The 57019-nt window shown below is 61.9% G+C and carries 53 protein-coding genes (2 of these 53 cut by a window edge); 41 read left to right on the forward strand and 12 right to left on the reverse strand.

The features are described 5' to 3' along the window. From RS694_RS01090 to RS694_RS20355, 16 genes are all read left to right on the forward strand, one after another. A protein-coding gene (locus RS694_RS01090) for a GspE/PulE family protein (RefSeq protein ID WP_276324433.1) crosses the window boundary here: on the forward strand, positions 1-1187 show its 3' portion. The gene continues 577 nt to the left of window position 1, outside the view; the window shows 1187 of its 1764 coding nt (coding positions 578-1764); its start codon lies beyond the left edge, outside the window; the stop codon is at positions 1185-1187. 6 nt (positions 1188-1193) lie between these two features. Continuing rightward, complete coding sequence (locus RS694_RS01095; protein ID WP_029707912.1) at positions 1194-2432, forward strand: type II secretion system F family protein; 1239 nt, start codon at positions 1194-1196, stop codon at positions 2430-2432. Positions 2433-2501: 69 nt separating this feature from the next. After that, on the forward strand, positions 2502-2954 hold the full coding sequence (locus tag RS694_RS01100) for a hypothetical protein (protein WP_152528825.1): 453 nt from the start codon (positions 2502-2504) through the stop codon (positions 2952-2954). Positions 2955-3144: 190 nt separating this feature from the next. Beyond that, positions 3145-3543, forward strand: coding sequence for a type II secretion system protein (locus tag RS694_RS01105; protein WP_029707909.1), 399 nt, complete (start codon positions 3145-3147; stop codon positions 3541-3543). Between the two features lie 192 nt (positions 3544-3735). Continuing rightward, entirely contained in the window at positions 3736-4215 is a 480-nt protein-coding gene (locus RS694_RS20955; protein ID WP_029707908.1) for a prepilin-type N-terminal cleavage/methylation domain-containing protein, read from the forward strand. Continuing rightward, positions 4208-4714 (forward strand): prepilin-type N-terminal cleavage/methylation domain-containing protein, encoded by a 507-nt coding sequence (locus RS694_RS01115; RefSeq protein WP_029707907.1) that lies wholly within the window; start codon positions 4208-4210, stop codon positions 4712-4714. Before RS694_RS20955 ends, RS694_RS01115 begins: the two co-directional genes overlap by 8 nt. A gap of 2 nt (positions 4715-4716) precedes the next feature. Further along, positions 4717-5577 carry a PulJ/GspJ family protein gene (locus RS694_RS01120; protein ID WP_051391894.1) on the forward strand — a complete coding sequence of 287 codons (861 nt, stop codon included), beginning with the start codon at positions 4717-4719 and terminating at the stop codon, positions 5575-5577. Continuing rightward, positions 5574-5999: a hypothetical protein gene (locus RS694_RS01125; protein ID WP_029707905.1), complete on the forward strand. Its 426-nt coding sequence runs from the start codon at positions 5574-5576 to the stop codon at positions 5997-5999. The genes RS694_RS01120 and RS694_RS01125 overlap by 4 nt, the downstream gene beginning before the upstream one ends. Before the next feature lie 104 nt (positions 6000-6103). Further along, complete coding sequence (locus RS694_RS01130) at positions 6104-9475, forward strand: DUF6701 domain-containing protein (RefSeq protein ID WP_152528824.1); 3372 nt, start codon at positions 6104-6106, stop codon at positions 9473-9475. A gap of 165 nt (positions 9476-9640) precedes the next feature. Beyond that, the gene (locus RS694_RS01135; protein WP_029707903.1) at positions 9641-10732 is read left to right on the forward strand and encodes a pilus assembly protein PilM; all 1092 of its coding nucleotides are present in this window, start codon (positions 9641-9643) and stop codon (positions 10730-10732) included. An 8-nt stretch (positions 10733-10740) separates the two neighbouring features. Further along, entirely contained in the window at positions 10741-11409 is a 669-nt protein-coding gene (locus tag RS694_RS01140) for a PilN domain-containing protein (protein WP_029707902.1), read from the forward strand. Next, positions 11406-12020 (forward strand): hypothetical protein, encoded by a 615-nt coding sequence (locus RS694_RS01145; RefSeq protein WP_029707900.1) that lies wholly within the window; start codon positions 11406-11408, stop codon positions 12018-12020. Before RS694_RS01140 ends, RS694_RS01145 begins: the two co-directional genes overlap by 4 nt. Before the next feature lie 29 nt (positions 12021-12049). Continuing rightward, positions 12050-12475 carry a hypothetical protein gene (locus tag RS694_RS01150; protein WP_152528823.1) on the forward strand — a complete coding sequence of 142 codons (426 nt, stop codon included), beginning with the start codon at positions 12050-12052 and terminating at the stop codon, positions 12473-12475. A gap of 11 nt (positions 12476-12486) precedes the next feature. After that, positions 12487-14220 (forward strand): pilus (MSHA type) biogenesis protein MshL, encoded by a 1734-nt coding sequence (locus RS694_RS01155; RefSeq protein WP_051391893.1) that lies wholly within the window; start codon positions 12487-12489, stop codon positions 14218-14220. After that, positions 14220-15155, forward strand: coding sequence for an ExeA family protein (locus RS694_RS01160; RefSeq protein WP_051391892.1), 936 nt, complete (start codon positions 14220-14222; stop codon positions 15153-15155). Before RS694_RS01155 ends, RS694_RS01160 begins: the two co-directional genes overlap by 1 nt. After that, entirely contained in the window at positions 15152-16222 is a 1071-nt protein-coding gene (locus tag RS694_RS20355) for a tetratricopeptide repeat protein (RefSeq protein WP_152528822.1), read from the forward strand. The genes RS694_RS01160 and RS694_RS20355 overlap by 4 nt, the downstream gene beginning before the upstream one ends. 52 nt (positions 16223-16274) lie before the next feature. On the opposite strand, the gene RS694_RS01170 is transcribed toward RS694_RS20355, so the two are convergent. Beyond that, on the reverse strand, positions 16275-17825 hold the full coding sequence (locus tag RS694_RS01170; RefSeq protein WP_029707893.1) for a YifB family Mg chelatase-like AAA ATPase: 1551 nt from the start codon (positions 17823-17825) through the stop codon (positions 16275-16277). 251 nt (positions 17826-18076) lie between these two features. Here RS694_RS01170 and glnK point away from each other — a divergent pair, with 251 nt between their 5' ends. The 6 genes from glnK (at position 18077) to glcF (ending at position 24721) form a co-directional block, all read left to right on the forward strand. Further along, a complete protein-coding gene (gene glnK, locus RS694_RS01175; RefSeq protein WP_029707891.1) occupies positions 18077-18415 on the forward strand; it encodes a P-II family nitrogen regulator in 339 nt (112 codons plus the stop codon). A gap of 19 nt (positions 18416-18434) precedes the next feature. Next, positions 18435-19952 (forward strand): ammonium transporter, encoded by a 1518-nt coding sequence (locus RS694_RS01180; RefSeq protein WP_029707889.1) that lies wholly within the window; start codon positions 18435-18437, stop codon positions 19950-19952. 208 nt (positions 19953-20160) lie between these two features. Then, on the forward strand, positions 20161-21027 hold the full coding sequence (locus RS694_RS01185; protein WP_029707887.1) for an aldose 1-epimerase: 867 nt from the start codon (positions 20161-20163) through the stop codon (positions 21025-21027). Beyond that, on the forward strand, positions 21024-21935 hold the full coding sequence (locus RS694_RS01190) for an SMP-30/gluconolactonase/LRE family protein (protein ID WP_029707886.1): 912 nt from the start codon (positions 21024-21026) through the stop codon (positions 21933-21935). Before RS694_RS01185 ends, RS694_RS01190 begins: the two co-directional genes overlap by 4 nt. A gap of 343 nt (positions 21936-22278) precedes the next feature. Beyond that, positions 22279-23502: a glycolate oxidase subunit GlcE gene (gene glcE, locus RS694_RS01195; protein WP_037247376.1), complete on the forward strand. Its 1224-nt coding sequence runs from the start codon at positions 22279-22281 to the stop codon at positions 23500-23502. Further along, complete coding sequence (gene glcF / locus RS694_RS01200) at positions 23480-24721, forward strand: glycolate oxidase subunit GlcF (RefSeq protein WP_029707884.1); 1242 nt, start codon at positions 23480-23482, stop codon at positions 24719-24721. Before glcE ends, glcF begins: the two co-directional genes overlap by 23 nt. A gap of 10 nt (positions 24722-24731) precedes the next feature. Here glcF and RS694_RS01205 read toward each other — a convergent pair whose 3' ends face one another. Then, positions 24732-25217 carry a glutathione peroxidase gene (locus RS694_RS01205; protein WP_029707883.1) on the reverse strand — a complete coding sequence of 162 codons (486 nt, stop codon included), beginning with the start codon at positions 25215-25217 and terminating at the stop codon, positions 24732-24734. Positions 25218-25430: 213 nt separating this feature from the next. On the opposite strand from RS694_RS01205, the gene RS694_RS01210 reads away from it, so the two are divergent. After that, the gene (locus tag RS694_RS01210) at positions 25431-26585 is read left to right on the forward strand and encodes a GGDEF domain-containing protein (protein ID WP_152528821.1); all 1155 of its coding nucleotides are present in this window, start codon (positions 25431-25433) and stop codon (positions 26583-26585) included. 234 nt (positions 26586-26819) lie between these two features. On the opposite strand, the gene lplT is transcribed toward RS694_RS01210, so the two are convergent. Beyond that, positions 26820-28103: a lysophospholipid transporter LplT gene (gene lplT, locus RS694_RS01215; protein WP_029707881.1), complete on the reverse strand. Its 1284-nt coding sequence runs from the start codon at positions 28101-28103 to the stop codon at positions 26820-26822. Between the two features lie 126 nt (positions 28104-28229). On the opposite strand from lplT, the gene alr reads away from it, so the two are divergent. Further along, complete coding sequence (alr, locus tag RS694_RS01220) at positions 28230-29321, forward strand: alanine racemase (RefSeq protein ID WP_029707880.1); 1092 nt, start codon at positions 28230-28232, stop codon at positions 29319-29321. 6 nt (positions 29322-29327) lie between these two features. Further along, positions 29328-30542, forward strand: coding sequence for an HD-GYP domain-containing protein (locus RS694_RS01225; RefSeq protein ID WP_029707878.1), 1215 nt, complete (start codon positions 29328-29330; stop codon positions 30540-30542). On the opposite strand, the gene RS694_RS01230 is transcribed toward RS694_RS01225, so the two are convergent. Continuing rightward, positions 30539-33133 (reverse strand): cation-translocating P-type ATPase, encoded by a 2595-nt coding sequence (locus tag RS694_RS01230; protein WP_029707877.1) that lies wholly within the window; start codon positions 33131-33133, stop codon positions 30539-30541. The genes RS694_RS01225 and RS694_RS01230 overlap by 4 nt on opposite strands. Beyond that, positions 33094-35604, reverse strand: coding sequence for a magnesium-translocating P-type ATPase (gene mgtA / locus RS694_RS01235; protein ID WP_029707876.1), 2511 nt, complete (start codon positions 35602-35604; stop codon positions 33094-33096). Before mgtA ends, RS694_RS01230 begins: the two co-directional genes overlap by 40 nt. A 130-nt stretch (positions 35605-35734) precedes the next feature. Here mgtA and radA point away from each other — a divergent pair, with 130 nt between their 5' ends. The 11 genes from radA (at position 35735) to waaF (ending at position 45518) form a co-directional block, all read left to right on the forward strand. Next, complete coding sequence (gene radA, locus RS694_RS01240; protein ID WP_029707875.1) at positions 35735-37102, forward strand: DNA repair protein RadA; 1368 nt, start codon at positions 35735-35737, stop codon at positions 37100-37102. Positions 37103-37186: 84 nt separating this feature from the next. Next, entirely contained in the window at positions 37187-38962 is a 1776-nt protein-coding gene (locus tag RS694_RS01245; RefSeq protein ID WP_029707874.1) for a methyl-accepting chemotaxis protein, read from the forward strand. Between the two features lie 86 nt (positions 38963-39048). After that, the gene (locus RS694_RS01250; RefSeq protein ID WP_029707873.1) at positions 39049-39447 is read left to right on the forward strand and encodes a DUF1924 domain-containing protein; all 399 of its coding nucleotides are present in this window, start codon (positions 39049-39051) and stop codon (positions 39445-39447) included. A 32-nt stretch (positions 39448-39479) separates the two neighbouring features. After that, positions 39480-40016 carry a diheme cytochrome c gene (locus tag RS694_RS01255; RefSeq protein WP_029707872.1) on the forward strand — a complete coding sequence of 179 codons (537 nt, stop codon included), beginning with the start codon at positions 39480-39482 and terminating at the stop codon, positions 40014-40016. Positions 40017-40052: 36 nt separating this feature from the next. Beyond that, a complete protein-coding gene (locus tag RS694_RS01260) occupies positions 40053-40820 on the forward strand; it encodes a cytochrome b/b6 domain-containing protein (protein WP_029707871.1) in 768 nt (255 codons plus the stop codon). Positions 40821-40868: 48 nt separating this feature from the next. Continuing rightward, a complete protein-coding gene (locus tag RS694_RS01265; RefSeq protein ID WP_029707869.1) occupies positions 40869-41537 on the forward strand; it encodes a response regulator transcription factor in 669 nt (222 codons plus the stop codon). 2 nt (positions 41538-41539) lie between these two features. Beyond that, complete coding sequence (locus RS694_RS01270) at positions 41540-42886, forward strand: ATP-binding protein (RefSeq protein WP_029707868.1); 1347 nt, start codon at positions 41540-41542, stop codon at positions 42884-42886. A gap of 4 nt (positions 42887-42890) precedes the next feature. Further along, on the forward strand, positions 42891-43325 hold the full coding sequence (locus RS694_RS01275) for a hypothetical protein (protein WP_029707867.1): 435 nt from the start codon (positions 42891-42893) through the stop codon (positions 43323-43325). Positions 43326-43373: 48 nt separating this feature from the next. Then, complete coding sequence (locus RS694_RS01280) at positions 43374-44312, forward strand: branched-chain amino acid transaminase (RefSeq protein WP_029707865.1); 939 nt, start codon at positions 43374-43376, stop codon at positions 44310-44312. Positions 44313-44317: 5 nt separating this feature from the next. Next, positions 44318-44524, forward strand: a complete 207-nt coding sequence (locus tag RS694_RS01285) for a zinc-finger domain-containing protein (RefSeq protein WP_029707864.1) — start codon at positions 44318-44320, stop codon at positions 44522-44524. 4 nt (positions 44525-44528) lie between these two features. Next, positions 44529-45518, forward strand: a complete 990-nt coding sequence (gene waaF, locus RS694_RS01290) for a lipopolysaccharide heptosyltransferase II (RefSeq protein ID WP_276324432.1) — start codon at positions 44529-44531, stop codon at positions 45516-45518. Positions 45519-45854: 336 nt separating this feature from the next. Here waaF and RS694_RS01295 read toward each other — a convergent pair whose 3' ends face one another. The 3 genes from RS694_RS01295 to RS694_RS01305 form a co-directional block, all read right to left on the reverse strand. Beyond that, positions 45855-47117 (reverse strand): ATP-binding protein, encoded by a 1263-nt coding sequence (locus RS694_RS01295; RefSeq protein ID WP_076069233.1) that lies wholly within the window; start codon positions 47115-47117, stop codon positions 45855-45857. Between the two features lie 12 nt (positions 47118-47129). Continuing rightward, the gene (locus RS694_RS01300; protein WP_029709382.1) at positions 47130-47846 is read right to left on the reverse strand and encodes a response regulator; all 717 of its coding nucleotides are present in this window, start codon (positions 47844-47846) and stop codon (positions 47130-47132) included. Positions 47847-47953: 107 nt separating this feature from the next. After that, positions 47954-49309, reverse strand: coding sequence for an AmpG family muropeptide MFS transporter (locus RS694_RS01305; RefSeq protein WP_029709383.1), 1356 nt, complete (start codon positions 49307-49309; stop codon positions 47954-47956). Between the two features lie 18 nt (positions 49310-49327). On the opposite strand from RS694_RS01305, the gene RS694_RS01310 reads away from it, so the two are divergent. Then, complete coding sequence (locus RS694_RS01310; protein ID WP_051392097.1) at positions 49328-50140, forward strand: M48 family metallopeptidase; 813 nt, start codon at positions 49328-49330, stop codon at positions 50138-50140. Positions 50141-50163: 23 nt separating this feature from the next. On the opposite strand, the gene RS694_RS01315 is transcribed toward RS694_RS01310, so the two are convergent. Next, positions 50164-50952, reverse strand: coding sequence for an exodeoxyribonuclease III (locus RS694_RS01315; RefSeq protein ID WP_029709385.1), 789 nt, complete (start codon positions 50950-50952; stop codon positions 50164-50166). A gap of 10 nt (positions 50953-50962) precedes the next feature. Here RS694_RS01315 and pyrE point away from each other — a divergent pair, with 10 nt between their 5' ends. After that, complete coding sequence (pyrE, locus tag RS694_RS01320) at positions 50963-51640, forward strand: orotate phosphoribosyltransferase (protein ID WP_029709386.1); 678 nt, start codon at positions 50963-50965, stop codon at positions 51638-51640. A 2-nt stretch (positions 51641-51642) separates the two neighbouring features. After that, a complete protein-coding gene (locus RS694_RS01325; RefSeq protein WP_029709387.1) occupies positions 51643-52287 on the forward strand; it encodes a hypothetical protein in 645 nt (214 codons plus the stop codon). 97 nt (positions 52288-52384) lie between these two features. Here RS694_RS01325 and gatB read toward each other — a convergent pair whose 3' ends face one another. The 3 genes from gatB to gatC are packed head-to-tail and all read right to left on the reverse strand — an operon-like array spanning position 52385 to position 55711. Beyond that, positions 52385-53872 (reverse strand): Asp-tRNA(Asn)/Glu-tRNA(Gln) amidotransferase subunit GatB, encoded by a 1488-nt coding sequence (gene gatB, locus RS694_RS01330; RefSeq protein ID WP_029709388.1) that lies wholly within the window; start codon positions 53870-53872, stop codon positions 52385-52387. A gap of 3 nt (positions 53873-53875) precedes the next feature. Further along, positions 53876-55399: an Asp-tRNA(Asn)/Glu-tRNA(Gln) amidotransferase subunit GatA gene (gatA, locus tag RS694_RS01335; RefSeq protein WP_029709389.1), complete on the reverse strand. Its 1524-nt coding sequence runs from the start codon at positions 55397-55399 to the stop codon at positions 53876-53878. A 12-nt stretch (positions 55400-55411) separates the two neighbouring features. Then, a complete protein-coding gene (gene gatC, locus RS694_RS01340; RefSeq protein WP_029709390.1) occupies positions 55412-55711 on the reverse strand; it encodes an Asp-tRNA(Asn)/Glu-tRNA(Gln) amidotransferase subunit GatC in 300 nt (99 codons plus the stop codon). A gap of 204 nt (positions 55712-55915) precedes the next feature. Here gatC and RS694_RS01345 point away from each other — a divergent pair, with 204 nt between their 5' ends. Both RS694_RS01345 and mreC read left to right on the forward strand, forming a co-directional pair. Beyond that, on the forward strand, positions 55916-56959 hold the full coding sequence (locus tag RS694_RS01345; RefSeq protein ID WP_029709391.1) for a rod shape-determining protein: 1044 nt from the start codon (positions 55916-55918) through the stop codon (positions 56957-56959). Between the two features lie 24 nt (positions 56960-56983). Next, positions 56984-57019: the start of a rod shape-determining protein MreC gene (mreC, locus tag RS694_RS01350; protein ID WP_029709392.1), read on the forward strand. 888 nt of this gene lie beyond the right edge of the window; the window shows 36 of its 924 coding nt (coding positions 1-36); the start codon lies at positions 56984-56986; its stop codon lies off the right edge, out of view.

Consider the following 57019-nt stretch of genomic DNA (forward strand, 5'->3'; position numbering starts at 1 on the left):
AAGGTGCACCGGTGGTGCGCCTGCTGCAATCGCTGTTTGAAGACGCCATTCAAGTGGGCGCGTCCGACGTGCACATCGAGCCGCAAGAGGGTTTCCTGCAAATCCGGGTGCGCGTGGACGGTGTATTGCAAACCCAGACCCAGGCCGACAAACGCATCGGCGGCGCGTTGGCCCAGCGCCTGAAGCTCATGGCCGGGCTGGATATTTCCGAGAAGCGATTGCCGCAAGACGGCCGCTTCAGTGTGCGTATCAAGGACAACACGATTGACGTGCGGCTTTCTACACTGCCCACCACCTATGGTGAAGCGGCCGTCATGCGCCTGCTGAATCAGGGCGCTGGCATGCGCCGCCTGGACAGCATTGGCATGCCGCCTGCCATGCTCCGGCGCTTCCGCGAGGTGCTGGCCCGTACGTCTGGCATGGTGCTGGTCACCGGCCCCACAGGGTCCGGCAAAACCACCACGCTGTATGCAGCGCTGGCCGAAATCAACGCGGCCGAGCTCAAAGTCATCACCGTGGAAGACCCGGTGGAGTACCGATTGCCTGGCATCACGCAGGTGCAGGTCAATGACAAGATTGAACTGACCTTTGCCAAGGTGCTGCGTTCCTGCCTGCGCCAGGACCCGGATGTCATTCTGGTCGGTGAAATGCGCGATGCCGAGACAGCCGAGATCGGTCTGCGCGCCGCCATCACAGGTCACTTGGTGCTCTCTACCCTGCACACACGCGATGCCATGAGCACGCCGTTCCGTCTGCTGGACATGGGGGTGCCGTCATTCATGGTATCCACGTCTCTTCAGGCCGTTATTGCGCAGCGTCTGGTGCGACTGAACTGTGTGGAGTGCGCCGCACCCCATACCCCTTCGCCCCAGGAACAAAGCTGGTTGACTGCCATGATCGCTACAGGCGAGTCGGTGACTGCCAAGCGTGGGTTGGGATGCTCAACCTGCAACGGCACCGGTTATGCCGGTCGCCAGGGGGTGTATGAACTGCTGGAGATGGACGCCACACTGACCCAAGCCGCGTCCCAATCCAATCCGGCCGCCTTCATGCGCGCGGCGCGCGAACGCATGAAAGGCCACACCATGCCTTTCCACGCGCTGGAGCTGGTGCGCCAGGGCAAAACCTCGCTGGCAGAAGCCATGCGTATTGGTTTTGAAGTCGATCCTGGCGACGAGCAGGATTAAGCGTCCATGGCTGTTTATTCATGGCGGGGGCGCAACAACCGGGGTGAAGCTGTTGACGGTCAACTGGAGGCCTTGTCTGAGGGCGGGGTCGCGGACCAGCTGTTGTCCATTGGGGTGTCACCCGTGCACATCGCTCTGGCACAAGTCAAAGACGACCAACCCACGGGCTCTGTGCTGGAGTGGCTCAACCGCAAGCCGGTGGTGGTGGAAGACCTGCTGATTTTTTCTCGGCAGATGTACACGTTGAACAAAGCCGGCGTGCCCATCTTGCGTGCGTTTGCCGGCTTGGAAGCGTCGGCCACCAAGCCGGCGATGGTGGACATGCTCAAAGACATCCGCGCCAGCTTGGACCAGGGGCGCGAGTTGTCGGCGGCCATCGCGCGCCATATAGATTTGTTTGGCGGCTTCTACGTCTCCATGATTCGCGTGGGGGAGATGACGGGGCGGCTGACCGAAGTGTTTCTGCGACTGACCGAACACATGGAGTTTGAGCGCGATGTGCGTGAGCGCATCAAGCAGGCCATGCGTTACCCCATGTTTGTCATGATCGCCATGGCTATTGCCATCGTGATTCTGAACACTCTTGTGATTCCGGAGTTTGCCAAGGTGTTTGCCGGCTTCAACGCCGAGTTGCCTCTGATCACCCGTGGTTTGTTGGCATTCTCCAGTTGGATGATCAACTGGTGGCCGCTGTTGATTGCACTGGGAGTCGGTACAGCGGTGGGAGTAAGCGCCTACCTGCGCACGCCAGAAGGGCGTTACCGCTGGGACGCGCGCAAACTCAAACTGCCTATCGTGGGTGACATTATTTTGAAGGCCACGTTGGCACGTTTCGCTCGCAGCTTTGCGCTGTCCAGCCAGAGCGGCGTGCCGCTGGTGCAGGCACTCACCGTGGTGGCGCAGACGGTGGACAACGCTTTCATTGGCAGCCGCATTGAGCAGATGCGCGATGGCATTGAGCGCGGCGAAAGTATCTCGCGCTGCGCTGCGGCCACAGGCGTATTCACTCCGGTGGTGCTGCAGATGATCAATGTGGGCGAGGAAACCGGCGAGCTGGACAACCTGCTCTTCGAGATTGCCGCCATGTACGAGCGCGACACGGACTACAGCATCAAGGGCTTGTCTGCCTCTATTGAGCCCATATTGCTCGCTGTGATTGGCGTATTGGTGCTCCTGTTGGCGCTGGGTGTGTTCCTTCCGCTGTGGAACATGGGCCAGGCGGCCATGGGCCGGGGCGGCGGCTAAGCCGTGGCCGCGCTGCGACCGATTGCACAGCCTTCACCTGTCTGGGGTGGGCGTTTGGCGGAATGGGGCGTGTTGTTGCTGTTGGTCCTAGTCTTGGCGACAGTGTTTGTGCGGCAGGTGCGTCAAGTGCAGGGGCAGGCCGAGCTGGCGCAGATCAAAAGTACGTTGGGGGCCCTGCGCACAGCTTTGGTCGTCGCCCATCTGGAGGCAACCGTGGCGACTGGCCGGGGTAATGCGCAACACGCGGGAATGCCTGCGCAACGCAATCCGTTTCTTGCTCTGGCCTCTTTACCTGCCAATTACGCAGGTGTGGCGACCCCCGAGGAGATGGTTGCCTTACCCGGCGGAAGTTGGGTGTTTGACCCTGTTTGCGCCTGTGTGGGCTACCACCCCATGGAGTCGGACCGGCTGGAATTGCCTCAAGGTGAGCAGTCTCTCTGGTTCCAGATCAGCCCGCCGCCCGGGCCTTTGCAGCTTCGCGCCCAGATGCCCTACGTATGGATGGGCCAGGTTGTGGACTAGGTAAAGATGGCAAAAAACACGATATAAGGGTAAATGTTGATGCAAATCAGGCACTTGGACGCCAAACTTGATGCACAAAAATAGCCCATTGCAATAGAATTAATCTGCAATGCGTCTATCTTTATCTATAAAGACGTTGGGGCCCGTTGCAAGACGGAGCTAAAAGATTTTTAAACGAAAGGCAGACAATATGAAACAAGCACAACGCGGCTTTACGCTAATTGAGTTGGTGATGGTGATCGTGATCCTCGGCGTGTTGGCTGCCGTGGCGATTCCGAAATTTGTCGATTTGAAGAGCGATGCCCAAGCGGCATCCCTGAAGGGTGTTGCTGGTGCTGCAGCGTCTGCCTCGGCTATCAACTACGGCGGTTGCGCCATTTCCACAGCAGCAAGTGATGCGAATAAATGCAAAGTGGTCAACAGCTGTGACTCTATCAAGCAAGCATTGAGTGGTGGTGTTTGGCCTACCGGTTATTCCGTGACTGGAGCGGGTTCTGTGACCAATGGAACCTCCTCAACCTGCACCCTATCGCTTTCTGGTTATACGCCTACGACCACCTTTGAAATTATTTCTGCGGGCAACCCGTAAACTGGGCGACGAAATAATCTTTGCGGGACAAGATTCCGCGAGCATCTTCTAGCTTGACAAAATCAGCGAGCATCTCATTGGGGTACTCGCTGTTTTCTTTTTTACGTTCCGTTCATTGGATATGTCCACAAGGTAAACATGGCGCCCGGACAAAAGTATCGACAGCTAGGCCAATCGGCACGGCGCTGCCGCATGGGCGGATTCACCCTGATTGAACTGATCATGGTTCTGGTCTTGCTTGGCGTGCTGGCGGTGGTTGCTGCGCCGCGTATGTTCAATGGCAACGACTTCGAGGCGCGGGGGTTCCACGACCAAACCCTGTCCTACTTGCGTTATGCCCAAAAAACGGCCATTGCCCAACGCCGCACGGTCTGTGTGACTTTCACCAATAACTCGCTCACGTTAAGCATTGCGTCCGCAGAGGCTACGCTGGATTGCACTGCATCGGCAACACCGTTTTTTGGCCCCGGACGCGACGGTTCAGCAACGCTGAATGTCAAACCGGGTTCGGGTGTCATCTATAGCTCCACGCCTGCCGCCCTCAATTACAACGGCCTGGGCCAGCCAACAACCAGCGCTGGCGTGGCCCTGACCACAGCCAGGAACCTGCAAGTGGTGGGCGTGGCAAACGCCATCACGGTCGAAGCGGGAACGGGTTATGTCCATGAGTAACAGACGCCAACATTGCGGCTTCACACTGATTGAAGTCATTATCTTCATCGTGGTGGTGGGCGTCGGCTTGGCGGGCATTCTTTCGGTGATGAACACAGTAGTCAAGTCCAGCGCCGACCCCCTGATCGCCAAGCAGACAGTGGCCATTGCGGAGTCGATGCTGGAGGAAATCTTGCTGAAGGAGTACTGTGACCCTGACACACGTTCTACGGCAGCCCCTCCCGTCTGCCCTGCGCGCATACCTGCAGACCAGGAAGCAGCGCGGGCCAACTTTGACGACGTGGACGACTACAACGGCTATACCCACAACGGCATCGTCGATTTGACCGGTGCCGCCGTTGCCGGGCTGGCCAACTACAACATTACCAATGTCTCGGTTGCCGTCACGACTGCAGCGCAGAACACTGCATTGAATGCGGTGGGGGCAAAACGTGTGACGGTGACCGTCACCGGTCCGCAAGGTCCCGTCACCCTGACCGGCTACCGGTCAAACTACTAACCATGTCCTCCAGCACAACCCGTCAACATGGATTCACCCTGATCGAACTGATCATGGTGATCGTCATCATTGGCGCAATTGGCGGCATGGTGGCGGTGTTCATGAAGGGGCCGATAGATGCTTATCTCGTCAGCGGCCGCCGTGCCGCACTAACCGACGTGGCCGACACGGTGGTGCGACGCATGGCGCGCGACCTTCACAGGGCGTTGCCTAACAGCATTCGCACCAGCACCAGTGCCACCCCCACCAATTGCCTGCAATTCATTCCCACCAAAACGGGCGGACGCTACCGCGCAACAGGCGCGGGGAGCCTTGATTTCGCCGCAGGCTCTGCCACCTTCAACATGCTGGGTAGCAATGCGGCGCTTCCGTCAGACCAAAGCATCGTGCCTGGCGATGTCATCGTGGTTTACAACCTGGGCTTTGCTCCGGCTGATGCCTATACCGGAGGCAACATTGGAACCGTTGGTGGCGCGGCCCCATTGGCCGAGTCGGCGGCGCCCATTGAAACCACGATTCCCCTGACTGCCACTGTGACTTTCCCGCTAGAGTCGGGCGGCAGGCGTTTTCATGTCGTACCTGGTGCTGAGCGCATCGTGTCTTACGAATGCATCGGCACCAATTTGCAGCGTGCCACCAGCAACGCTTTTGTTGCTGCCGCCAGTTGCCCGCTCGACGCTCCGACCACGGTCAGCGTTATCGCCAGTAATGTGAACTGCGCTGCGGCCAGCACATGGTTTAACTACGCGGGAAGTGACCTGCAACGCAATGCGCTGGTCAGCATGGGGCTGACGATCCGCGACAGCTCGGGCACCGAGTCGATTACCCTGCAGCACGAAGTGCATGTGAGCAACACGCCATGAGCCATCGCCAAAGTGCCCAAGGCGGTTTTGCCGCCATCGCTGCCATCTTTCTGGTGGTGGTGCTGGCCGCGCTGGGCGGTTTCATGCTGTCGTTTTCCAACACGCAGCAGATCTCGTCGGCCCAGGATGTGCGGGGTTCCAGGGCCTATTGGGCCGCTCGCGCCGGGCTGGAGTGGGCGGTGGTGGCGATTCCGCCCGCATCGACGGCATCACCCGACGCATGCACGGTCACAAATCCGCCAGGGACGATTGACGGTTTTACGATCACTGTTGCCTGTACCAAGGTCACCTATGCCGAGACTGGAGTCACTTCCGGCGTATCGCCCACCGCCATTGTCCGGATAACGGTCACAGCGTCGACAGGCACTGTCGGCTCCATAGCCTATATCGACCGTAGCGTCACAGCCTCGGTTGAGCAGTGATGAGAGCCCCCATTGATGCAGAAGATTACAGCCAGAGTTGGCGGTCTCGTTGTTGACGTAGGATGTGCTGAATGCAATATGTCGGCTGTATTGGAGATAAGACCGTGCAACAAAAATCTCTCTATTCCAAGCACCTCATGGGCGAAATCATGGAGTTGAATTTCCGATCTGCAGGTGCTGTGCGCACGTTGGTCGCTTGGCTGTTGGGGTTGTCGCTCGCTCTGGGCAGCGTCACCACGGTTTATGCCATCGGCTACACGCCCTCTATCACCACGGCCTATCCACAGTTGACCGTCAACCCCAGCGCCACCCAGGTGAACTGGACAGTCAGTACCGCCACCTGCAATGTTCCTTCGCGCTATAACGTGTGCGACGATGGAAAGTCAGACATCATGTCCATCGGTTTCAACTTCACTTTTGCGGGTGTCGTTTATAACAAGTGGAGCATGTCCACCAATGGCGTAATTTTCTTCGAGACTGCCGCCGCGGGTGGCAACAGTACGGGCGACACCGACTACACGACGACCGCGCTGCCGACCACCGCGTTTGGCGGAGTGATTGGGCCTCCCAGCACCGTCAAGGCGGCGCTCATGCCCTTCTGGGCCGATTTGCAGAAGAATGCCAGCGTGGCCGGCGCCAACAATTCCGCAGGCCAGCCTGCCAACGCCAGCTTCTACCAATACGAGATGCAGACCGTGTCGGGCAAGCAGGTGCTCGTGGTGCAACTAAAGAACGCGGTGTACTGGAACACCTCGCCACAGTTGTATGTGAATCTGCAGGTGCAGCTATGGTCAACCGGTGAGATCGTTTACTCTTACGGCGCCATGCAGGTGATGACGACCAATCCGGCGTTGCGCATTGGCCTGCAGTATCCGGGTGCTGTGGGGGGGTGCAATACCCTGGCCAACAACCAAAGCACATCCCTGAGCAACCAATCGTATTTATACACGTGGGACGCCGCGGCCGCCGCTTGCCCGCCATTGCCCACGGTCAACCACTACGAGATTCGCCACGACGGTGCCTCCACGCTCTGCGCGGAGCCTGTGACGGTGCTGGCCTGCTCGTCTGGCACTACACCGTGTCCGTCGGCGAGCATCATCAACACACAAATCATCAACGTTTCGGTGGCGGTAACCGGGGCTGGTAGTCTGGCCACGCCCAATATCAATCCAGCCAGTTCCAATATCGAGCCAGCGGCACCTTCGCAGGCGATCAATATTACGTGGGCCTCGGGCAGTTCGGGCGCAGCGACATTCGTACTCAACACGACTCTGTCGGCCACCAATGCCCTGCAGTGCACCAATGTTGCGGGGACTGCCGCCTATGCCAATTGCAGGATGACGGTTGCCAACACCGCCTGCATTGCGCCACCACACCACTACGAAATCCAGGGGCCTGCCAGTGGCACCACTTGCGCCAACCACACGTTTACCATCAAGGCTTGGGCAAATGCTGCGCAGACGACCGCCTACACCGCAGGTGTGACTACCGGCACGCTCACAGCTTCCGGCAACCCGGCCTCCATGCCCAGCCTAGGCGCATTCACGATTGCGTCGGGCAGCAGCACGGTCGACATCACACCCATCACGTTTCCCTCCATAGGAACGACGACGTTCTCCACCACCGCCACACCGGCATTGGCGGGGGCCACGACCTGCAACTTTGGTGGCTCCACCTCATCCTGTGCGTTTACCGTCGCGGTCGGTTGCGTGGCAGACTTCAACTGCGTGGAAACTTCTGCCAACGCTGCCAACACAGCTGATTCCAACGCCTCTACAGGAAAACTCTATACCAAGCTGGCGGGTACAGCCTTTACATTTGACGTGGTGGCCCGCAAGGCCGATGGCTCAGTGCTTACCACGTATGCTTCTGAGGCCGACAAATCCGTCACCGTGGAATTGGTGGATGGCGCGGGCGCGACGGTGTGTGCTTCCCGTGTTGCGCTAGTTCCGGCGGTCAACAGCCAAACGCTGACATTCGCCAAAACCGGCCAATCCTCCGACCTCGGACGCAAGAGCATCAGCTTCACGGCAGCCAACGCCTACCAGAACGTACGCTGCCGCGCGACAGACGCCACGAGTACCAGCACAAAAAGCTGTTCAAGTGATAACTTTGCCATTCGCCCTTCCGCCGTGACTCTGGTCACGACCGCGAATGCCCCTGTTCCGTCTGTCAGCAATCCGACTGGCACGGCCACAACCATCTTCAAGGCCGGTGGCAATTTCACGCTGCGCGCCACCACCAGCGCAGGTACCAACTATGCGGGTACTCTGGACCAAGACACCGATCAATTCACCTCTCAAGATCCGACCCAAACGACAAAAGCAAATGGTGGAACCACCGGGACACTCACGCCTGCCAGCCTGACGGGTAACGCAACTGCGGCAGCAACTGCGGCAAATGCAACCTACACCGAAGTGGGCTACCTGTACCTGGGTACTGGTGCCTTTGCCGATACCAGCTACACCGCCGTGGACAACAATGCCAACCACGACTGCATTCAAAACAGCTTCTCCGACGCGTTGCCAGCGCTCCCTGCGGCACAAAAATATGGCTGCAACATCGGTAACACCACCGAGGTTTCACTGGGGCGCTTTATTCCCGACCGCTTTGAAACCGCTGTTTCGGCAGCCCCCATAGGCTGCCCAGGGGGGTTAACCTGCCCTGCCAACCCAGCACCCAGTGTCAACGGGTTTGTGTACGCCAACCAGCCGCTTACCGTGCAGGTCATCGCCAAAAATACTACCGTAACTAACGCTACCACCCCTACCACTAATACCACCCAAAACTACCGCAGCAATTTCGCCAAAGCCACCACACTGAGTGCCTGGAGCGCCAAGGGGGGCGCAACTGCCAATCCCGGTGGAGGAACACTGGCCAACACCGCCGTTGCCAGCGAGGCATTTATCAAGGGCGTGGCGAGCGTAACCCCAAGTTATGGCACTACATTGCCAACCTTGCTGGCACCAACCGATGTGTATTTCCGCGCCGCCGAAAATGCTGCGGGTGGAGATGGCGTCACCTCCTTGCAGACCACAGCCGCCAACTCGGTAGAGGCGGGGCTCAAATTAGCCAGTGGACGCTTCAAGATTGACAATGCCTATGGCTCCGAGCGGCTGGCCCTGCCCATCGTCACAACGGTGCAGTACTACACCGGCGCCACATGGGTGACCAGCCTGACGGATAACGCAACCACCTATAACAGTGCGCTGACAACGGCCACGCCTACGCCGGGCAATGTACTGCTGGCTTCTGCCGTCGGGCTGGGTGCGCCAGCTGGTAGCGCCGTTGCAGTGGTCGGTCCCGCCAGCGCGGCGGTGGTGAGCGGAGTACGGACCTTCCGCCTTGCCGCGCCCATGTCCTCGGGAAAGGTCAACATTTCCGTCAACACACCTATTTACCTGCCCAGCGTTTCGGGTTTGGCTACTTTTGGCGTGTTCAGAAGCCCCCTGATCTACCGCAGAGAAAACTATTGAAACGACCTATGTATATTCGTTCATGTGAAATACTGCCTCCAAAGGCTGTCATGATTGCGCAATCAGCTATTAAAATGAGAGCAAGCCGCTCTGCGCGTCACCCAACATGATCGAAGCAACGCTCCATCGCTATCTGTTCTCTCCCATCCGGAAGGCCCGCTAACCATGCGCTGGCCCTGGCAACGCAAGTCTTCTGCCGACCTGCTGGTCATTTCCTGGTCTGACCAGACGCTGGCCTATGTGCTGGCACGCCCCGTGGGCAAGGGGTATGAGATCAAGCGCACGGGTGTGGAACGCCAAGGCAGTGACAACCGTGACGAGCTGGTGCGCCGCTTGCAGGCGCTGGGTCTCAAGGGCTTGCGCACCCACATCATGCTGCGCCCAGAGCAGTACCAGTTTTTGCAGATTGATGCGCCCGCCGTGCCGCCTGAAGAGTTGCGTTCGGCGGCCCGCTACCAAATCCGAGAGCTGGTGGATGTGCACCTGGATGACATCACGCTCGATGTGATGCGTCTGGGCGATGGCCAGGAAAAAGGCCAGGCCCATCTGTTTGTGGTGGCCGCCAAAAGTGCCGTGGTGCGCGATGCCATGGAATTGGCAAACGCCATGCAATGGGACGTGAGTGTGATTGATGTGCAAGAAACTGCGCAGCGCAATCTGCAAAGTCTGGTGGCCCAAAGCGAAGCGCGCCTGGACCGGGCTACGGCGGCGCTGGTGCTGACCGACAACAAACAAGCCATGCTGACGATCAGCGCCAACGAAGAACTGTTCTACACCCGCCGCCTCGAGTTGCCCGAGGGGTTCATGGCTATGACCTGGGGTCAGAGCGAGATGGCGGAATCGTCGGACAGCTACACACCGGTGAATGAGTATGTGCCTGACTACAGCGTGGGTGGCGTGGCGTATGGCAACGACTATTCCGATGCACGTGGTCCTGCGGCCAGTGCGGGCGGTGCTGGCAGCAGCAGTGCCCAGGCGGATTACGAACGCGCCCAGCGGTTGGTCGTCGAAGTGCAGCGCTCGCTGGACCTGTGGGACCGTTCCTGGACCCAACTGCCCCTGGCCGGGGTGCGTGTGTTTGCCGGTGCCCGTTCGCAGGAGTTGGCCGACTGGCTGGGCCGTGAAATAGGCCAAACCGTAGGCGTGTTGAACGCAGCACCGCTGCTCAAGGGCTTGCCAGCGGCTGAAACGGCGGATGCCATGTACTGTCTGCCTCTGGCGGGTGTGCTGCTGCGCACCGACGGCCGCAAACTGTAGAGCCCGCCATGCCGCAGCAAATCAATCTTTGTACTCCCCTTCTGCTGGCGCCCAAGCGCTATTTCTCTGCGCAAACCATGGCGCTGGCCTTGGCTGTGTTTCTTGTGCTGGGCGGTGCCCTGTGTGGCGCCTGGATCTGGAACCTGAACCGCACGACGGCTAAATTGCAACAACTCAAATCCAGTCAGGCAACAGAGTTGGCGAGCCTGAAGGCGGCCTTGCTGGCCAATGCGGCGGGTGCGGCGCCCCTCAGCCCCGAACTGCAAACCCAGGTGCAAGATCTGAGGACGCAAGTACAGGTGCAGGAGAAGGTGCTGCTTGCCTTGCAGCAAGGTCGCATGGTGCCGGGTTCTGCACACTCCGATCGCCTGGCCCTGGTGTCGCGCAGCATTCCCTCCACGGTTTGGGTGACGGCGGTGAATGCAGACGCCACGCGTTTTGAAGTGGCGGGCTACACCCTGGAACCCTCTGCCCTCAACGAATGGGTCAAGCGCCTTGCGCTAAGCCCCCTGATGCAGGGCCTGCGCCTCTCCACCGTCAAAGTGCAAAGCGCCCGGTTGGTCCAAGCCACGGCCGCTGCAACCGCTACACCGACTGGGCGTGAGGCCTGGTCCTTCACGCTGGTCAGCGCGCAGCCACCAGCCCCTGTGGCCCCGCCCAAAGGGAGCACACCATGAAGCAGTGGTGGTTAAAGCAAAGCGCGCGCATTGATGCGTTGAGCCTGCGTGAGCGGTTGTTCCTCTTCCTGTCTGTCATTGCCTGCTGTCTGGCGCTCGCCGATGTGCTGTGGCTCTCTCCGGCCATGGGCGAACATACTTTGCAAACCCAGCAATCAGCGGCCCAGAATACCGAACTGCAGCGTCTGCGCACCGAGTTGCAAAGTACACCCAAACCGGTCGATGTCAATCTGCCCCTGCGCAGCGAGCAGGCTGCACTGCAGCAGCAACTGGTTGAATTGAAAAGCAACATAGCCGCCGCTGCGGGTGGTGGCAGCCTGGCCTTGGAGCCCGTGCTGGCAGAATTCTTGCGTCGCCGCGCCGGGTTGACACTGTTGTCCACGGCTACCCTGGCGGACGATGCCAGCGCCGGCAAAGATGCTGCAGTGACCGGTATTACCCGCAGGGGCGTGGAGCTTAAAGTGTCTGGCCCCTATGGCGAGTTGCAAAGTTACGTGAAAAGCCTGGAGCAGGCCCTGCCCAATTTGCGCTGGGGCCCCATGCAGTTGCTCAGTGACAAGCAGCCCCCTGTGCTGCAATTGCAGGTGTTTGTGCTGGAGGTGCAGCCGTGAGCTACTTGGGCCACACTGTCCGGACTCTCATGGGCGTCGTCCTGACATGGCACGCGTGTATGGGTGTTGCGCAGGAGATGCGTGACCCTACGGTAGCCCCGGCAGAAGCGAGCACCGCGCCGGGCGTGCCTGGCAGCGCTGCTCCGGCACCGGGCATGGCGGTGGTCGTGCAGGATGGAAAGCCGCATCTGGTGGTGGGAACGCGCCTGGTGGCCGTGGGCCAGAAGGTGGGCAACGCCCAACTGGAGCGTATTACCGAAACCGAGATCTGGCTGCGCGAAGGCAAGCAGTTGCGCAAGCTGCCGCGTTTTAATGGTATTCAGCGCAGCGTGGCAAAGCCTCCCGCCCCGTGCAAAGCGCCTGTTGCCAACACTAAACCCCGATCCAAGTCCGCCGCTGTGCCGGCCCCGCAAGCCGTATCCCCCGCAGTACCCTGCGAAGGAGTGCAACCGTGAAGTCCTGCCCCATGAATGATTTTTCTCCCATCGCGCTACCCTCTGCCCGGCGGCCCTCACTCGCACTGTGGACCCTGCTGGGTGCGAGCCTGCTGAGTGGTTGTGCTGCGTTGAACCGCCCGCTGCGCACCCCGGATGTGAGTGCCACCGTGCAGGCCGAACTGGCAGCTCCCGCACCCACGAAGGCAGTGCCCGCCAAGGTGTCCGACGCGTTGGCAGAGCCTGCCACCCCGGCGGTGGTTTTGCCCCCCGAACCCCGGCTGGACCTGCTGGTGAGCAACGCCCAGGCGCGCGAGGTATTCCTTGCCATCGTGGCCGACACCCGCTACAGCATGCTCATGCATCCCGACGTGTCGGGCACCCTGTCAGTCACTTTGCGGGGGGTCACGGTGACGGAAGCGCTGGAAGCGATTCGCGATGTCTATGGCTACGACTTCAAGATCGAGGGCCGTCGTATCACCGTCTACGCCCCCACGTTGCAGACGCGTGTGTTCACCATCAACTACCCGACATCTTTGCGTACCGGAAGCAGCGAGTTGCGCGTGTCTTCCGGGGCGGGCCTGCAGAGCACCACGACGGGTACGGGTACCTCTGCGACCACAGGCGGGACCACAACCAGCCAGCAGCCTGAAAACAGCCGCGTGTCGACCACGTCCCGTTCCGACTTCTGGGGTGAGCTGGCGGCTTCGGTGCGCAGCCTGGTGGGAACCGGCGAAGGGCGCAACGTGGTGTCCAGCCCGCAGGCGGGCATTCTGGCCGTACGTGCCATGCCTGAAGAACTGCGCCAGGTGGACAAGTTCCTCAAGGCCACCCAGGCTTCGGTGGAGCGCCAGGTCATGCTGGAAGCCAAAGTGGTTGAAGTGGAACTGCGCGATGGTTATCAAAGCGGCGTGAACTGGGGTGCTTTGGGAAGTGATGTGAATGGGCAGGTGGCGCTCGGCGTGATGGGTAGCGGGGTCAGTGGCACGAACCCCTTTGCACAAGGCACTACCACCATCAATGGCGCGGTAGCTTTCCCGGCAGGTGGTGGGGGATTGTTTGGTCTCGCCCTGGCCACCAGCCAGTTTGCGGCGGTGCTGGGTTTTCTGGAGACACAGGGCGATGTACAAACGCTCTCCAGCCCCCGCCTGGCCACGTTGAACAACCAGAAGGCGGTGCTCAAGGTCGGTTCAGACGAGTTTTATGTGACCGGTGTGACGGGCGGTACGTCTACCAGCAGCAGCTCCAACACAAGCAGCAGCAATACCACCATGCCGACGGTGACACTGACACCGTTTTTCTCTGGTATTTCGCTGGATGTGACGCCGCAGATTGACGATGGCGTGAACGTCACGTTGCATGTGCACCCATCACTCACCACGGTGACCGAAAAGACCAAGCAGGTCGATCTGGGGAGTGTGGGCAATTACCGCTTGCCGCTGGCCTCTAGCAGCGTGAATGAGACCGACACGCTGGTGCGGATTCAGGACGGCAACATCGTTGCCATTGGCGGCCTGATGCAGTTGGAATCCAGCCGCAATGCGTCGGGCCTTCCCGGTACCACGGGTATGCCGGGGCTGGGTGCTCTGTTTGGCAACCGGTCCACACAAGGCCGCAAGAAAGAAGTGATTGTGTTGATCAAACCCACCATCATCCGTACCGCTGCCGACTGGGAAGCCCAGTCGCGTCGCGCCCGCGCTGCGCTGGAAGACATGGACGCAAGCCGGGCCCGTGTGATCCAGATTGACGGTAACCTGGCCAAGTAATGTATCTGGGGCATTTTTCACTCAGGGAAGCCCCTTTTTCCATCACGCCGGATACGGACTTTTATTATCCGCACGAAGGCGCGCAGGCCTCTCTGAACATGCTGCTGGTGGCATTGCGCAGTGGGGAGGGCTTTGTCAAGGTGGTGGGCGAATTGGGCTGCGGCAAGACCGTTTTGTGCCGCCAGCTGCTCAAGGTCTTGCAGGGTGAGTTTGTCACCGCCTACATCCCCAACCCCGACATGGGGCCCGATGATTTGCTGATGGCGCTGTGTGCAGAGCTGAACTTCGAGGTCGTGCAACCGCCGCAGCGTCACCAGATGCTGGGGGCCCTGCGCGATGGTTTGCTGGCCCATGCCGAACAGGGGCGCAAGGTGTTGGTTTGTATTGACGAAGCGCAGGCCATCCCCGTGCGCACCGTGGAGAGCCTGCGGCTGCTTTCCAACCTTGAAACAGAAAAGCGAAAGCTGTTGCAGCTGGTGTTGTTAGGCCAGCCGGATCTGGACGACAAGCTGGCGCGCCCCGAGATTCGCCAACTGCTGCAGCGCATTACCTTCAGCGAATACCTGGGGCCCATGCACGCCAAACGGGTTGCGACCTACCTAGAACATCGCCTCGCCACGGCCGCATTGAATGGCAACACAGACATTCAGCTCTTCACACCCCGGGCTGCCATGGCGATTGCCCACTACAGTGCGGGCGTGCCACGGCTGATCAACATCCTGGCGCACAAATGCCTGATGTTGGCCTATGGCGAAGACCGGCAGCGTGTGTCGGTGGCGCATGTGCACCTGGCCGCGCGGGATACACCGGGCATCAAAGCGCGCAGGCCCTGGTGGCTGTGGCTGCGCCCGCTTCGGCGCAGTCCGGTGCATGGCGCATGGCGTGAAACGGATGCATTCCAGCCTCTGGGCGGTGCACGGGAGGATCCTCCATGAGTGTGATCAACAAGATGTTGCGGGACCTGGACCAACGCCAATCGGCAGAGCCGGGCTTGCGTCAGGGCGTCACCAGCGTTTCAGGGGCCGCCATCCGTCCGCCGGCAAGGCGCAAGGCGCGTGGATCACGGGCATTCCTTATCGGCGGGGTGCTGGTGTTGGTGCTGGGAATCGGTCTGGGGTACGTGTGGACGTTCGGATTGCCGGAAAGTCTGAGGACGCTGATGGAGTCTTCTGTGCAGGTGCCAGCCATGGCATCCACGCCTGCCGCTGTTCCAGCGCCGCCCCCTGAGCCAGCGGCGGCGCCCCAGGTCGTGATAGCGCCGCCTCTGCCAGTGGCCTCTGCGCCCGAGGTGCTAGCGCCGGTCACGCCACCACCCGTGGTTGAAAGTCGCCCCGCTACGCCTCCCCCTGCCCAACCCACACCGGTGCTGCGGGCGGAGCCAGCATTGCGCAGCGCCAGGAATGTCCCTGCTACGACCCCTGCAGTCGCGCCGGCCGCCGTGCCTGCCAGCGCTCCCGTGGTGTCGCCAGCGCATGTCCCAGTGCCGCGCGAGACCCCTGCACAGCGCCAGCAACTGGCCGCCAAGGAAACCCTGGCCAACGCACAAGCCCTGTGGAATAGCGGCTCGCGGGATGCGGCGATAGACCTTTTGCAGGAAGCCGTGTCCAGCGCTGAGCGCGGTGCTGCCCCGGCCCAGGTCCTGCCGCCTTTGGTGCGCGAACTGGCGCGGATGCAACTGGCCGAGTCACGCCCGGGCGCGGTGTGGGCGCTGCTCACCCGGCTGGAGCCGCAATTGCGCAACGAGGCGGACCTGTGGGCCGTGCGCGCCAATGCGGCGCAGCGCCTGGGGCACCACCAGGACAGCGTGCAGTCGTATACGACTGCGCTGCAGTCACGCCCCACCGAGCAGCGCTGGTTATTGGGCGCCGCGGTGTCTCTGGCCGCGCTGGGTCAGATTGCCAACGCCGCCGAGATGGCGGACAAGGCGCGTGCCAGTGGTCCCATCAGCCGGGATGTGTTGCAGTACCTGCGCCAGATGGGTGTGCCGGTTAAGGATCAATAAGCACTCCAGCCCGCATTCAGCTTGCGCAAGCAGCTACTAAATCAATAGCATTTCAGATGCTTTGGCGCAAAACGCGGCGGTACTGCATGGCTTCCGCCACATGCACCAGTTCGGTGGTGTCCGAACCTGCGAGGTCCGCAATGGTGCGGGCAATCTTCAGTGCGCGGTGTGTTCCGCGCGCCGACCAGCCTAATTGCGCTGATGCGGATTGCAGAAACTTGAGAGCGGCAGGGTCGAGCTGTGCGTGGGTGTCAATTTCCTGCCCGGCCAGCGCTTGGTTGGTTTTGCCCTGCCGCAGTTGCGCCCGCGCGCGCGCGGCGGTGCTGCGCTGGCGGATGTCGGCGGTGCTTTCGCCCGGCGGGGTGTTCAGCAGCTCGGTGGACGGCAGGGAAGGTACTTCCACATGCAGGTCGATGCGGTCCATCAAAGGGCCGCTGAGCTTGGACTGGTAGCGGTGAATCTGGTCCGGCGTGCAGCGGCAACTGCGCAGGGAGGAGCCCTGAAATCCGCACGGACAGGGATTCATGGCGCCTATCAACTGGAACCGGGCGGGAAACTCTGATCGGTGTGCGGCTCTGGCAATCGTGATGGTGCCGGTCTCCAGGGGTTCACGCAAAGCCTCTAAAGCGGCGCGGGAGAACTCTGCAATTTCGTCGAGGAACAAAATTCCATGGTGCGCCATGGAGATTTCTCCGGGGCGCGGAGGCGATCCGCCACCGACCAATGCCACCGCGCTGGCCGTATGGTGCGGGCTGGATGTGGGCCTTTGCCCGTAGCGCTCCATGGAGAACCGTCCGGTCAGGCTGCCGATGGCGGCGCTTTGCAGTGCCTCCTCACTCGACATTTCTGGCAACAGTCCGGCAAACCGCTGGGCCAGCATGGACTTGCCGGAGCCTGGAGCGCCCACCAGCAGCAGACTGTGCCCACCTGCGGCGGCAATCTCCAGCGCCCGTTTGGCTGCGGCCTGGCCTTTCACGTCGGCCATGTCTGCACTGGCCGCACGCAGGACCGGTGCCAGGGCTGACATCTGGGCCCAGCCGTCATCGGCTTCTTCGGCGTCGGGTGGCAACACATTCGCTCCGCCTTCCGGCGCAAAGTGGCGCACAACGTCCAGCAGATGCCTGGCCCGGTAAACCTGTGCACCCGGCACCAGGGCCGCTTCTTCCGCACTACCAGGCGGCAGTACCAGTTTGGCCCCGACTGTGCCCATATGCAAGGCCAAAGCCGTCGCCAGTGCACCACGAACGGGCCGCAACTCCCCGGACAGTGACAACTCACCCGCAAACTCATACCCGGCGAGTTTGGCGCCGTCGATCTGGCCACTGGCCGCCAATATGCCCAGAGCGATGGGTAAATCCAGGCGGCCAGAATCTTTGGGCAAATCGGCCGGCGCCAGATTCACGGTAATACGCTTGGTTAAAGGGAACTCAAGCTGTGAGTTCTGGATGGCACAGCGCACCCGCTCGCGCGCCTCCTTGACCTCTACATCGGCCAGACCCACCAGCGTGAAGCTGGGTAACCCGTTCGCGAGATGGACTTCCACGGTGACCTGGGTGGCCTCCAGGCCCAGCAGGGCACGGCTTTGCACCAAAGATAAGCTCATACACCAATCCTCCCAAAACAGTGCGCAATATCCCGGTGCATCCGATCTGGCCGCACCAATGGCGTGCATGCTGGTTATTTATACAGTTATCTTAACGCATGTCATCTGAAAAGGGTGCACACCAACGCAACAGATTTTCAAAGTCTGGTTGGCACGCCTCCTGCTTAGAACATAGGTCTCCCGATCCCTGGAGCAGCAGACTATCCAGGTCCGGTGTCTGCAATCAACCGTTTAGAAGCTGAGGTGAACACATGAAACTAGTGACGGCCATCATCAAACCGTTCAAGCTCGATGAGGTGCGCGAAGCCTTGTCGGGTATTGGTGTGCAAGGCATTACCGTCACCGAAGTCAAAGGCTTCGGTCGTCAAAAAGGCCATACAGAGCTGTACCGCGGTGCGGAATACGTGGTCGACTTTTTGCCCAAGGTAAAAATCGAAGCCGCCATTGACGACGCTCTCGTGGAACGTGTCATCGAAGCGATTGAAGGTGCTGCACGCACCGGCAAGATCGGCGACGGAAAAATCTTCGTCTACAACCTGGAACAGGTTGTGCGCATTCGTACCGGCGAAACCGGCAAAGAAGCGCTGTAACCAGAAAGAGAGCAACAACATGAAAAAACTGCTTGTATCCCTGGCCTTGGGCCTGAGCCTGATTGGCGCGGGAAGCTTTGCGATGGCGCAAACCGCCGCCGCTCCCGCTGCTGAAGCCCCTGCTGCTGCAGCGCCCGCCGCTGAAACCAAACCCGCTGACGCGGCTGCCCCTGCTGCCGCTCCCGCTGCTGCAGCGGCCGCTGCGCCAGCCGCCGCTCCCGCACCGGTTCCCAACAAGGGCGACACCGCCTGGATGGCAACCGCGACCGCCCTGGTTCTGTTCATGACCATCCCCGGTCTGGCCCTGTTCTACGGTGGCCTGGTGCGCAGCAAGAATATGCTGTCGGTCCTGATGCAGGTCTTCGTTGTCACGTCGCTGATCTATGTGCTGTGGGCCGTTTACGGTTACACGCTGGCATTTGGTGGTGACGGCGCCTTCTTCGGCACGCTGGACAAACTCTTCCTCAAAGGTATCACCCCTGACTCCATCGCTGCAACGTTCAGCAAGGGTGTGGTTATCCCCGAGCTGAGCTTTGTTGCCTTCCAGGCCACGTTTGCTGCTATCACCTGTGCCCTGATCGTGGGTGCATTTGCCGAGCGCATCAAGTTCTCCGCCGTGCTGGCTTTCAGCGTGTTGTGGTTCACTTTCAGCTACCTGCCCATGGCACACATGGTCTGGTACTGGGCCGGCCCTGACGCGATCACTGACGCAGCTTCTCTGGAAAAAGTGGTGGGCGCTGCCGGTTACCTGTGGGCCAAGGGCGCACTGGACTTCGCTGGTGGTACCGTCGTGCACATCAACGCCGCTGTGGCCGGTTTGGTCGGTGCCTACGTGGTTGGCAAGCGCATTGGTTACGGCAAGGAACCCATGGCCCCTCACAGCCTGACACTGACCATGGTCGGTGCTGCCATGCTGTGGTTCGGCTGGTTCGGTTTCAACGCTGGCTCCAATCTGGAAGCCAATGGCCTGGCTGCCCTGGCTTTCATCAACACCATGCTGGCGACCGCTGCGGCGACCCTGGCCTGGATCACCGGTGAAGCGCTGACCCGTGGCAAGGCTTCCATGCTCGGCGCAGCGTCTGGTGCTGTGGCCGGTCTGGTTGCCATTACACCTGCTTGCGGTTTTGTGGGCCCCATGGGCGCCATCATCATCGGCCTGGTTGGCGGTTTCGCCTGCCTGTGGGGTGTCAACGGTCTGAAGAAACTGCTGGGTGCAGACGACTCTCTGGATGTGTTTGGTGTGCACGGCGTGGGCGGTATCGTCGGCGCCCTGCTGACCGGTGTGTTTGCAGCGCCATCGCTGGGGGGCACTGGCGTGTACGACTATGTGGCCAACGCAGTGGGTGCTGAGTACTCCATCGCCAGCCAGGTCTGGATTCAAGCGCAAGGCGTTCTGGTCACCATCGTGCTGTCGGGTGTGGTGTCGTTCATCGCCTTCAAGCTGGTGGACCTGACCATCGGCCTGCGTGTTAGCGAAGAAGACGAGCGCGAAGGCCTGGACATCACGTCCCACGGCGAAACCGCTTACAACCGCTAAGCGACTGACAGACTTGTATTTAGTGAGATAGCGAGACAGTCTCCTTTCTTCTTGAGACTTCGGCCCGGCAGAACTTCGGTTCTCCCGGGCCGTTTTTTTGCCCGAACCGGGCGCACCATTTTTCGCCGGACCGTCCCAAGTTCTGAACCGCTTGGCGGTCAGCCCCGCCAGCGAAAAATTAGCCCCCTTGGGGGTCATAATTTGGCCCATGCAAAACGATCTGACCCTGCGCTCCAATGAACTGTGGTGCGAAATCAAACCTGAACTTGGCGGCTGCATAGCCGGCCTGTGGCTGGGCGATGTGCCGGTGCTGCGCTCCACCCGCGCACAAGACCTGCACTCGGTGCGCCAGTCGGGCAGCTACCCGCTGGTGCCGTTCTCCAACCGCATTGGCCACGGCCAGCTGCAATGGGCTGGCACCAGCCATCCGCTGGTAAAAAATTTTGAGCCCGAGGCCCATGCCATCCATGGCATCGGCTGGGAGCGGCCCTGGGAGGTGCTGGAGTCCAGCGCCCAGTTCGCCATGCTCTCGTTTGAACACAAGGCCGACACGGCTTGGCCGTTTGACTTCGACAGCTCCCAGGTCTTCAAGATCAGCGACAACGCGCTGGAGATGACTCTCAGCATCACCAACCAGTCCCAGGTCTCCGCGCCCGTGGGGTTGGGGTGGCACCCGTACTTTGCCAAGCACCCGGGCAGCCGCGTCGCGTTCGCCGCCACCGGCCGCTGGGAGATGGGTACCGACAAGCTGCCCACCCACCACGCCGCCCACACCGGGCTGGACAACGACTGCGCTACGCTGACGGTGGACCACTGTTTTGACGGCTGGAACGGCACGCTTCGGCTGGAAGACTCCGTGCTGCGCACGGAGGTCACATCAGCCCTGAGCCGTATCGTGGTGTTCACCACGCCCGAGCGCGACAACATCGCCATCGAACCGGTCAGCCACATCAACAACGCGCTGAACCTGATGGCCCAGACCAGCGCCTCTGCCGAGTCCCTGGGTGTGGTCATCCTGCAGCCCGGTGACACCTATTCCTGCGCCATGCGCATCCAGGTGGAGCGCGCGGTATGAGCTGGCAGCAGTTGGGTGCGCAAACGTTCGAGCTGGGTGAGTCGCCGTTCTGGCATCCGCACGAGCAAACCCTGTACTGGGTCGATATCCCTGGCAAAAAAATCCTGCGTGCCAATGTCTATATGGGCACTGTGCAGGCATGGGACATGCCCAGCGAACCCGGCTGCATTGCACCCGCCGCCAGCGGCGGGTTGGTGATTGCGCTGCGCCATGGTGTCTTCCGTGCACGCGAGTGGGGCGGGGCGCTGGAGCACGTGGTCACGCTGCCGTATGACACCGCCACCGTGCGTGCCAACGACGGCAAATGCGACGCCTTGGGCCGCTTCTGGGTTGGCACAATTGACGAACCCAAGGCCAGCCACGCGGCGGCGCTGTTCTCTATTGACTGCCGCAGCGGCACACCTGTGGTCGCGCGCCAGGCCGGTGACGCACTCACCGCCAACGGCCTGGCCTGGAGCCCGGACAACCGCACGCTCTACTGGGCCGACACGCCGAATCACGTCGTGCACGCCTGGGACTACGACCTGGCTGGCAACACCCTGTCTGCACATCGCGCCTTTCAGCAGTGCGCACCCAAACCTGCGGGTTGGAGCTTTGACAACACCGCCTATGCCGGTCGCCCCGATGGTGCGGCCGTGGATGTGCAAGGCAACTACTACACCGCCATGTTCGAAGGCCGTCGCCTTTGCAAGTTCGCACCCGATGGCCGCTTGCTCGCAGAGATCGCCACCCCTGCGCAGTGCCCCACCATGCCTTGCTTGGGCGGCGAAGACTTGAAGACCCTGTACCTCACCACCGCGCGCCATGGCCGCAGCGCTGAAGAGTTGGACCGTTTCCCCCCATCGGGTGGCGTGTTTTCCATGCGCGTGGACGTGCCCGGCCTGCCGGTGAATTTCTTCGTGGACTAGGGCCTGTTCACACTAATTTCCCGAGTGCGAACGGGGTGCAAACAGTGCCAATCTAGGCGCGCGACGACGCCCAGACCGGGTGTCTGGGCTAGGAGTGCAACAACGAGTGGCACTGTTTGCACCCCGTTCCCTTCGGGTTGCGGCCAAAACTGCCATGCGCGGCGTTGCGAAGCCTTGCCGGGGGGATACCCCGGCTGCGTTTCGCGCCTTGCGCATGGCCTTTTTGATCCGCAACGCATCTGGGGAAATTAGTGTGAACAGGCCCTAGTTTCCAGAATTTTTTGGCGCTTGGCGTTTCAAAAAATTCACGCAGCCTGCGTGCACCGACCCTTACCATCGCTGCATGCTGTCCCCACCCGGATTCGATACCGCCTTGCGCCATGCCACCGACCAGGTGCAGGCCGCAGTCGCGGCGTGCACGCCACTGTGTATTCGCGGGGGCCGCAGCAAAGACTTTTATGTGGGCCAGTCACAGGGCCAGGTGCTGGACACCACGGCCCTGCGAGGCATCCTGAGCTATGAGCCCAGCGAACTGGTCGTGACCGTGGCAGCTGGCACGCCGCTGGCCGAGCTCGAAGCGGTGTTGGCAGAAAAAGGCCAGTGCCTGCCTTTTGAGCCACCGCACTTCACGTGGTCGCAGCCGAACAGAGCGACCCCCGCGGAGCCCTTGGGCGAGCGTTTCACAAATAGTGGCATTGCCACCGGGAGCGCAGCGACGATCGGTGGCATGGTCGCCAGTGGCCTGGCGGGTCCCGCGCGCGCCAGCGTGGGCGGTGTGCGTGACTATGTGTTGGGCCTGAAATTGCTCAACGGCCGCGCCGAACACCTGACATTCGGCGGCCAGGTCATGAAGAATGTGGCGGGGTACGACGTCTCGCGCCTGATGGTCGGCGCTTTAGGCACGCTGGGGCTGATCACCGAGGTTTCACTGAAAGTGTTGCCGCGTGCGCCGGCCGAGGCCACGCTGGTGTTTGCGCTGGACCAGACCACTGCGCTGGAGCACTTGCACCGCTGGGGCGGCCAGCCGCTGCCACTCAATGCCAGCCGCTGGGAACCGGTGGCGCAGGGCGCGGGCCAATTGTGGGTGCGCCTGCGCGGTGCCATCGCTGCGGTGGAAGCGGCCTGCCAGACCTTGCTGCGGGATGTGCCGGGTGAACGTGTGGCTCCATCGGATGCGGCATCCGGCTGGGAGCAGTGCCGCAACCAGATAGCGCCTTTTTTCCAGCGCCCAACAGATGACAGCCTGGCGCTGTGGCGTCTGAGCGTGGCGCAGACTGCGCCGGTCATGAACTTGCCCTGGGCGCCGCTGGTCGAGTGGCATGGTGGCCTGCGCTGGTTGTGGGCGCCCGCTGATGCTGCCGTGCAGCTGCAGTCGGCAGCCTTGGCTGCACGCGGAAACGCTACTGTTTTTGTAGCTGCTCGCGCACATTCCACAGGGGCTACAGGCCAATTTGGCACTGAAAATCCAGTGCAGGCGGTGATTGCGCAGCGCCTCAAGGCGGCGTTTGACCCGCACGGCATCTTCAATCCAAGTCTGACTTCTGATGCAAACCACGCTCGCGCCTGAGTACCAAGGTACCCCCGATGGCCTCGCCGCCGAGGCGATCTTGCGCAAGTGTGTGCACTGCGGGTTTTGCACCGCCACCTGCCCCACGTACCAGTTGCTGGGCGACGAACTGGATGGCCCGCGCGGGCGCATCTACCTGATGAAGCAGGTGCTCGAAGGCGAGACACCCACGCGCGCCACGCAGATGCACCTGGACCGCTGCCTGACCTGCCGCAACTGCGAAACGACCTGTCCCTCGGGTGTGGACTACGGCCACCTGGTCGACATCGGCCGCAAGCTGGTGGACGCCAAGGTGCAGCGCCCGGCCAGCGAAAACGTGGTGCGCTGGGCGCTGAAAGAAGGCCTGACGTCCAAACTCTTTGCGCCTGCCATGCAGTTGGGGCAACTGGTGCGTCCGCTGCTGCCGCAGGCCCTGAAAAACAAGGTGCCAGCGCGCCAGGACGCGGGCACCTGGCCCACCCGCAGCCACGCGCGCAAGGTGCTGATGTTGGGCGGCTGTGTGCAGCCGTCCATGTCGCCCAATATCAATGCCGCCACCGCGCGTGTGCTCGATGCGGCGGGCATCCAGACTGTGCTGGCCGCGCAGGCCGGTTGCTGCGGCGCCGTCAAATTCCACCTCAACGACCAGGAGGGCGGCCTGGCCCAGATGCGCAACAACATCGATGCATGGTGGCCGCAGGTGGAAGCCGGTGCGGTGGAGTGCATTGTCATGAACGCCTCGGGCTGCGGCGTCACGGTCAAGGAATACGGACACCTGTTGCAGGGTGACCCGGCCTATGCCGACAAGGCGCAGCGCATCAGCGCGCTGACACGTGATCTGAGCGAGTTGCTGCCCCTGCTGGTGCCGCTGCTCAAAGACAAGGTGGCGCTCCCCGCAGACGCCCCGCAGGAAACCATCGCCTTCCACCCGCCCTGCACCTTGCAGCACGGACAAAAAATCAAGGGAGTGGTGGAACTACATCTCGCGGAGCTGGGGTTGAACCTTTGCACCAGCAACAACGAAGCCCATCTGTGCTGCGGCTCAGCCGGTACCTACAGCGTGCTGCAACCCGAACTGTCCACCCGTCTGCGCGACCGCAAGCTGGGCCATCTGGAGGCCTTGCAGCCTGCAGTGATCGTGTCGGCCAATATCGGTTGTATTACCCACCTGCAAAGCGGCACCGATACACCGGTGCGGCATTGGGTGGAGTTGCTGGATGCCGCCCTGACGGGTAGTTGACCCCGCAGCTTCAGGCGGCCAGCGCTGCCTCAATATCCTTGGACAGACTGGCAGGTGTGTCCGTCGGCGCATAGCGCTTCAATACGCTGCCATCCTTGCCGATCAGGAACTTGGTGAAGTTCCACTTGATGGCCTTGGTGCCCAGCAGGCCCGGGGCCTCCTTGGTCAGCCACTGGTACAGCGGGTGGGCGCCGCCACCGTTGACATCGATCTTGGCCATCATGGGAAAACTCACACCGTAGTTGAGTTGGCAGAATTCGGAGATCTCATCGTTGCTGCCCTTGTCCTGTGCGCCAAACTGGTTGCAGGGAAAGCCCAGCACCACCAAACCCTTCTCGCCATAACTCTTGTGCAGCGCCTCCAGCCCGGCAAACTGCGGCGTGAAGCCGCAGGCGCTGGCGGTGTTGACAATCAGCAAGGCCTTGCCTTTGAAGTGGCTCAGGGCAACCGATGTGCCATTGATTTGCTGGGCTTCGAAGTCGTAAATGGTGGTCATGAAAAAGTTTTCCCAAGTTGCGTTCAGCCGAGAACATAGCACTTCCGAAAAAAACTTGTTTCAAGCGCAGTTTGCTGAGAAGATGATTGCAAACAATAGCGTGAAGGCAGACGTATGGAGATGGCGGGGCCCCCTGTGGGCAAGTGGCAGCGCCTGGGGCAGTGGCTTCTCGCGCACATGCGGCAATACGATGTGGTTCAGGGAGAGGCAACGATGGAGTCCGTGCGCCGGCTCCGCGTCTTCGCGCTGGTGGTCCTGGTGCTCAATGTGGTGTATGTGTGCCTCTTCTGGCTGGGGAGGGACGGATCGGGCGGTGACTTGCAGGCCCGCTACCGCAACGCCATTGGTTGGGCCCATTTCTACATGGGGCTGGCGATGCTCTTGTTGGGCTTTCTGGCCTGGCGCCTGTTGCGCCAGAGTGAACGCGGCAGTTACCGCGCCATCGTGTTGCAACTGCTGGCCTGTGCCAGCGGCATGTTGTTCGCGATTGCCGTGTCGGTGATCGATCAGATGGTGACCTCCGGCATTACCCCGTTTGCGATTGTGTCGCTGCTGATCGCCGTGGTGTCGTTGATGCGCCCGGCCATGGCCATCCCGGTGTTCGGTGTGAACTACCTGGTTTTTTACCAGGTGGCCGATCTGACCCAGAAAGATCCAGCGTTGCTGGCCCGCATACGCGGAGATGCGCTGGTGGTATCCATTCTGAGTCTCGTGGTCTCGACCCTGGTGCTGCGCCAGTACATGGGCTCTGTATTGTTGCGCCGCGAAATTGTGCGGGCGCACCAGGCGCTGGCCGAGAAACAGGCCGAGCTGGCCTTCACCGCCACCCACGACGAGTTGACGGGCCTGTACAACCGACGCGAATTCATGCGTCTGGCGGTGATCGAACTGTCGCGCGCCTCGCGCACGCCGGGCCCGACTTGCCTGTTGATGCTGGACATCGACTTCTTCAAGAAAATCAATGACCAGCACGGCCACCCCGCGGGTGATGAAGTGCTGCAGCAGGTCGCCCAGCTTCTGACCAAGGGCGTGCGCGCGATGGATGTGGTGGCGCGGCTCGGTGGCGAAGAGTTCATTGTGTTGCTGCCCAATACCGGGCGCGCCGGCGCCAGTGCCGTGGCGGAGAAGCTACGCATGACGCTGGCACAGGCGCCGCTGCAGTTGCAATCCCTGGCCTTGCCGGTGACGGCCAGTTTTGGCCTCAGCGAGTTGCCCGCAGGCATGGCCGGTACCTTGGAAGATTTGTACAAGGCCGCTGACAAGGCCCTTTATGTGGCCAAGCGGCAAGGCCGCAACCGGGTGGAGTTTGATGTGGCGAAGTTCGATCCGCCGTCACCGAGTTTCCGCAGTCTCAGCGCTGGCGATTGAGGTGGTCCGAGGACGGAGGTAGGGGACAAATCCGCGCCAGGCTGCTATGCCCGCAGTGGTGAAACGTGGGGGCCAAATTTTCCGCAGGGCCGCCCCAAGGAAAATTAGCCCCCGAGGGGCTGAAGGCTGCGGCTCCAGAGCCACCTGCGTGGCTTCGGACAGCCTGAAGAGCCCTAGCCTCTGGCTGGGCCTGATCAGCGACCCGCGCAGCGGCGGAGCGTGGGGGCAATATTTTTAGCCGTGCAGGTTGTCGCTGCGCGCGATATCCAGCAGGTGTTCCACCTCTTCGGCATGTTCACGGCAGTTGCGTGCATGCCAGCGTTTGATCAGCCACATGAAGCCTGCCACCACCACACCAAACACGGTGATGGCGCCAAAGGCGGAAAGCCCCATGCCGGTGGACAGGCTGTAGAACGCGCCCAGTCCCAGAATGCAGGCCTGTTCGTTGAAGTTCTGCACCGCGATGGAACGCCCTGCGCCCATCAGGTTATGGCCGCGGTGCTGCAGCAGCGCATTCATGGGCACCACCAGAAACCCCCCCAGGCCACCCAGCAAGATCAGGAACGGCGCTGCCACCCAGACGTTGGTAATGAAATTGAGCAGGATCACCAGCAGGCCCATGGCGATACCCAGCGGCATCACATTGGTCGCCTGGTCCAACTTCATGCGCATGGAGGCTGCCACGGCACCGACGGCCGTACCGATGGCCACCACGCCCACCAGTGCCGAGGCCTGCGTCACGCTGTAACCCAGTGCCGCTGCGGCCCAAGCCAGCACGATGTAGCGCAGGTTGCCACTGACCCCCCAGAACAGGGTGGTGGTGGAGAGTGAAATCTGGCCCAGCCGGTCGCGCCACAGGCGCAGGTTGCAGTTCCAGAAGTCCGGCAACAGGGAGATCATGCGCTCGGGCAGCGGGCGCATGGGTACACCGGTCAGCGGGATGCGGGTATTGAACCAGGCGGCGGCGATGTAGACAAAAATCAGCACGCAGATGGCGGCCTCGGGTGCCGTGTCTATGCTGGTGGTGATGAAGGGAAAGTCAAAAGACAACAGGGCCGAAGAGATGTTGTGGCCTACCAGTTGCCCACCCAGCAGCACGCCCAGGATGATGGAGGCAATCGTCAGGCCCTCAATCCAGCCGTTGGCCTTGACCAGTTGCGAGGACGGCAGCAGCTCGGTGAGGATGCCGTATTTCGCCGGTGAGTAGGCCGCCGCGCCCAAGCCAACGATGGCATAGGCCATCAGCGGATGGGTGCCAAACAGCATCATCAGGCAGCCCACAATCTTGATGCCATTGCTGATCAGCATGACCTTGCCCTTGGGCAAGGCGTCGGCAAAGGCGCCGACAAAAGGTGCCAGTACCACATAAAACAGCGCGAACATGGGCACCAGCGCGGCCTGCTGCCATTCAGGCGCGCCGCTGCTGCGTAACAGTTGTACCGCTCCCACGAACAGCGCGTTGTCGGCCAGCGAGCTGAAAAACTGCGCTGACATGATGGTGTAAAAACCGCGTTTCATCGATAGGGTGGGCGCGCATCAGTGTTTCTAATGCGGTGGGTATTGTTGTGAGACTCCAAACGTGCTGCGGTTATAGCATGCCGGGCAATGTCAAAATCCCTACATTCCGCGCCTCAATTCCTTGCCATGCCCCGTCCCATCCAAGCCACTATCCATATCCAGTCCTTGCGCCACAACCTCGCGCAGGCGCGTTTGCGGGCACCGGATGCCAAGGTGTGGGCCGTAGTCAAGGCCAACGCCTATGGCCACGGCATCGAACATGTGTTTGACGGCCTGCGCGGTGCCGACGGTTTTGCGCTGCTGGACTTTGCCGAGGCCAAGCGTGTGCGTGACCTGGGCTGGCGCGGCCCCATCCTGATGTTAGAGGGCGCGTTTGAATTGCGCGACCTGGAGCTGTGCTCGCGTCTGGACCTGTGGCACACGGTGCACTCTGAGGCGCAGATCGACATGCTGGCGGCCCACAAGACCAATGTGCCGCAGCGTGTGTTCCTCAAGATGAACTCCGGCATGAACCGCCTGGGTTTTGCACCGTCCCAGATGCGCGCCGCCTGGACACGCCTGAACGCGCTGCCCCAGGTAGACGAAATTTCCCTGATGACCCACTTCAGCGACGCGGATGGTCCGCGGGGCGTGGCCACCCAAATGGCACTGTTTGCGCAGGCCACCGACGACCTGCCCGGTGAGCGCTCGCTGGCCAACAGCGCGGCCACCCTGCGCCACCCGGACAGCGTAGCCGCCTCGGACTGGGTGCGCCCCGGCATTGCGATCTACGGCAGCGCGCCCGACTACCCGGAGCATGACGCTGCGCACTGGGGTTTGCAGCCGACCATGACGCTTGCTGCAAAAATCATAGCTGTTCAGGCACTGTCCACCGGGGCTACGGTCGGATATGGCTCCAATTTCGTGGCCGATGCGCCGATGCGCATTGGGGTGGTGGCCTGCGGTTATGCCGACGGTTACCCGCGCATCTGCCCCAGCGGCACACCGGTTCTGGTGAACGGGGTGCGAACCCGTACCGTGGGCCGCGTCAGCATGGACATGCTCACTGTGGACCTGGGGCCGGTACCCGATGCCGACGTGGGCAGCGAGGTCACCTTGTGGGGGCGCGCAACCAATGGCGCGTGGCTGACGATTGATGAAGTGGCGGCCCTGGCCGGTACAGTGGGTTATGAATTGATGTGTGCCCTGGCGGCACGTGTACCTGTGGTGGTGGCCTAGGCCCTTATGAACTACATCCCTATTCCCATCTCCATGCTGGAAGTCGGCAAACCCTTGCCCGTAGACGTCTGGAGCGGTAACGGCCAGCAATTGTTGTTGCGCAAGGGCCAGCCCATCGTGTCGGAGCAGCACCGCGACAAGTTGCATGCCCACCAGGCCTGCTCTACTGCCACCGAAGGCCTGGCCTGGCAACAGGCGTATGAGCGCATGGTGCACCAGATGCTGCGCGACGGCGTGGACGTGCTCACCATTGCCACGGCACCCATGCCCAGCGTCATCCTGGAGCGCGACTATGTGGTCGGGCAGCAGTTCAGCGGCGGCTGGCTGGACATTCAGGAGGTGCTGCGCGGTGTGTTGTACCAGGGCGGCCTGGCGATCAACCCGCTGCCGCGGCTGGCCGGGCTGGAGCGCAAATGCGCGGCGCTGTTGAAGTCCGACACCGACGACAGCCTGTTCTGCCTGTTCCAGGCACTGGCCGACGGCACGCTGGGCTACTGCGCTACCAATGCACTGCTGTGCGCCGTGGTGTGTGACCTGGCCGGACAAAAACTGGGCCTGGACCCGATGCAGCGCCAGACTTTGCGGCGCGCTGCGCTGACCATGAACATCGGCATGGCGCGCGAGCAGGACTCGTTGGCGCGCCAAAGTGAACCCCTCACGCCCGAGCAACGCACCTTGATCGCCGACCATCCGTGGCGCAGTGTGGACATTCTGGTGACGCTGGGGATCGATGACGAAGACGTGCTGGACATCGTGCGCTGGCACCATGCACCGCAGTCGCCCAAGGCCATGTCACGCAACCTGGCCAGCCGCCGATTGCTGCACTTGGCCGATGGGTTTGTCGCGCGTATGGCCGGGCGCAAGACACGCATGTCGTTTGCCCCGGTCAAGGCCGTCAAGTCCATGGTCATGGGGGCTGAGGGCGAAGTGGTGGGCGTGGGCTCGGCCATGGCGCAGGCCGTAGGGTTTTACCCGCCGGGCAGCTACGTGCAACTGACCAATGGCGAGACCGCCGTGTCGGTGCAGCGCGGCGAACGCGCCAACACGCCCTGGGTGGTCCCCATTGTGGACAAGGACGGCATGCCCATCAGCAAATACGTGGGCCGCAACACCGCGACCGAGACCGCCTACGCCATTGCCGGCGCAGTGAACTTCGAGAAGGTGCGCGTCACCATCAACCCCGAGAAGGTGCGCCAGGCGCGGGAGCGTATTCCGCGTTAGTGGGGGGCGGTCGCGGTGCTGCGCCAGCGTTTCATCGCCTCAAACCACAGCACACTCGCACCGCCCAGTCCCAGCGCGGCCATCAGATCAAGTGCGGTCAGCGGTGCAAAGAAAAACAAGTTGGCCAGCCACGGCACATACACCGTCAGCGCCATCAGGGCCAGCGCCAGGGCGCTCACGATCCACAAGGTGCGATTGGGTACCTGCAGTGAGGCCCACAGCCCGCCCGAGCGCGAACGGTTGGAGAAAATCAGTGCCAGATTGCCCGCGACCAGAGTCACAAAAACAAAGGCACGGCTGGCATTTGCATCCAGCCAACTGGTGCTCCACAGATAGGCCCCTACGGTCACCAGCAATACGCCCAGGCCTTGCAACAAGGCCAGCAACAACGTCATGCCACCAAAGAGTTGTGCGCTGGCATCGCGCGGCGGACGCTGCATCACATCGGCTTCTTCGGGTTCGTTTTCAAACACCATGGAGCAGGCCGGGTCCACCACCAGCTCCAGAAACGCAATGTGCAGCGGGTACAACAATACCGGCCAACCCATCAGCACGGGCAGCAAGGCCATGCCGGCCACGGGCACATGCACGGCCAGGATGTAGGACATGGATTTGCGCAGGTTGTCAAAAATGCGCCGCCCGAGCTGCACCGCGCCGACGATGGACGCGAAGTTGTCGTCCAGCAGCACCAGGGACGCGGCTTCACGCGCCACGTCGGTGCCGCGTCCGCCCATGGCCACACCCACATGCGCAGCCTTCAGTGCCGGGGCGTCATTCACGCCGTCACCGGTCATGGCTACCACCTCGCCGTTGGCTTTGAGGGCTTGCACGATGCGCAGTTTTTGCTGTGGCGCCACACGCGCGCACACCGACACAGTTTGCATGTGGGTCTGCAGTTCGGCATCGCTCAGAGTGTCTATCGTGTCGCCGGTCAGTACGTTCGCAGCCTCTTTCACAGGTATCCGCGCGGCCCGTGCAATGGCCAGGGCGGTTGTGGGGTAGTCGCCGGTGATCATCACCACACGAATGCCAGCGCTGTGGCACTGCGCCATGGCCAGCGGGATCTCGGCGCGCAGCGGATCTGCCAACCCCAGCAGGCCGACAAATGCAAATTCGAAATCATGCTCAACGGCCGGCCAGTCCGTGCCCGCAAAACGCGCTTCGGCGACGCCCAGCACGCGCAGGCCCTTTGCCGCCATGGCGTCCACCGCCTGCGCGATGCGCTGCTGGGCCGCCGTGTCCAGATGGCACAGGTCGGCAATCGCTTCGGGCGAGCCCTTGGCGGCCACCACATGCGCCTCGCCTTTGACGGCACGCCACACGTGGGACATGGCGCGCAGCTGCGGCGTCAGGCCGTATTCACGCTCCAGCGTCCAATCGCGGTGCAGGTGCTCCGTGCCCGCCAGGAAATGCTGGCCCAGGCGGTGGAAGGCCTTTTCCATCGGGTCAAAGGGCTCCTCCACACTGGCCAGAATGGAGTACTCCACCAGGGTGTGAAAGGTTTCGGGCAGCTCGGCGCTGGCGGCGTAGTCAATGTCCAGTGTGTGGGCGTTGCTTCCATCGGCCTCCTGCACATGCAACTGCGCCACCGTCATGCGGTTTTCGGTTAGCGTGCCGGTTTTGTCCACGCACAACACCGATGTGGCGCCCAGCGTTTCTATCGCGGCAATACGCCGCGTCAGCACCTGCTTCTTGGACAGGCGCCACGCGCCCAGCGCGGGCAAGACGGTGAGCACCACGGTGAATTCTTGTGGCAGCAGCGCCATCGCCAAGGCGATGGCCGCCAGCAGCGCAGCCAGCCAGTCGCCCCGCAACAGGCCAAACGCCAGAAACAAGGCCAGGCTGGCTCCCAGGGCGACGAGCGCCAGCACTTTCACCAGCCGTGCGGTCTGTTTCTTGAGCGGCGAGACCTCGGTGTTCAGGGCGCCCAGCGCAGCACCGATGCGGCCGATCTCGCTACGTGCGCCCGTTGCCGTCACCAGCGCACTGCCGTGGCCCCGTACCAGCAAGGTCCCGGAGTACAGGGTGGATGGGCCGCCCCTAGGCGAGTTGGCCCCCTCGGGGGGCAGCGACCCGCGCAGCGGTGGAGCGTGCGGGTTTTTTTCCACAGGAACTGCTTCACCTGTCAGTAGCGATTCATCGACCTGCATATCTCTGCCCGACAGCAAGGTCGCGTCCGCAGCAATGCGGTCGCCCTCTGCCAGTACCAGTACATCACCGCACACCACGTCACTGCCCGCGATACGGGTGGGAACGCCGTTGCGCAGCACCAGTGCACGCGGGCTGGTGAGATCACGCAGGGCGGCTATGGCCTGTTCGGTTTTTCCTTCTTGGTACAGTGTCAGGGCCAGTACGACCAACACCAGCGCCAGCAGAATCAGGCCCTCCTGCATATCACCCAGCAGGAGATACAACAAGGCCGCCGCCAAGAGCAACGCGAACATGGGCTCGCGCAGGGTTTCCATGGCAATGGCCAGCCAGGTGCGACGGCGGTCCGTGGGCAGCGTGTTGGGCCCGTCTTCGTGCAGACGGGCAGCCGCATCGGCCGCACTCAAGCCCTTGGAGTCTGGATGTGTCGCCGGTAGAACCATTGTTTTCCTCCTTCCACCAAGCTGAGATACCCCACCAGCAAAGCTATCAGCAAGCCAAAAAACGCTGCAGGCAGGGGGGTGAAGCCCAGCATGCCTGCCAACGGTGTGAACGGCAATGCCATGGCAGCCAGTACCACTGCCAGTGATGTGAGCGTCAGCCAGCGGTTCGGGTGGCTGCGCAGCGGGTTGCGACGGGTGCGAATGACGAAAATCACCAGTACCTGGGTGGCGATGGACTCGACAAACCAGCCGGTGCGGAACAGGGTTTCATCGGCCTGGAACAGTCGCAACAGCAGGTAGAAGGTCAGAAAGTCGAACAGCGAACTGATAGGGCCGATCGTCAGCATGAAGTCGCGGATAAAGCCCATGTCCCAGCGTTTGGGCCGGGTCAGATCTTCTGCGTCCACTTCGTCCAGCGGCAACGCAATTTCCGACACGTCATAGAGCAGGTTGTTGAGAAGAATCTGCAGTGGCAGCATCGGCAAAAATGGCAAAAACAAGGTGGCCGCCGCCATGCTGAACATGTTGCCGAAGTTGGAGCTGGTGGCCATCATGATGTACTTCATCACGTTGCCAAAGGTGCGCCGCCCTTCCAGCATGCCAGCATGCAGCACCATCAAATCTTTCTCCAGCAGAATCATCGCGGCAGCCTGTTTGGCTACGTCCACCGCATCGTCCACCGAAATGCCGACATCGGCGGTATGCAGCGACGGCGCGTCATTGATGCCGTCGCCCATATAGCCCACCACATGTCCGCGCGCCTTGAGGGCCAGGATGATGCGGTTCTTCTGGGCCGGGTTCACACGGCAGAACAGATTGACGTCTTCGACGCGCGCGCGTAAGGCATCGTCGTTCATGCTGGCAAGCTCCGTGCCGGTAAGCACGCCAGTGATGGCAATGCCGAGCTGCGTGCACACATGGCGCGTCACCCGTTCGTTGTCGCCGGTGACGATTTTTACGGCCACGCCGCTGTCGGCCATAGTCTGCAGGGCCTGCCCGGCGCTGGCCTTGGGCGGGTCCAAAAATGCGGCAAAGCCCGCAAACACCAGCGCGCTCTCGTCTGAAATCACTGCATGCGGATGGTCTTGCGGAACTGGCTTCCACGCAATGCCCAGCACCCGGAAACCTTCCTCGCTCAGACTGTCAAACAAGGCGTTGATGCGCAGCAGGCTGGCTGCATCCAGTGTCTGCGTGGTACCGCTGGGGTCCTGGAAATGGGTGCAGAGTTTCAGAATGTCTTCAGGGGCCCCTTTGACCAGCAGTTGGCGCTGCGCATCTTTTTCCAGTAGCACCGAGACGCGGCGGCGCTCAAAGTCGAACGGCACCTCATCAATCTTGGCCCAGCCTGTGGCATCGATCTCGCCGTGCGCCAGGATGGCATCATCCAGCGGGCTTTTCAGACCGCTCTCGAAGTAGCTGTTCAGGTAAGCCAGACGCAGCACCTCGGCGTTCTCACGGCCATCGGCATCGACATGGCGCTCCAGGCGGATATGGGCTTCGGTCAGCGTGCCGGTCTTGTCGGTGCATAACACATCCATCGCGCCCATATCCTGAATAGCCGATGGGCGCTTGACGATCACCTTGAGCGCGGCCATGCGCAGTGCACCGCGCGTGAGTGTGACCGAGACCACCATCGGCAGCAGCTCCGGTGTCAGGCCGACAGCCAGTGCGACGGCGAACAGGAAGGATTCGAGCAAGGTGCGGTGCAAGGCCACATTGACCAGGAGCGTGAACAGCACCAACAGCAGCGTCAGGCGCATGATCAGCACGCCAAATTGCCGCGTGCCGATTTCAAAGGCTGTGGGCGGCGCCTTGTCGGCCAGGCTCACTGCAATCTGCCCCAACGCGCTGCTGCTGCCGGTGCGCCCCAGCAATACATGGGCGGAGCCGCTGACCACCGAGCTGCCCATAAACACACTGTCGACTGCGTCCAATTCCCAAGAGGCTTCGGTTGCGGGCACGGTGGCGCGAGCCTTTTTCTCCACCGGATAGGGCTCGCCGGTGAGCTGGGCCTGGTTGACGAAGAAATCTTTGGCCTCCAGCACATGGGCGTCGGCAGGGATCAGGTCGCCAGCGGACAGCAAGACCACGTCGCCGGGCACCAACTGGGCGACGGGGAGGTCGTGGGGTTTGCCGTCGCGCAGCACCGTGGCCGTGACGGCCACCTGCAGCGCGAGCTTGGCCGCAGCCTGGCCGGCGCGGTAGGCCTGCACAAAGTCCAGTGCGACGCTCATGACGACGATCACAGAGATCACGAGTGCGCCACTCAAGTCACCCGTCAGCGCAGAGACACTGGCCGCGGCCAGCAGGATCAGCACCAGCGGATTGCGGAACTGCGCCATAAATTGCAGCAGGGCCGCGCGCTGCACTGCGGGCCGCAACTGGTTGGGGCCCCACTGGGCCAAGCGCTGTTCGGCCTGGGACTGGCTGAGGCCTTCAGTTGCCGAGGGAACAGGCGGGGGCAGCGTCATCCGGTTTTCGTTCGATGGGAAAACTGCAGTCTAGTCTCATGGATACTGCGTGGATAGCTATAAAAACATGAGCATTGACGCAGATCAAGTCGAATGGATATCTGTTGTTTTATACAGTATTATTCGCACCATGGCCAAAGACAAAACCATCTACACCTGCAACGAATGCGGCGGCACCAGCCCCAAGTGGCTGGGCAAATGCCCGCATTGCAACGCCTGGAACACGCTGATCGAATCGGTTGCGCAGGCGGAGTCGGCCGTGAAGAACCGGTTTGCCTCGCTGGCCAAAACGGCGGAAGTCACGGTGCTGTCCGACATTGAGGCCAGTGACGTGGAGCGCACACCCACCGGGCATGAAGAGCTGGACCGGGTGCTGGGCGGCGGCATTGTCGAAGGCGGTGTGGTGTTGATCGGTGGTGACCCCGGCATTGGCAAGTCCACGCTGCTGTTGCAGGCGCTGGATTCCCTGCAACGCTCGGGCAAAAAGACCCTCTATGTGACCGGCGAAGAGAGCGGGGCGCAAGTGGCGCTGCGTTCACGTCGCCTGGGGCTGGACCATTCGCAGGTGAAAGTGCTGGCCGAAATCCAGCTCGAAAAAATCCTCGCCACGCTGGACGCCCAACAACCGGATGTCGCGGTGATCGACTCCATCCAGACGGTTTATTCGGACCAGCTCACCTCGGCCCCGGGCTCGGTGGCCCAGGTGCGCGAATGTGCGGCGCATCTCACGCGCGCCGCCAAGGCCAGTGGTGTCTGCATCGTGCTGGTCGGCCATGTGACCAAAGAGGGCGCGCTGGCCGGGCCGCGGGTGCTGGAGCACATGGTGGACACGGTGCTGTACTTTGAAGGTGACACGCACAGCCAGTTCCGCCTGGTGCGCGCCATCAAAAACCGCTTTGGTGCGGTCAACGAGATCGGCGTGTTTGCCATGACCGAAAAAGGGCTGAAGGGTGTTTCCAATCCCAGCGCCATTTTCCTGAGCCAGCACGCAGAGCCGGTGCCCGGCAGTTGTGTCATGGTCACGCTGGAAGGCACGCGCCCGATGCTGGTGGAAATTCAGGCGCTGGTGGACAGTGGTGGCCCCAGCCCGCGTCGGCTCTCCGTGGGGCTGGACAAGGACCGCCTGGCCATGCTGCTGGCCGTATTGCACCGCCACGCCGGTGTAGCCTGCATGGACCAGGACGTGTTTGTCAACGCGGTAGGCGGTGTGCGCATCACCGAACCGGCCGCCGATCTGGCGGTCATGTTGTCCATTACCTCCAGCTTGCGCGGCAAACCGCTGCCCAAGGGGTTTATCGCCTTTGGCGAAGTGGGGCTGGCGGGCGAGGTGCGCCCTGCGCCGCGCGGCCAGGAGCGCCTGAAGGAAGCTGCCAAGCTGGGCTTCAGCGTGGCCGTGGTGCCCAAGGCCAATGCACCGAAAAAGCCCATCGAAGGCATGACCATCCATGCGGTGGAGCGGGTCGAGCAGGCCATGGAGGTGGTGCGCGGCTTGGGCTGATTCGGGTGAAATCTTGACCTATCGCATTGTGCAGGGCCCGCCGGGTGGATAAGATGAATTAGTTCAATCCTTGGGAACTGCAGCATGAAATCCTCCTACTTCACGTTGGGCGCCAAGTTGTGGTTATTTGTCGCGCTGGTCATGGCACTCCTGGTGTTCACGCTGGTGTTTGCCACCAACCGCAGCACGGAAGTGCAAACACGTGCCGACGCCGCTTTTGCCGCCCAGAACGAGAAGATCAATCTGGCCCTGCAATGGTCTGGTCAGGTGGAAACCCAGCTCACCCGCATCGTTGCCACAGCGACCACGGCCGATCCGGCGATCGATGAACTGTTCAAGGGCCAGATTCCGGCCGGCAGCGCCCGCATCACCGAAGTGCAGAAAAAGGTGGAAACCAGTGGGCTGGACGACACCGAGAAAAAGCTGTTTGACCGTATTGGCGAAGAGCGCAAGGTAGCGCTGGTTTCGCTGGCCAAAGTGCGTGATTTCAAGGCCGCCGGTGACCAGCCCAGTGCGGCTGCTGAGGTCAAAACCAATTTGCTGTCGAGTGTTGATAAATACGTGAAGTCGCTGCAGGAGTTCAGTGAGTTGCAAAGAGGCCGGTACGCAACGCTGAACGAAGGCTTCCAGGTGGAGCGCAATGCCAACGCCTGGATTGCGCGCGGTTTGGTGGCGGGTCTGCTCGTTGCGCTGATCCTGGGCACGCTGGTGCTGATCCGACAGATCCGCCAACCCCTGAAAGAAGCCATTGCCGTGGCGGAGAAGATTGCTTCGGGTGACCTGAGCGCCAAAGTGTCGGTGGACCGTGGCGATGAGTTTGGCGAAATGATGCGGGCCCTTGCCCACATGCAGGAGCAACTGGTGCATCTGGTGTCCGACGTGCGCCGCGGCACCGACAACATTGCCACCGCCAGCGAGGAAATCGCCACCGGCAACCAGGACCTGGCCAACCGCACGGAGCAGACCGCCTCCAATCTCGAAAAAACCGCCTCCAGCATGGAGCAGCTCACCGCCACGGTGAAGCAGTCCGCCGATTCGGCCCGCCAGGCCAACCAGTTGGCCGCGTCTGCCGCCCAGGTGGCGCAACGTGGCGGCAGCGTGGTGAGTCAGGTGGTGACCACCATGGACGACATCAATGCCAGTTCGCGCAAGATCTCCGACATCATCAGCGTGATCGATGGCATCGCGTTCCAGACCAATATCCTGGCGCTGAATGCCGCCGTAGAAGCGGCGCGTGCCGGTGAGCAGGGCCGTGGTTTTGCCGTGGTGGCCAGTGAAGTGCGCTCTCTGGCTGGCCGTTCGGCCGAAGCCGCCAAGGAAATCAAGCTGCTGATTAACACCAGCGTCGACAAGGTGCAGGGCGGCTCTGCCCTCGTGGCGCAGGCTGGTGAAACCATGACAGAAATCGTCAGCTCGGTGCAGCGTGTGACCGACATCATGGGGGAGATCACCGCCGCCACATCTGAGCAGGCCCAGGGCATCGCACAGGTCAATACCGCCGTGAACGAGCTGGACCAGATGACCCAGCAAAACGCCGCGCTGGTGGAAGAGTCGGCCGCCGCAGCCAGCAGCATGAAAGACCAGGCTCAGCGCCTGGCCGAAGTGGTCTCCGCGTTCAAGTTGGACAACCAGTCCGTCGCGGCCAAGGCGGCTCCTGGCAGCAGTACCAAACCCAAGCCATCGACGGCCACGCCACGCCCGGCGCTGGCCAAGCCTGCGGCATCCCCCGCCAAGACCAGCAAACCGGCCACTGGTGCCAAGCCCATGGCCTCCTTGTCGAACAAACCCGCTGCTCCAGCCTCGAAGCCCGTGACCACCGCCAAACCGTCCAACGGGGACGATGACTGGGAAACCTTTTAAGCGACTGACCTGCGCGCTTGTTGCGTCGCCGCTTCTTAAGCGGCATTTAATGTGTGTAGCCCACCATGCAAGGCATGGAGGCTTACATGCATACATTTTTCAGGATTTTGGGTGGGGTGACGCTGGCTTGGGCGTGCGCCACCACGGCGTCGGCGGGCACCCCCGCTGAACAATTGAACGCGCTGGCCGCCCAGGCGGGACGCAGTCCCAATCCGGCCCAAGGTCAACAATTTTTCAATGCCCAACACGGCCGCGAGTGGAGCTGTGCGTCCTGCCACAGCGCACTGCCCACGGGTGACGGCAAACATGCCAGCACCGGCAAGCCCATGGGCCCGCTGGCCCCTGCCTTCAACCCCGAGCGCTTTACCGACCCCGCCAAAAGCGAAAAGTGGTTCCGCCGCAACTGCAATGACGTGCTGGCCCGCGCGTGCACCGCCGCCGAAAAAGCCGATGTGCTGGCCTGGCTGATCAGCCTCAAGCGCTGAAGGCTCACGGTACGTCAACCCAAAGGAAATTTATGGAAAATCGGCCTCTAGCCCTCGTGAAATATGCGCAAGCAGCTCCTAAATGGATAGCAACTTTGGCCCTGACTGGATTAGCGGTGGGCAGCGCCTGGGCCGATTCCAAAGGCCCCATGGTGCCGCCCCTGCCCCAATACCAGGCCGAATGTGCGGCCTGCCACATTGCCTACCCGGCGGGCATGTTGCCTGCTGCGTCCTGGAAACGGGTCATGGGTTCGCTGAGCAAACACTACGGCACCGATGCGTCCCTGGACGAAACCAGTGTGCGCGCAATCAGCCAGTGGTTGCAGGTGAATGCGGGGACCTACAAGCGGGTGCGGGAGGAGCCACCGCAAGACCGTATCACCACCTCGGCCTGGTTTGTGCGCAAACACGATGAGCTGGACCCTGCCATCTGGAAGCAAGCCGCGGTCAAGAGCGCGGCCAACTGCATGGCCTGCCACACGCGGGCCGACAAAGGCAGCTTTAGCGAACGCGAAATCACCTTCCCCAAAGGCCTGGATGCGCGCTTTCGCCGCAACTGGTCTGACTGACCTTCCACCACCTTGCCCCATTTGACGAGGCCCAACATGAACACTACGACCTTTCCCCCCGGCACCGCGCCGGCCCAACCTGGACGCCGCCGTGTGGTGGATGCGCCCACCCGCGTCTTTCACTGGCTATTTGCCCTGAGCTTTCTGGGCGCTTACCTCACGGCCGATGGCGAGCGCTTGCGCCTGCTGCACGTCACGCTGGGCTACACCATGGCGGGCTTGTTGGTCTTTCGCGTGCTGTACGGTCTGCTGGGGCCGCGCCAGGCGGGTCTGACCCTGCTGTGGCGTAAGGTCTCGGGCCTTTGGCCCTGGGCGAAATCGCTCAAGGCCGCCGTGAACACCACTGCGGAAGTGGACGCACACCCGGCGGTGAACTGGCGCCAGGGGCAAAACCTGTTCATGGCGCTGGCCATCGTTGCCTTGTTGATGCTGGTGCTGCCGCTCACGCTGTCGGGTTACGCCACCTACAACGAGTGGGGCGACTTTCTGGGTGGCGACTGGGTAGCAGACGTGCACGAATTCTTTGGCAACACCGTCTTGGCCGTGGTGCTGGCGCATATTGCCGCCATCGTGGGCCTCAGTGTGTTGCGCCGCAAGAATCTGGCGGCACAGATGGTGACCGGCCGTGCCGATGAACCCGGCCCGGACTTGGCCAAGCGCAACCACGGCTGGTTGGCGGCCTTGCTGCTGTGTGCGGTGTTGGCCTACTGGACCTGGGAGTGGCAGCAGTCGCCCCAAGGATTGATCTCGGAGCAGGCCATCAGTGCCGTGCTCAGTGGGCAAGGTGATGGCGAGAACGACTGAGCAGCCGCCATGCACAATAGTCTGACCAGTTCCCACGGAGTCCATTGAATGCGCGTGTTGCTTGCCGAAGACGATGCCATGCTGGGCGACGGCCTGCGGGCCGGGCTGCGCCAGCTGGGTTTTCAGGTCGACTGGGTGCGCGATGGTCTGGCGGCCGAGCGCGAGTTGTCAGGTGGCGAGTACACCGCTGCCGTGCTGGACCTGGGTTTGCCGGGCAAGGACGGCCTGGACGTGCTGCAGGCCCTGCGCAGCGCAGGCGTGGTCACCCCGGTGTTGGTGCTGACGGCTCGGGACGCGGTGCCCGACCGCATCCGCGGGCTGGACCTGGGTGCCGATGACTATGTGCTCAAGCCCGTGGACTTGCATGAACTGGCCGCGCGCCTGCGCTCGCTGGTGCGGCGCTCGCATGGGGTTGCACAAGAGGTATTGCAGATGGGTGCTCTGGCACTGGAACCCGGCACCCGCCGGGTACTTTGGCAAGGTGCGGAGGTGACCTTGTCCACCCGCGAGTTTGACCTCTTGCATGCGCTGATGCGCAGCGCCGGGCGGGTGCTCTCGCGCGAACAGCTGGAGCAGCAGATGTACAGCTGGGGCCACGAGGTGGAGAGCAATGCGATTGAGGTGCACATCCACCACCTGCGGCGCAAGCTGCAGGCCGATGCCATCCAGACCGTGCGGGGCGTGGGCTACCGCGTGAATCCGCAGCCGGGCGCCTGACCATGGGTGCCGGCCGCTCGCTGCAACTGCGCCTGCTGGTGCTGCTGTCTGTCTCCTTAACCCTGGTGTGGTTGGCCGTAGCGGTATGGACCTGGGTGGATGCCCGCCACGAAGTGGACGAACTCATGGACAGCCACCTGGCCCAGGCCGCCGCCATATTGGTGGTGCAGCCGTTGGACCTGGACGACGACGCCGTGGCCGATGCGCCAGCCTTGCACAAGTACAGCGCGCGGGTGGCGTTTCAGGTGTTCCATGAAGGCACGCTGGTCATGCGCTCGGCCAATGCCGGGACTGAACCGCTGAGCCATGAGATCCGTGGCTTCGAGACCGTGCGCGATGGCGGTGAAATCTGGCGTGTGTTTGCCACCCGGGGTGCCGACCGTGATGTGCAGGTGTATGTGGGTGAGCGGGTGGACGCGCGCAACGACATCGTCTGGGCCATGCTGCGCGGCATGTTGCTGCCCATGGCGTTGGCCTTGCCCGTGCTGGCGGCCTTGTTATGGTGGGCGGTGCACCGTGCGCTGGTGCCGTTGCGCGCCCTCAGCCATACGCTGGGCCAGCGCGCACCCGATGCGCTCAACCCGGTCGCCGTGCCCGACGTGCCGACCGAAATGCAGCCGCTGGTGGCCGCGCTCAACGGCCTGCTGGCCCGCATTGAACGCATGGTGCAAAGCGAGCGGCGCTTCACCGCCGATGCCGCACACGAACTGCGCACGCCGATTGCCGCCATCCGCGCCCAGGCGCAGGTGGCCTTGGGGGCCGGGGCAGACAGCGCGCAACGCGACCTGGCTTTGCAGACCACGTTGGCCGGGTGTGACCGGGCCGCGCATTTGGTAGACCAACTGCTCGCGTTGGCCCGGCTGGAGACCTCTGCTGCGGCCCCCACCGCAGAGGTCTGCGATCTGCGCACCCTGGCCCGGCAGGTCGCCGCAGACTTGGCACCCTCCGCATTAGCCCGTGGGCAGGACCTCGCGCTGGAGGCGGATGCAGACGTGGCCTGCACCGTTGCTGCGCCAGCAGTCTGGCTGGCCATGTTGTTGCGCAACCTGCTGGACAATGCCCTGCGCTACAGCCCTGACCGTGCGCGCGTGCTGGTGCGTGTGGCCCGCACATCCGAACAGGTGGTCTTGGAGGTGCATGACAGCGGCCCTGGCATGGCCAGTGCGGATATGCGGCGCCTGGGCGAGCGGTTTTTCCGGGTGCTGGGCCACACCCAAAGCGGCAGTGGTCTGGGCTGGTCCATCGTGCGCCGGATCGCGGATGTGACCGGGGCGCAGGTGACCGCGCAATCCTCCGCACTCCTGGGCGGACTGCATGTGCAGGTGGTGTGGCCCATCCTGCGAAAATAGGCGCATGCAAATTCAAAAAATTCTATTGCCGCTGGCAGCTGTTGTGTTGGTGGTGGCTGGTTATCGTGCGTATGGCTGGCCCGGCCTGGCGTTGGTGGCCGGTGGTTTGGTGATGTGGCAACTGCTGCACTTCACGCGCATGCTGCACATCCTCAAGCGCGCGGCCAACCGCCCTATCGGCCATGTGGACAGTGCCGTCATGCTGCACGCCAAACTGGCAGCGGGCCTGCCTCTGCTGCATGTTGTGGCGATGACCCGTGCTCTGGGGCAATTGGAGTCGCCCAAAGACACGCAACCCGAGCGCTACCGCTGGACCGACACGGCGCAGTCCAGCGTGGTCTGTGTATTCCTGGGTGGCAAGCTGCAGAGCTGGGAGCTGACGCGCCCGGCGCCGGATGGCGTGATGGAGCCGACCGACAGTGTGGCGCCAGCCCCGTAAAATCAGCGTTTCGCATTCTTTGCCGTTACCCCTTACAAGGACACCCTGATGAGCGTACTACCCCCCTCCATGGCCGATCGCGACGGAAAAATCTGGATGGACGGCCAGATGGTGGACTGGCGTGACGCCAAGATCCATGTGCTGACCCACACACTGCACTACGGCTGCGGCGCATTCGAAGGCGTGCGGGCCTACAACACGGTCAATGGCCCGGCCATCTTCCGCCTGGAAGAACACACCGACCGCCTCTTCAACAGCGCCAAGATCCTGCGCATGCAAATCCCGTTCACCAAAGAACAGGTCAACGAAGCACAGAAAGCGGTGATCCGCGAGAACAAGCTGGAGTCCGGCTACCTGCGCCCGCTGACTTGGATCGGCGACAAGAAACTGGGCGTCTCGCCCAAAGGCAACACCATCCACCTGATGGTTGCCGCCTGGCCCTGGGGCGCCTACCTGGGTGAAGAAGGCATGAAGCGCGGTATCCGTGTGAAGATCTCCAGCTACACCCGCCACCACGTCAACATCACCATGACCCAGGCCAAGGCGGTGAGCAACTACACCAACTCCATCCTCGCCAACATGGAAGCCACGGACGACGGTTACGACGAAGCCATGCTGCTCGACGCCAACGGCTTTGTGTCGGAAGGCGCGGGCGAGAACCTGTTCGTGGTCAAGGGCGGTGTGGTCTATACGCCCGATCTGTCGGCCGGTGCGCTCAACGGCATCACCCGCAACACCGTGTTCCACATCTGCAAGGACCTGGGCTTGGAAGTGGTGCAAAAGCGCATCACCCGCGACGAGGTGTATATCTCCGACGAAGCCTTCTTCACCGGCACCGCCGCCGAAGTGACGCCTATCCGCGAACTGGACCGCATCGAACTCGGCAGCGGCAGCCGTGGCCCCATCACCGAAAAAATCCAGACCGCGTTTTTTGACATCGTCAACGGCCGCAATCCCAAATACGCCCACTGGCTCACGAAAGTCTGACCACCATGACCCAAGCTGTGATCGAAATCCTGGCCAAAGACCTGAACCACCAGGGTGGCGTGTTCTGCCCCAGCCCGCTGGCCGACATGAAGACCTGGAACACCCATCCCAAGGTCTACCTGGACGTGGCCCGCTCCGGCGAAGCCAAGTGCCCGTATTGCGGCACCGTCTACAAACTGAAAGACGGCGAGCACTTCGCTAGTGGACACTAGCTCCTTGATCATCGCGCCCCAATGGATAGGGGACGCGGTGATGACCGAGCCGCTGTTGCGCCGTCTGGCGGCGCGTGGTGAGCGGCTGACCGTAGGCGCATTGCCCTGGGTGGCGCCGGTCTACCGGGCCATGCCGCAGGTGGCCGAGGTCATTGAATTCCCGTTCGCCCATGGTGGCCTGCAGTTCAAGGCGCGACGCAGCCTGGCGCGGCAGTTACAGGGCCGATTCAACACCGCGTATGTGCTGCCCAATTCGCTCAAGAGTGCGCTGCTGCCGTTTCTGGCCAGCATTCCCAAACGGGTGGGCTACATGGGCGAAACGCGGGTGGGTTTACTCACCCACCGGCTGAAAAACCCCGGCAAAAACAGCCGCCCCCCGATGGTGGCCTTCTACTCCGCGCTGAGTGGCGATTCCGATGTGGCCGATGACCGGCCGCAACTGGCGATTGACCCGGTGATTGTGGAGGCCTCGCTGGCCGGTCTGCAACTGCAGCCGCAGGGCTATTACGTCATGGCACCCGGCGCAGAGTACGGCCCGGCCAAACGCTGGCCGGCGCAGCACTACGCGGCGCTGGCGCGCCAACTGACCCGGCCCGTGGTCTTGCTGGGCTCGTCCAAGGAAGCGGCGCTGTGTGTCGAGATTGCCCAGGCGGTCAACGCGGTGGTTCCCGGGCAGTGCCGCGACTGGGCAGGACGCACCACGCTGGACTTGGCACTGGCCACGATTGCCGGCGCCCGTGCCATGGTGAGCAATGACTCCGGCTTGATGCACGTGGCGGCTGCCTTTGGTGTGCCGCAGGTGGCGCTGTTCGGTTCGTCCAGCCCGTTGCACACGCCGCCGCTGAGCCCGCACGCCCAGGTGGTCTGGCTCAAGAACGATCCGGACTACTTTCCGCCGCTGGACTGCGCGCCCTGTTTCGAGCGCGAGTGCCCGCTCGGCCATACCCGCTGTCTGGTCGATATCCAGCCGTCCAAAGTGCTATCGTATTTGTAGCTGCTTGCGCAACGCCCATCGGGGCTAGGCGCCAATTTGGCATAAAAAAAAGCCATCCGTGAGGATGGCTTTGTAAAAGTCCCCGAAGGGACGTCGTTGGAACCGTTTGAAGCAAACCTATTGGTTGGTTTGGCTTCTTTTCTTTGAACTGTGACAGCAGTTGGGTGAACTTTAGGGGTTCGCAACGCTTTGCGGTATCCCCCATTCGGGTGAATTTGCAGGGTTTTTTGTAAATATTTACAAAAAAAAGGCCGAATTCTGGGGTTTCGGCCTTTTGGGCAGGCCGTCTTGGCGCTTTCGCGCCGGCTTGCCGTGGTTTAAAACCTTGAACAGGCGCTAAGACGCCCCGGGCAGGCGCACTTCAAAAGATGCACCGCCTTGCGGGCGGTTGCTGCAGCGCACCGTGCCGCCATGGCGCAGGGTGATGGACTTCACCAGCGAAAGACCCAGTCCCACCCCCCCATCCCGCTCGGAGGCGCCGGGCAGGCGGTAAAACGGTTCAAAAATACGGGTTTGCAGCGCTTCCGGCACACCCGGGCCTGCGTCGTTCACCTGCAGAACCGCATGCGCACCCTCCTGGCGCAGCACCACCTGCACCTCACCCTTGCCATACCGCTGGGCGTTTTCCAGCAGGTTGCGCACTACGCGGCGCAGCAGCTTGCTCACCCCGGGCACCAGCAGCGTGGTCTGGGCGACCTCCAACTGGGCGCCTGTGCGCGCGCATTCTTCTGCCGCCAGGCCCACCAGGTCTACCGGCTCCACGGTGCCCAGATCGGCCTCGCGCGCGTCCAGGCGGCTGGCCAGCAGGATTTCCTCGATCAACTGGTCCAGTTCGCCAATGTTGCGGGCGATTTCTTCCTGGTCGGCCAGGCTGGGGGCCGTGCCCATCAGCTCCAGTCCCATGCGGATGCGTGTGAGCGGCGAGCGCAGTTCGTGGGAGGCATTGGCCAGCAACGACTTTTGGGAGGCCAGGAGCGCGTCCTGCGCTTTAACGAGTGTTTCGATCTGCTGCGCTGCGTGGTTGAAACGCGTGGCCAAGTAGCCGACTTCGTCATCCCCCTCCTGTGGCATGCGCACGCTCAGGTTGCCGTCGCCCCACTGCTGCACGCTGTGTTGCAAGGCTTCGAGCCGCCTTGTCAGCCGCCGCACGATGGGGTAGGTGGCCAGCGCCACCGCAATGGCCACCAGACCCAGGGTCCAGAGGAAACCAAAGGGCGCGGCCCAGGTGTTTTTGGGGGGGCGCGGCATGTGCAGGTGCATGGTCTGCCCATCCTGCATGCGCACGACAAATTCGGGGCCGCTGCCAAACCGGCTTTTGCGATCGCTTTCATCAGCGTCGTCTTCGTCCGGGGTGGTTCCCGCGGCGTTGGGCGTGGCGGTAGCGTCGCGTTTTTCGGTTCGCAATTCGGGTGGAGGCGGAGGGCGTGAGCGGCGTGCCTGGCCGCTGCCAATGATTTCACCTACGGCGTTGCGCACCACCACTTCCCGCAGGGGCGGGTCCGCTGCCATGCGCCAGGCCCAGCCCACCAGCAAAGTCAGTACCGCCACGGCCAGCACGACGGCCAGCCAGATGCGTACATACAGCTTTTTCAGGAACACGGAGGAATGACCTTAGTCTTGTTGCCGCGCGAAGACGTAACCCACACCACGCACGGTGAGAATGCGTTTGGGGTTCTTGGGGTCGGCTTCAATGGCTGCACGGATGCGGCCCATGTGCACGTCAATCGAGCGGTCAAAGGCTTCGAGTTCCCGGCCGCGCACGGCTTCCATGATCTGGTCGCGCGTCAGCACGCGCCCGGCGCGTTCGGCCAGGGCGGCCAGCAGGTCAAACTGGTACGAGGTCAGTTCCCGTGCGGCATTGGCCACGGTCACGGTGCGTGCGTCGCGGTCGATCTCCAGCGAACCAAAACGCAGGGCCTTGCCGGTGCTGGTGGGGCCATCGACCTTGCGTCGCAGGATGGCGCGGATGCGGGCCAGCAGTTCACGCGGCTCAAACGGTTTGGGCAGATAGTCGTCCGCACCCATCTCCAGCCCGATGATGCGGTCCATGGGGTCACCCTTGGCAGTCAGCATGAGGATGGGGATTTGCGCCAGGTGGGAAGGGAGCGCACGGATGCGTCGGCACACTTCCAGCCCATCCATATCGGGCAGCATCAAGTCCAGAATCACCAGCTCGGGCTGTGCGGTGGACTCGGCGGCCGTGAGTCGGGCCAGGCCACTGGCACCATCGCCCGCGGTGGCGAGCGTGAATCCGTTTTGTTCCAGGTACTTGGCCACCATGGCGGCCAGGCGGGCGTCGTCCTCAATCATCAGCAGTTGTTGGCTCATGGCTTCAGTCTAGTCCTGGGGGCGGTGGGGCGTGTGCCGCGCAGTTGAAGTGTCTGTAAAGATACGTAAACAATGCTACCAAATCAATAGCTGCTTGCGCATATCCCTCAAGGGCTGGAGGGCGATTTGACCCTTGAAGCCAGCCACACGAGTCCCAGTACCGGTACGCCCAGCAACGCGGTGGAGGTGAAGAAGCTGGCGTAACCAAAATGGTCCACATACAGGCCGGAATAACCCGCCACGAATTTGGGGAGCAGCAGCATCATGGAGCTGAACAACGCGTACTGGGTGGCCGAGTAGTTCACATTGGTTAGCGACGACAGGTAGGCGATAAACGCTGCCGAGGCGATGCCGCTGGCCAGGTTGTCCGCCGAGATCACAAAGATCAATCGGGTCACGTCGTGCCCCTGGCCTGCCAGCCAGGCAAACAACAGGTTGCTGCCCGCGCTGAGCACCGCGCCCAGCATCAGCACCCGCATCACGCCCACCCGCATGGCCAGTGCGCCGCCGACAAAGGCTCCGGCCAGCGTCATCACGACGCCGTAGATCTTGGTGACTGCGGCCACCTCGTCCTTGGTGTAGCCCATGTCCACGTAGAAAGGGTTGGCCATGATGCCCATCACCACATCGCTGATGCGGTAGGTGGCGATCAGGGCCAGGATCAGTGCGGCCTGCCAACGGTAGCGCTGCACAAAATCGGCAAATGGGGCGACCAGCGCGCCTTGCAGCCACTCGCGCGCGTTGCGCGCCGGAGCCAACACCATGCGCGCGGGCTCCGCCGAAAAAAGTACCGTCAGCACGCCGGGCAACATGCTCGCCGCCATGGCCAGGTAGGCGGTTTGCCAAGCGGCGTGCTGGTAGGTCGCAGCCGCACCTGCCACCGCTGCGGGCACTTCGGCGCGCGCGGCCAGCCATAACGTGCCTGCACCGGCCCAGATCATGGCCAGGCGGTAACCAGTCTGGTAAGTGGCGGCCAGTGCGGCCTGGTGCCGGGTGTCGGCGGATTCAATGCGAAACGCGTCCAACGCAATGTCCTGTGTGGCAGACCCCACGGCCACCGCCACGGCACACCACACCATCGTGGCGAGGGACTGCTGCGGATCGGTCAGGGCCATCAAGACCAGCGCCACCATGATCATGGCCTGTGACGCTAGCAACCAACTGCGACGGCGTCCCAGCACACGGGTCAGCACAGGGATGGGCAGACGGTCCACCAGCGGCGACCAGACCCACTTGAAACCATACGCCAGCCCGACCCAGCTTAAAAATCCGATGGTGGTGCGGTCGATGCCCGCCTCGCGCAGCCAGAAACTCAAGGTGCCAAACACCAGCAGCAGTGGTAGCCCGGCAGAAAAACCCAGTGACAACATGCGCAAGGAGGCGGGCTCCAGGTACACCCTCAAGGTCTGCGCCCAGGTGGGCTTGGCCGCCGTGGCGGAGATCTTGGGGGGGGGCATCGTCATGCGGGAATAATACCGTTCATGAAATACACGATTGCTGTTGCCGTATTGTGGTTGGGCCTGGTGCCGGGCAGTTGGGCGCGCGAGGGTGTGGAAGTCGGCGGAAACTCGGCCTTTTCCAACCTGGTGTCGGCCGAGCAGGTGGAGAAGTCCGCTGCACAACAGTACGCACAGACGCTGTCACAGGCCGCCAGCAAAAATGCGCTGGCTTCCAAAGACAATGCCCAGGTGCTGCGCCTGCGTGCCATTGCGCGGCGCATCATTCCGAATGCGATGGAATGGAACCCGCGTGCGAATGGATGGCAGTGGGAGGTCAACCTGATCAACGCTGACCAGATCAATGCGTTTTGCATGCCCGGTGGCAAGATTGCCTTCTACAGCGGCATCCTGAACCAACTCAAACTGACCGAAGACGAGGCGGCCATGGTCATGGGCCATGAGATCGCCCACGCGTTGCGCGAGCATGCGCGTGAACGCATGGGCAAAAACGCCGCCACCGGCATAGGGGCCAGTTTGCTGAGTCAGGTGTTGGGGCTGGGTGAGCTCGGGCAGACGGTGACCAACTACGGTGCGCAGTTGCTCACGCTGACCTTCAGCCGCGCGGACGAATCAGAGGCTGACCTGGTGGGGATGGAGTTGGCCGCACGCGCCGGGTACGACCCGCGCGCAGGCGTCACCCTGTGGAAAAAGATGGGCGCCGCCAACCAGTCGGCACCACCGCAGTGGTTGTCTACCCACCCCTCCGGCAGTACCCGCATTGCCGAAATTGAAGCCAACCTGCCCAAGGTGATGCCGCTGTACCAGCGGGCCAAAGCGGGCAAGAGCGGAGGCTGAGGCTCTGCCCCACAAACTCCGGCTCAGGCGCGTTCGTATTCAATCGTGATTGGCGCGTGGTCGGAGAACTTCTGGTCTTTGTAGATGTGGCTGGTCCGCGCAGATGCAGCCATCGCAGGTGTGGCCAGGTGGTAGTCCAGACGCCATCCCACGTTATTGGCATACGCCTGGCCGCGGTTGCTCCACCATGTGTAGCTGGTATCGGTAGTCTCGGGGTGCAACTGGCGGTATACGTCCACCAGGCCGCCTTCGCCCACTAGCTTGGTCACCCAGGCACGTTCTTCGGGTGTGAATCCGGAGTTTTTCTGGTTGCTGCGCCAGTTTTTCAGGTCGATCTGCTGGTGCGCAATGTTCACGTCGCCACACAGAATGAACTCGCGCTCCGACTTGAGCTTTTGTAAGTGGGGGTAAAACTCTCCGAGAAAGCGGAACTTGGCCTGCTGGCGCTCTTCGCCCGACGAGCCGCTGGGGAAATAGACGCTCAGGATGGACATCTTGCGTTGGGGCGTGTCAAACCGCAGTTCCACATAGCGCCCCTCCGCATCAAACTCGGGGGAGTTGTACCCAATGATGACATCGCTGGGCTCGTGCCGGGTGTACACGGCCACACCAGAGTAGCCCTTCTTTTGTGCGTAGTGGAAGTGCCCCTGCATTCCGGCCAGTTCGTGAAACTTGCCGTGTACATCGTCGTGCTGGGCTTTGACCTCTTGCACACAAATACAATCAGGGCGTGCCTGTTGCAGCCAGGCCTCCAGCCCCTTGCTGGTGGCCGAGCGAATGCCGTTGAGGTTCAGGCTGGTTAACTTAAACAAGGAATTTCCCATGGCAGTTCAGGACCCTTTGGCCCAGGAGTTTGTGCAGTTTGCGGTCGAATGCGGGGTGCTGCGCTTCGGCGAATTCAAGACCAAAGCGGGGCGCATGAGCCCGTATTTCTTCAACGCGGGCCTGTTTGACGACGGTGCCAAACTGGGGCGTTTGGCCGAATTCTATGCCCAGCGCCTGCTGGACAGCGGTATCGAATTCGACATGGTGTTTGGCCCGGCCTACAAGGGTATTCCGCTGGGCGCCGCACTCGCGGTGGAGTTGGCCCGGCGCGGGCGCAATGTGCCGTTTGCCTACAACCGCAAGGAAGCCAAGGACCATGGAGAAGGTGGCACGTTGGTCGGCGCACCCCTCAAGGGTCGGGTCCTGGTCGTCGACGATGTGATGTCGGCCGGCACGGCGGCCAAAGAGTCCATTCGCATCATTCAGGCAGCAGGTGCGACGCCACACGCGGTGTGCCTCGCGCTGGACCGGCAGGAAATGGCGACCGAAGACGGCAAAGACGTGGCCTACAGCGCCGTGCAATACGTGCGCAACAAATTAGGGTTGCAGGTTTGCGCGATTGCGAAGCTCAGCGATTTGATGCAGTATCTGGAAAAGCGCAGCGATACCGGGACGGCCGCATACCACCAGCAGGTGCAGGCCTACCGCGCGCGCTACGGTGTTGATGAAGGGTGAGCATGACAAAAAAATTGTGGGTTGTGGTGGTTGTCCTGGCGTGTGCCGGTGCGGCCGGTTCGGTCTGGGCGCAAAGCTCGCCGGTGATCTCGGGGGTTTACACCTGCATTGACGCCAAAGGCCGCAAACTCACGGCGGATAGGCCCATTCCGGAATGCACGGACCGCGAGCAAAAAGTGCTCAACCCCAGTGGCACGGTGAAGGCCAAGGTCGGCCCCACGCTGACCGCCCAGGAAAAAGCAGAACTGGAACAAAAGGAAAAACGGGAACGCGAGGAGCTGGGCCGTGCGGCGGAGGAAAAACGCCGTGCCCGTGCCCTGTTGACCCGTTACCCCAACAAAGCGGTCCATGACCAGGAGCGCAACGAAGCACTGACCCAAATTGGGGTGGTGATCCAAGCCGCCAAGACCCGCTTGACTGAATTGGCACGCCAGCGGGTGGGCATTGACGAAGAGATGGAGTTCTACAAGAAGGACCCCACCAAGGCGCCCGCCTATGTGCGTCGCCAGCTTGAAGAAAACAACCAGAGCCAGACCGTGCAAAAGCGGTTTATCGACGAGCAGGAAGCCGAAGTCCGCCGCGTCAATAACCGCTTTGACGACGAGCTGGTGCAACTGCGCCAGCTCTGGACGACTGTCTCGAAGTAGCGCCCCCACGCTCCGCCGCTGCGCTGGTCGCTGCCCCCCCCCCAGGGGGCTAACTCACCTTGGGGCGGCCCGGCGTGAGTTGTCCTGCGAATGGGGCTCAAGCCAGCTTGCTGCGCAACAGGTCATTGACCTGCTGCGGGTTTGCCTTGCCTTTGCTGGCTTTCATGATCTGACCGACCAGGGCGTTGAGCGCCTTGTCATTGCCGGCCTTGAACTCGGCTGCGTTCTTGGCATTGGCGGCAATGACTTCGTCGACGATGGCTTCCAGTGCGCCGGTGTCGTTCATCTGCTTGAGGCCTTTGGACTCGATGATGGCATCCACATCGGTGCCACCGTCCCACAAGGCGTCAAATACCTGCTTGGCAGCATTGTTGGAAATGGTGCTGTCGGCAATGCGTCCAATGAGTTGTCCCAATGATTGCGCACTGACGGGGGACGATTCAATGCCGATGTCTTGTGCATTCAAGCGGCGCGCGACTTCACCCATGATCCAGTTGCCAGCCAGTTTGGGCTGACCACCGGCCTTGGCGGTTGCTTCAAAATAAGCGGAGAGCGGCAGGCTCTGTGTCAAAGCCGTGGCGTCGTATTCGCTCAAGCCATAAGACGTTTCAAACCGTTGTGCCATGACACGTGGCAATTCGGCCATTTGCCCACGTACTTCTTGCACCCACTGCTCCGAAATACATAGCGGTGGCAAGTCTGGGTCGGGGAAGTAACGGTAGTCGGCCGCGTCTTCCTTGGTGCGCATTGCACGGGTTTCGCCGGTGTCCGGGTTGAACAATACGGTCGCCTGTTGAATTTCCAAACCATCTTCAATTTGCTCGATCTGCCAGCGTACCTCGTAGTCAATGGCCTGCTGCATGAACTTGAAGCTGTTCAGGTTTTTGATCTCGCGGCGCGTGCCCAATGGGGCACCAGGTTTGCGCACCGATACGTTGGCGTCGCAGCGGAACGAGCCTTCCTGCATGTTGCCGTCGCAAATGCCGATCCAGGTCACGATCTTGTGCAGTTCCTTGGCGTAGGCCACGGCCTCGGCGCTGGAGCGCATGTCGGGCTCGGTGACGATTTCCAGCAGCGGGGTGCCGGCGCGGTTCAGGTCGATGCCCGACTGGCCGATGAAATCTTCGTGCAGCGATTTGCCCGCGTCTTCTTCCAGGTGGGCGCGCACCAAGCGCACTGACTTTTTCTCTTCACCGAGGAAGAATTCCACGGCGCCGCCTTGCACTACGGGGATCTCAAACTGGCTGATCTGGTAGCCCTTGGGCAGGTCGGGGTAGAAGTAGTTCTTGCGCGCAAAAATACTCTTGGGTGCAATGTGCGCACCAATCGCCAGACCGAACTGGATGGCGCGTTCGACCGCGCCCTTGTTCATCACCGGCAGCGTGCCGGGCAGCGCCAGATCCACGGCGCAGGCCTGGGTGTTGGGCTCGGCGCCAAAGGCGGTGGATGCACGGCTGAAAATCTTGCTGGCAGTCGACAACTGGGCGTGCGTTTCGAAGCCGATGATGACTTCGTACCCACCCACGAGGGGGCCGGTCGGGCGGCCCTTTTGTTGTGCTTCAAATGTGTTCACGGTCTCGCTCATTGTTCAGAATCCTGCGGGCTTGGCCAGGTGGAAGTCCGTCGCTTGCTGGAAGCGGTGCGCCGCGTTGAGCAGGCGAGACTCCTGGAAATAGTTGCCGATGAGCTGCATGCCGATGGGCATGCCTGCGTCGTCGCCCGTGGTGGCAAAGCCCACCGGCACACTCATGCCGGGCAGGCCGGCCAGCGAGCCGGGCAGCGTGAAAATATCGGCCAGGTAGTTAGCCACCGGATCATCGGATTTTTCACCCAGCTTCCACGCCACGGTGGGCGCCACGGGGCCGGCAATCACATCACATTGCTGGAATGCGTTCTGGAAATCGTCCGCAATCATGCGGCGGATTTTTTGCGCCTGCAGGTAGTAGGCGTCGTAGTAGCCATGGCTCAGCACATAGGTGCCAATCATGATGCGGCGTTTGACCTCGTCACCAAAACCTTCGGCGCGGGTCTTCTTGTACATGTCGGCCAGATCGGTGTACTTGTCGGCGCGGTGACCAAACTTCACACCGTCAAAACGGCTCAAATTGCTCGACGCTTCGGCGGGCGCAATGATGTAGTACACCGGAATGGACAGCTCGGTGCGCGGCAATGCAATGGGCACCAGCTTGGCGCCCAGTTTCTCGTACTGCTTGAGCGCCGCATCCACCGTGGCGCGTACATCGCTGGAGAGCCCTTCGCCGAAAAACTCTGCAGGCACGCCAATACGCAGCCCTTCAATCGACTGGTCCAGCGTACGCGAGAAGTCTTCGGCAGGCATGTCAATCGAGGTGGAGTCGCGGTCCAGGTCGGGGCCACACATCTGGCTCAGCAACAGCGCGCAATCCTGTGCGCTGCGGGCCATGGGGCCGGCCTGGTCCAAGCTCGACGCAAAGGCCACCATGCCGTAACGCGAGGCGCGGCCGTAGGTCGGTTTGATGCCGGTGATGCCACAAAACGAGGCGGGCTGGCGGATGGAGCCACCGGTGTCGGTGCCGGTCGCGGCTGGAGCCAGCCGTCCGGCGACAGCGGCTGCGCTGGCACCCGACGAGCCGCCTGGAATGCGGCTTGCATTCCAGGGGTTGCGCGTGGGCACCACGGTATCAAAACCGACCGCTGCAATCGCGGTGTTTTCATTGCTCGAACCCATGGCGAATTCATCGCAGTTGAGCTTGCCCAAGGTCACGGTGCCCGCGTCCTTGAGCTTGGCAACCACGGTCGCATCAAACGGTGAGCGGTAGCCCTTGAGCATGCGCGAGCCCGCTGTCGTGGCGAAGTCCTGCGTGACAAAAATATCCTTGTGCGCGAGTGGCACACCTTCGAGTGCGCCTGCGCTGCCATTTGCAATGCGCGCATCGGCCGCGCGTGCTTGGGCCAGCGTGGTGTCTTCGCGCACATCGACATACGCGCCGAGCGCCGTGTGCGTGCGCGCGCGGGCCAGCAGATGCGTGGCGACTTCAACGCTGGAAACCTGCTTGCTGCGCAGCGCTTGTGCCAGTTCGGCAACGCCCAGGTCGTGCAGGGCGGTGGTGGAGAGGGAGCTTGTGCTTGTCATTGTTGTTTCTTCTTATTCAATGACCTTGGGCACTAAAAACAGCCCACGCTCCACGGCGGGCGCGCTTTGTTGGTTGGCTTCGCGCTGGTTGGGTTCACTCACCGTGTCTTCGCGCAAACGCAGCGTAATGTCCTGAATGGCCGCCACAGGATGGGCCAGCGGCTCCAGCCCGGTGGTGTCGACCGCGCGCATTTTTTCAACAATGGCGAAAAAATCGTTCATCTGGCCTAGCAGCCGGGTGCTTTCAGCGGGTTGCAGCTCCAGCCGGGCCAGATTGGCGAGCCGGGCGATATCGTGAGATGTCAGGGACATGGGCAAAAAATGAGGTGAAACCAAAGGTAAATCGGGCCCTGGGGGACTTCCCGGGGCAAGTTATTCACAGGGTATGGGTTATTATCCTGCCTTTGGTGCGAGAGGCGTAAAAGCGCGGACTTTGACACCAGACTTACGATTTTGAAACGATAAAACCATGGCGACGGAGGGTCGAAGTGCTCCCCGTGCCCGAGAGGATTTGAGATGTTTGGAGCTTTCCGTCGGTACTTCTCCACCGACCTGGCCATTGACTTGGGTACGGCCAACACCCTGATTTTTGTGCGTGACAAGGGCATCGTCCTCGACGAACCCTCCGTTGTTGCCATCCGCCACGAAGGTGGCCCCCAGGGCAAAAAGACCATCCAGGCCGTAGGCCGCGAAGCCAAGGCCATGCTGGGCAAGGTGCCCGGCAACATCGAGGCCATTCGCCCGATGAAAGACGGCGTGATTGCCGACTTCACGGTCACCGAGCAGATGCTCAAGCAGTTCATCAAGATGGTGCATCCGCGTGGCGTGTTCAAACCCAGCCCGCGCATCATCATTTGTGTGCCCTGCGGTTCCACCCAGGTGGAGCGTCGCGCGATTCGCGAATCTGCCCTCGGCGCTGGCGCCAGTGATGTGTACCTGATCGAAGAACCCATGGCAGCGGCCATCGGTGCCGGCCTGCCGGTGTCCGAGGCGTCCGGCTCCATGGTGGTGGATATCGGTGGTGGTACGACTGAAGTCGGCGTTATCTCGCTGGGCGGCATGGTCTACAAGGGCTCTGTGCGCGTCGGTGGTGACAAGTTTGACGAAGCCATCATCAACTACATCCGACGCAACTACGGCATGCTGATTGGTGAGCCCACCGCAGAAGCCATCAAGAAACAAATTGGCTCAGCCTTCCCAGGCTCCGAAGTCAAGGAAATGGAAGTGCGTGGACGCAACCTGTCCGAAGGCGTGCCGCGCAGCTTCACCATCTCTTCCAACGAAATCCTGGAAGCGTTGACCGATCCGCTGAACAACATCGTCTCCGCCGTGAAAAACGCGCTGGAGCAAACCCCGCCCGAACTCGGTGCAGACATTGCTGACCGCGGCATGATGCTCACTGGTGGTGGTGCGCTGTTGCGTGATCTGGACCGCCTGCTGGCCGAAGAAACCGGTCTGCCGGTGCTGGTGGCTGAAGATCCTCTGACCTGTGTGGTGCGCGGTTGCGGCATTGCACTGGAGCAGATGGAGCGCCTGGGTTCCATTTTCACCAGCGAATAAACCCCTGTCAGCGATGCCCGTACCATGCCCTTAGGTACGCTGGACAGAGATCCCCCTCCT

The sequence above is a fragment of the Rhodoferax saidenbachensis genome (assembly GCF_001955715.1).
Lineage (GTDB): Bacteria > Pseudomonadota > Gammaproteobacteria > Burkholderiales > Burkholderiaceae_C > Allorhodoferax > Allorhodoferax saidenbachensis.

Excerpts from the sequence above, each read along its gene's own strand:
- RS694_RS01095 (WP_029707912.1), top strand. The coding sequence starts at position 1,194 with ATGGCTGTTTATTCATGGCGGGGGCGCAACAACCGGGGTGAAGCTGTT.
- RS694_RS01105 (WP_029707909.1), top strand. The coding sequence starts at position 3,145 with ATGAAACAAGCACAACGCGGCTTTACGCTAATTGAGTTGGTGATGGTG.
- RS694_RS20955 (WP_029707908.1), top strand. The coding sequence starts at position 3,736 with ATGGGCGGATTCACCCTGATTGAACTGATCATGGTTCTGGTCTTGCTT.
- RS694_RS01115 (WP_029707907.1), top strand. The coding sequence starts at position 4,208 with ATGAGTAACAGACGCCAACATTGCGGCTTCACACTGATTGAAGTCATT.
- RS694_RS01120 (WP_051391894.1), top strand. The coding sequence starts at position 4,717 with ATGTCCTCCAGCACAACCCGTCAACATGGATTCACCCTGATCGAACTG.
- RS694_RS01125 (WP_029707905.1), top strand. The coding sequence starts at position 5,574 with ATGAGCCATCGCCAAAGTGCCCAAGGCGGTTTTGCCGCCATCGCTGCC.
- RS694_RS01135 (WP_029707903.1), top strand. The coding sequence starts at position 9,641 with ATGCGCTGGCCCTGGCAACGCAAGTCTTCTGCCGACCTGCTGGTCATT.
- RS694_RS01140 (WP_029707902.1), top strand. The coding sequence starts at position 10,741 with ATGCCGCAGCAAATCAATCTTTGTACTCCCCTTCTGCTGGCGCCCAAG.
- RS694_RS01145 (WP_029707900.1), top strand. The coding sequence starts at position 11,406 with ATGAAGCAGTGGTGGTTAAAGCAAAGCGCGCGCATTGATGCGTTGAGC.
- RS694_RS01150 (WP_152528823.1), top strand. The coding sequence starts at position 12,050 with ATGGGCGTCGTCCTGACATGGCACGCGTGTATGGGTGTTGCGCAGGAG.
- RS694_RS01155 (WP_051391893.1), top strand. The coding sequence starts at position 12,487 with ATGAATGATTTTTCTCCCATCGCGCTACCCTCTGCCCGGCGGCCCTCA.
- RS694_RS01160 (WP_051391892.1), top strand. The coding sequence starts at position 14,220 with ATGTATCTGGGGCATTTTTCACTCAGGGAAGCCCCTTTTTCCATCACG.
- RS694_RS20355 (WP_152528822.1), top strand. The coding sequence starts at position 15,152 with ATGAGTGTGATCAACAAGATGTTGCGGGACCTGGACCAACGCCAATCG.
- RS694_RS01170 (WP_029707893.1), bottom strand. The coding sequence starts at position 17,825 with ATGAGCTTATCTTTGGTGCAAAGCCGTGCCCTGCTGGGCCTGGAGGCC.
- glnK (WP_029707891.1), top strand. The coding sequence starts at position 18,077 with ATGAAACTAGTGACGGCCATCATCAAACCGTTCAAGCTCGATGAGGTG.
- RS694_RS01180 (WP_029707889.1), top strand. The coding sequence starts at position 18,435 with ATGAAAAAACTGCTTGTATCCCTGGCCTTGGGCCTGAGCCTGATTGGC.
- RS694_RS01185 (WP_029707887.1), top strand. The coding sequence starts at position 20,161 with ATGCAAAACGATCTGACCCTGCGCTCCAATGAACTGTGGTGCGAAATC.
- RS694_RS01190 (WP_029707886.1), top strand. The coding sequence starts at position 21,024 with ATGAGCTGGCAGCAGTTGGGTGCGCAAACGTTCGAGCTGGGTGAGTCG.
- glcE (WP_037247376.1), top strand. The coding sequence starts at position 22,279 with ATGCTGTCCCCACCCGGATTCGATACCGCCTTGCGCCATGCCACCGAC.
- glcF (WP_029707884.1), top strand. The coding sequence starts at position 23,480 with ATGCAAACCACGCTCGCGCCTGAGTACCAAGGTACCCCCGATGGCCTC.
- RS694_RS01205 (WP_029707883.1), bottom strand. The coding sequence starts at position 25,217 with ATGACCACCATTTACGACTTCGAAGCCCAGCAAATCAATGGCACATCG.
- RS694_RS01210 (WP_152528821.1), top strand. The coding sequence starts at position 25,431 with ATGGAGTCCGTGCGCCGGCTCCGCGTCTTCGCGCTGGTGGTCCTGGTG.
- lplT (WP_029707881.1), bottom strand. The coding sequence starts at position 28,103 with ATGAAACGCGGTTTTTACACCATCATGTCAGCGCAGTTTTTCAGCTCG.
- alr (WP_029707880.1), top strand. The coding sequence starts at position 28,230 with ATGCCCCGTCCCATCCAAGCCACTATCCATATCCAGTCCTTGCGCCAC.
- RS694_RS01225 (WP_029707878.1), top strand. The coding sequence starts at position 29,328 with ATGAACTACATCCCTATTCCCATCTCCATGCTGGAAGTCGGCAAACCC.
- RS694_RS01230 (WP_029707877.1), bottom strand. The coding sequence starts at position 33,133 with ATGGTTCTACCGGCGACACATCCAGACTCCAAGGGCTTGAGTGCGGCC.
- mgtA (WP_029707876.1), bottom strand. The coding sequence starts at position 35,604 with ATGACGCTGCCCCCGCCTGTTCCCTCGGCAACTGAAGGCCTCAGCCAG.
- radA (WP_029707875.1), top strand. The coding sequence starts at position 35,735 with ATGGCCAAAGACAAAACCATCTACACCTGCAACGAATGCGGCGGCACC.
- RS694_RS01245 (WP_029707874.1), top strand. The coding sequence starts at position 37,187 with ATGAAATCCTCCTACTTCACGTTGGGCGCCAAGTTGTGGTTATTTGTC.
- RS694_RS01250 (WP_029707873.1), top strand. The coding sequence starts at position 39,049 with ATGCATACATTTTTCAGGATTTTGGGTGGGGTGACGCTGGCTTGGGCG.
- RS694_RS01255 (WP_029707872.1), top strand. The coding sequence starts at position 39,480 with ATGGAAAATCGGCCTCTAGCCCTCGTGAAATATGCGCAAGCAGCTCCT.
- RS694_RS01260 (WP_029707871.1), top strand. The coding sequence starts at position 40,053 with ATGAACACTACGACCTTTCCCCCCGGCACCGCGCCGGCCCAACCTGGA.
- RS694_RS01265 (WP_029707869.1), top strand. The coding sequence starts at position 40,869 with ATGCGCGTGTTGCTTGCCGAAGACGATGCCATGCTGGGCGACGGCCTG.
- RS694_RS01270 (WP_029707868.1), top strand. The coding sequence starts at position 41,540 with ATGGGTGCCGGCCGCTCGCTGCAACTGCGCCTGCTGGTGCTGCTGTCT.
- RS694_RS01275 (WP_029707867.1), top strand. The coding sequence starts at position 42,891 with ATGCAAATTCAAAAAATTCTATTGCCGCTGGCAGCTGTTGTGTTGGTG.
- RS694_RS01280 (WP_029707865.1), top strand. The coding sequence starts at position 43,374 with ATGAGCGTACTACCCCCCTCCATGGCCGATCGCGACGGAAAAATCTGG.
- RS694_RS01285 (WP_029707864.1), top strand. The coding sequence starts at position 44,318 with ATGACCCAAGCTGTGATCGAAATCCTGGCCAAAGACCTGAACCACCAG.
- RS694_RS01300 (WP_029709382.1), bottom strand. The coding sequence starts at position 47,846 with ATGAGCCAACAACTGCTGATGATTGAGGACGACGCCCGCCTGGCCGCC.
- RS694_RS01305 (WP_029709383.1), bottom strand. The coding sequence starts at position 49,309 with ATGACGATGCCCCCCCCCAAGATCTCCGCCACGGCGGCCAAGCCCACC.
- RS694_RS01310 (WP_051392097.1), top strand. The coding sequence starts at position 49,328 with ATGAAATACACGATTGCTGTTGCCGTATTGTGGTTGGGCCTGGTGCCG.
- pyrE (WP_029709386.1), top strand. The coding sequence starts at position 50,963 with ATGGCAGTTCAGGACCCTTTGGCCCAGGAGTTTGTGCAGTTTGCGGTC.
- RS694_RS01325 (WP_029709387.1), top strand. The coding sequence starts at position 51,643 with ATGACAAAAAAATTGTGGGTTGTGGTGGTTGTCCTGGCGTGTGCCGGT.
- gatB (WP_029709388.1), bottom strand. The coding sequence starts at position 53,872 with ATGAGCGAGACCGTGAACACATTTGAAGCACAACAAAAGGGCCGCCCG.
- gatA (WP_029709389.1), bottom strand. The coding sequence starts at position 55,399 with ATGACAAGCACAAGCTCCCTCTCCACCACCGCCCTGCACGACCTGGGC.
- gatC (WP_029709390.1), bottom strand. The coding sequence starts at position 55,711 with ATGTCCCTGACATCTCACGATATCGCCCGGCTCGCCAATCTGGCCCGG.
- RS694_RS01345 (WP_029709391.1), top strand. The coding sequence starts at position 55,916 with ATGTTTGGAGCTTTCCGTCGGTACTTCTCCACCGACCTGGCCATTGAC.